The sequence below is a fragment of the Campylobacter sp. RM16704 genome (assembly GCF_000816245.1).
GTDB lineage: Bacteria > Campylobacterota > Campylobacteria > Campylobacterales > Campylobacteraceae > Campylobacter_D.
On sequence record NZ_CP007769.1, the window covers coordinates 514,184 to 571,854 of the forward strand.

The following is a 57,671-nucleotide window of genomic DNA, read 5'->3' on the forward strand; positions in this document are numbered from 1 at the left end:
GGTGTAGGATGAGACTATATAGTATCAGCTAGTTGGTGAGGTAATGGCTCACCAAGGCTATGACGCTTAACTGGTCTGAGAGGATGATCAGTCACACTGGAACTGAGACACGGTCCAGACTCCTACGGGAGGCAGCAGTAGGGAATATTGCGCAATGGGGGAAACCCTGACGCAGCAACGCCGCGTGGAGGATGACACTTTTCGGAGCGTAAACTCCTTTTCTTAGGGAAGAATTCTGACGGTACCTAAGGAATAAGCACCGGCTAACTCCGTGCCAGCAGCCGCGGTAATACGGAGGGTGCAAGCGTTACTCGGAATCACTGGGCGTAAAGGGCGCGTAGGCGGATTATCAAGTCTCTTGTGAAATCTAATGGCTTAACCATTAAACTGCTTGGGAAACTGGTAATCTAGAGTGAGGGAGAGGCAGATGGAATTGGTGGTGTAGGGGTAAAATCCGTAGATATCACCAAGAATACCCATTGCGAAGGCGATCTGCTGGAACTTAACTGACGCTAAGGCGCGAAAGCGTGGGGAGCAAACAGGATTAGATACCCTGGTAGTCCACGCCCTAAACGATGTATGCTAGTTGTTGGGGTGCTAGTCATCTCAGTAATGCAGCTAACGCATTAAGCATACCGCCTGGGGAGTACGGTCGCAAGATTAAAACTCAAAGGAATAGACGGGGACCCGCACAAGCGGTGGAGCATGTGGTTTAATTCGAAGATACGCGAAGAACCTTACCTGGGCTTGATATCCTAAGAACCTTATAGAGATATGAGGGTGCTAGCTTGCTAGAACTTAGAGACAGGTGCTGCACGGCTGTCGTCAGCTCGTGTCGTGAGATGTTGGGTTAAGTCCCGCAACGAGCGCAACCCACGTATTTAGTTGCTAACGGTTCGGCCGAGCACTCTAAATAGACTGCCTTCGTAAGGAGGAGGAAGGTGTGGACGACGTCAAGTCATCATGGCCCTTATGCCCAGGGCGACACACGTGCTACAATGGCATATACAATGAGACGCAATACCGCGAGGTGGAGCAAATCTATAAAATATGTCCCAGTTCGGATTGTTCTCTGCAACTCGAGAGCATGAAGCCGGAATCGCTAGTAATCGTAGATCAGCCATGCTACGGTGAATACGTTCCCGGGTCTTGTACTCACCGCCCGTCACACCATGGGAGTTGATTTCACTCGAAGCCGGAATACTAAACTAGTTACCGTCCACAGTGGAATCAGCGACTGGGGTGAAGTCGTAACAAGGTAACCGTAGGAGAACCTGCGGTTGGATCACCTCCTTTCTAGAGTACAAACTGATAAGTCTCACAACTATCAGTTCATATATAAACTCAATCATCCTTGTTTAGATTTCAAAGATTGATGAAAAGCTAATTTTGGGGAATTAGCTCAGCTGGGAGAGCGCCTGCTTTGCACGCAGGAGGTCAGCGGTTCGATCCCGCTATTCTCCACCATTATTAAGGGCCTATAGCTCAGCTGGTTAGAGTGCACCCCTGATAAGGGTGAGGTCACAAGTTCAAGTCTTGTTAGGCCCACCATCAAAAAAGATTTGTTTATCAATTTAAATATTAATAAGTTTTAAAACTTAAAGCAAGTATATAAATATTTAAAAGTATTTATTATATTTTTAAAACTATTTAAACTCTTTATATATACTTGCTTTAGGTTTTAAGACCTAAGTTAAATAAATAATAAAATATATAAGCTTATAAAGATTTGCATTAGTCTTAAAGTGGGTTATATTGAATTAGTTATTTAATGTTATTTGAATTATCATTGTTAAGAGTCACAAGCAAGTTTTAATAAAAACAATTTTACAGGACTTGTTAAAGGATAAAACCTAACTATCTTTTCTTTAGCTTTTAGTTAAAGATAAGTTTTAAACTCACAACTTAGTTTAAATCTAAAATAAACTTTTGGTATTTTTATTAAGTGTTTAAATGCTTTCCGTCTTAAGATAGTAAAAGTCTTATCATAAAAACTTTAACAAGGAAGTGATGCGTTTTAGAATAAAAGGTAAAAAAGGTAAGCTACTAAGAGCGAATGGTGGATGCCTTGACTGGTAAAGGCGATGAAGGACGTACTAGACTGCGATAAGCTACGGGGAGCTGTCAAGAAGCTTTGATCCGTAGATTTCCGAATGGGGCAACCCAGTATATAGAGATATATACTACCATAATGGAGCGAACGTAGGGAATTGAAACATCTTAGTACCTACAGGAAAAGAAATCAATAGAGATTGCGTCAGTAGCGGCGAGCGAAAGCGTAAGAGGGCAAACCCAGTGCTTGCACTGGGGGTTGTAGGACTGCAATGTGCAATAGGTAAGGTTAGTAGAACACTCTGGAAAGTGTAGCCATAGAGGGTGATAGTCCCGTATACGAAAACCAAACCTTAGCTAGCAGTATCCTGAGTAGGGCGAAACACGTGGAATTTTGTCTGAAGCTGGGTCGACCACGATCCAACCCTAAATACTAATACCAGATCGATAGTGCACAAGTACCGTGAGGGAAAGGTGAAAAGAACTGAGGTGATCAGAGTGAAATAGAACCTGAAACCATTTGCTTACAATCATTCAGAGCACTATGTAGCAATACAGTGTGATGGACTGCCTTTTGCATAATGAGCCTGCGAGTTGTGGTGTCTGGCAAGGTTAAGCACACGCGAAGCCGTAGCGAAAGCGAGTCTGAATAGGGCGATTAAGTCAGATGCTGCAGACCCGAAACGAAGTGATCTATCCATGAGCAAGTTGAAGCTAGTGTAAGAACTAGTGGAGGACTGAACCCGCTAGCGTTGAAAAGCTATGGGATGACTTGTGGATAGGGGTGAAAGGCCAATCAAACTTCGTGATAGCTGGTTCTCTCCGAAATATATTTAGGTATAGCGTTGTGTCGTAACTAAAGGGGGTAGAGCACTGAATGGGCTAGGGCATACACCAATGTACCAAACCCTATCAAACTCCGAATACCTTTAGTGTAATCACAGCAGTCAGGCGGCGAGTGATAAAATCCGTCGTCAAGAGGGAAACAACCCAGACTACCAGCTAAGGTCCCTAAATCTTACTTAAGTGGAAAACGATGTGAAGTTACTTAAACAACCAGGAGGTTGGCTTAGAAGCAGCCATCCTTTAAAGAAAGCGTAATAGCTCACTGGTCTAGTGATTTTGCGCGGAAAATATAACGGGGCTAAAGTAAGTACCGAAGCTGTAGACTTAGTTTTACTAAGTGGTAGGAGAGCGTTCTATTTGCGTCGAAGGTATACCGGTAAGGAGTGCTGGAGCGAATAGAAGTGAGCATGCAGGCATGAGTAGCGATAATTAATGTGAGAATCATTAACGCCGTAAACCCAAGGTTTCCTACGCGATGCTCGTCATCGTAGGGTTAGTCGGGTCCTAAGCCAAGTCCGAAAGGGGTAGGCGATGGCAAATTGGTTAATATTCCAATACCAACATTAGTGTGCGATGGAAGGACGCTTAGGGCTAAGCAAGCTAGCGGATGGAAGTGCTAGTCTAAGGAAGTAGGAGCTTATATAGGCAAATCCGTATAAGAATACTCCGAGATCTGAAAGGCTCTTCAAAGTCTTCGGACAGCGAGGAGAATTGCTGATGCCGTCGAGCCAAGAAAAGTTTCTAAGTTTAGCTAATGTTGCCCGTACCGTAAACCGACACAGGTGGGTGGGATGAGTATTCTAAGGCGCGTGGAAGAACTCTCTTTAAGGAACTCTGCAAAATAGCACCGTATCTTCGGTATAAGGTGTGGTTCGCTTTGTATTAGGATTTACTCCGAAAGCAAAGAAACTTACAACAAAGAGTCCCTCCCGACTGTTTACCAAAAACACAGCACTCTGCTAACTCGTAAGAGGATGTATAGGGTGTGACGCCTGCCCGGTGCTCGAAGGTTAATTGATGGGGTTAGCATTAGCGAAGCTCTTGATCGAAGCCCGAGTAAACGGCGGCCGTAACTATAACGGTCCTAAGGTAGCGAAATTCCTTGTCGGTTAAATACCGACCTGCATGAATGGCGTAACGAGATGGGAGCTGTCTCAAAGAGGGATCCAGTGAAATTGTAGTGGAGGTGAAAATTCCTCCTACCCGCGGCAAGACGGAAAGACCCCGTGGACCTTTACTACAGCTTGACACTGCTATTTGGATAAGAATGTGCAGGATAGGTGGGAGGCTTTGAGTATATGACGCCAGTTGTATATGAGCCGTTGTTGAGATACCACTCTTTCTTATTTGGGTAGCTAACCAGCTTGAGTTATCCTCAAGTGGGACAATGTCTGGTGGGTAGTTTGACTGGGGCGGTCGCCTCCCAAATAATAACGGAGGCTTACAAAGGTTGGCTCAGAACGGTTGGAAATCGTTCGTAGAGTATAAAGGTATAAGCCAGCTTAACTGCAAGACATACAAGTCAAGCAGAGACGAAAGTCGGTCTTAGTGATCCGGTGGTTCTGTGTGGAAGGGCCATCGCTCAAAGGATAAAAGGTACCCCGGGGATAACAGGCTGATCTCCCCCAAGAGCTCACATCGACGGGGAGGTTTGGCACCTCGATGTCGGCTCATCGCATCCTGGGGCTGGAGCAGGTCCCAAGGGTATGGCTGTTCGCCATTTAAAGCGGTACGCGAGCTGGGTTCAGAACGTCGTGAGACAGTTCGGTCCCTATCTGCCGTGGGCGTAAGAAGATTGAAGAGATTTGACCCTAGTACGAGAGGACCGGGTTGAACAAACCACTGGTGTAGCTGTTGTTCTGCCAAGAGCATCGCAGCGTAGCTAAGTTTGGAACGGATAAACGCTGAAAGCATCTAAGCGTGAAGCCAACTCTAAGATGAATCTTCTCTAAGCTCTCTAGAAGACTACTAGTTTGATAGGCTGGGTGTGTAATGGATGAAAGTCCTTTAGCTGACCAGTACTAATAGAGCGTTTGGCTTATCTTTTTTATAAGCATCACTTCCTTGTTAAGGTTTTTATAAAGCTTTAAATGTTTTTTATAAAATATTTCAATAAATGATATTTAAGCTTGATAAAATCTTTACAAGTAAAGTTTATATTAGAATTTGCTCTTAACATTGTTTTTTAAGTATTCTAAAGTAAAACAATAAAGTATTTAGCTTAGATAAATAAAATATCTAAATACAAGACTAAGAGAAAACTAAAATAAAAATAGTTTTATTTGATTATTTTTTATTTTACTATGTTTTTATACTTTTAATGGAATATTTAAATAACAATGTCCGTGATTATACAGATGTGGAGACGCCTTGTCCCATCCCGAACCAAGAAGCTAAGCACATCGTGGGTGATGATACTACGCCTTACTGGCAGGGGGAAAGTAGCTCATTGCGGACTTGTTAATTCTTATTATTCTTACTACTACTTATATTCATTTTTTTGATTTAGTTTATTCTTGTTATTTATATTATTTATATTATTGATTGTATTAAGTTTTATTTAGATTGTTGAGCTAGATTAAATCTTATTAGCTAGGTTTATATTTTACTTTTTTATTTTTTAGTATGTATTGTTGATTGTATTATTCTAATAAGTTATTTGATGATTTGTTTGGGTTTATTAGTTTTTTAATATGTATAATTTAGAGGATTTAGTTGGATTATTATAGTTGTTTTTTTGTTGTTGGGTTATAGATGGATCTTATTGTGTCGTGTTTATCTTAGGTTTTTTTGAATTCTCATATGGTTTTAGTGTAGTTGGAGTAGATTGTTTTATTGTGGAATTTTTATTCTGTGATGTGGTTTAAGTGAGTTTAACTTAGTTTATTTGAGATTATCGATTATATTGCTTTAGGTTGTGCTTAGGTGAATTTATTATTGTTGTGGAGTGAAAGTTTAAATTGTAAAGATTGTTATGTTTGGATATATGGTTGAAGTTATTGTTAAAAATTTATAGTTATTCATAAATATGAAAATATTAAAAAATAGTTGTTTTATTTGAAAATGGTGTAATGGTGTGTGATAGGTGTTTGTTAAAATAATTAGATGGAGTTTTTGATATTTTTAAAAACATTATATCATGCCAAAATGATTTTAGATAAATTGATAAATTTTTTAAAAGATAGTAATGTATTTTTAAGTGGTAGTGCTGGTGTAGGCAAAACATTCTTGACTATGGAGCTTATAGAATCTTATAGAAAACAAGATAAAGTTGTAGTAGTATTAGGTTCTAGTGCTTTTAACATAGGTGGAACAACTTTGCATAGTTTTTTTGCCTTTAAAAGATGTCAAAATTATGATGAATTGTATTATGAAGATAGAAAACAAAAGGACAAATTAGAAAAAACTAAACGCATTTTAGAACAATGTGATCTATTAATTATAGATGAGATTTCTATGGTAAGTGCTTCTTTGATGGAGATGGTTTATTATAGATTAACAAGAAGTAATTTTAATGGCAAGGTTTTGCCTTGTATTTTAATCTTTTCACTTTCTTTAGAACTTGCAAATAAAGCATTATGGTTGTTAAGTCTATTTAAACTAGTAATTTTATAATCACAACTTCGTTCTAAATTATCAAAATTTAAGGCTTTAAACTCAAATTCTCCTAAAGCTAAAACCATTTAAACTCCTTTTTAGTTTAGTAAGGGTAGAATTATTTTAGTTAGATAAGGTTGATGATCGCAATGTAGTAGTCGATAGGTGCTCATCAACATGGATGAGATCGGACCTGTATTGTAGGTGCAACTCCTACCGCCTTATCTAATTTTAATTAACTCTTGTTGTTTTTTATTATCTTCTTCCACTTTCCCAAGCGTAATAATTGCATTAGTTTTTCCAAATTTCTTTATTTTGTGTTTATATTTATATTTTATAAACTTTGCATATTTTTATTATATTAAGCAAACATTGTTTTTGTATATAAATAAGTTATAAAATAAAAAAACTAATTAAACTTGAAAATGGCGAAGAGTTAAAAATGAAAGCACCTAATGTGCGTGTTTTAAAAAATGCTACCAATAAAAGTGATAAAGAAATGGATCAAACTATTTATATGATAGCTACACTTACAAATAAACAAGAAAGTGATATAGAAGAATTAAATCTTAAAGATTTTATGGCTTTGCAAAACGCTCTTAAAGATTTTTTGCAAGAAGCAGGAGCTATAGCTTAGAAGCTATAGCTCTTATAAGCCATAGTTTGCATTGGGGTTTAAATGAGGTGTTAGATTTAGATTTAGATGAATTTGAAAAAGCTTTAGAAATAGCAAAAGAATTGTTAAAAACTAAAACTCTTTAGGATTTAGAAGTTGTTTGTGGCTGTTTTTGGCTCTAAAAAGTTTTTTAAAAAGTTTAAAAATAAGTTTTGAAATAAAAAATAAAATTTCACAACTTATCATAAATAAAGCTTGAATAAGCTGTGATAAACCAAGAAAAAAACCAATAAGAAGAACAAACAAAGTTACAAAAAATGTTATAAAAATATTGGCAAAAAAAGAAATTTCATCATTATAAGTAGTGCAAAAAATGCCAATATAGCAAACAATTGCAAAGCCATATGAGTAGAGATAATCTCTTTTTGTTAAAAGTATTTTTTTATTCATAGCAAAAATTTTAAAATACAAACACTTAAAAAGGGTTGAATGTGGAAAATGCTGGAAGTATTGGAATTGGTATCGCTTTAGGATTTGTATTAAAGAATGCATCTGTTATAAAAGAAGCAACCAAAGATTTTAAAGCTTTAGAAGAAGTTCTTAGTAAAACAAAAATCGGCATTAAAGGATTTGAAAAGCAACTTAATCAACTAAAACTAAATTCAAAAATTAGCGAACAGCTTAAGGCACAAAAAGAAAGTATCAAAAATGAAATTTTAAGTTTAAAAACCTTAGTAACAGGCGGACTTTTAAGTCAAACTATAGGATCATCTATAAACTTTGAATCAGCTATGGCTGATGTTAGAAAGGTTGTAAATTTTGATGAGAATGACAACATTAAAAAAATGAGTGATGATATACTTAAAGTTTAATACAAACTTTAACTTATAATTTTTTATAATTAAAAGCATAAGTACCAATAATTCTTCCTATGATTTTCAATTTATCTGCTTCTTTTATATTGATAATAGGATATTCTTTGTTGTCACTAATAAGACATAAAGGTCTTTTCTTTATTCTTTTAACAAGAATTTCATTTTGATACTCGACAATGTAAATACCACCTTCTATTTTAGAATCATCATTTTGAAAAATAATCATATCTCCTTCTTTTATTGTTGGTTCCATACTATTACCTATCATAGATATGATACCTATTTTAAAAAAACCTTGTAAATTAAATAAACTATTTAAATCTTTTTTATTAAAAGGAATTTTTTGTATATCAGCATTTTGATTGTTAGTAAAATCAGTCACTATAAAACAATCTTTGTAAAAAGGGATCGATATTATATCTTCATCGTTTGTTTTTTCAGATTGTTCTATAATATTGTTTTGAATTATATAGTTATTTTGTTTATACTTTAGTTGATTAAATTTCAAGATAGCTTTCGCTGAAATTCTTCTTCTTTGTCTCCATCCTATAGCAGTACTTTTCTCAAGTCCTAGTTTTTTTGCAACCATTTCAAGACTGGTTACATTAAAAAATTTCTTCATATCTTCTACTAATGTTTTAAAATCTTCCATTTATTTTTCTTTCTAATATAGTTATTTTATTTATAAAAATATTGACATATAAATAAAATAACTATATAATGTATAAAAATTATTTCTAAATTGTATCTTAAAAATATCAATTTGAAATAAAAATTACAAATTGAAGGATGAAATTTGTTAAAGAAATATTTTGATGATAATAATATTAATCTTAAAAAATTTGCTCAAAAGTATGGTTTAGATTATATGAGTTTATTTCGTGTAGTTAATGGCTACTATTCTGAGAAATATATTGCAAAATCAAACACAAAAGCAGTTTATAAAAAGCTTTTAGAACTCAATATTATTCATGAGCTTCCTGATATTTTGAAATAAGTAATGATGATAAGTTAATTTTAAGTCAATTATACAATTGATTTACATTTAGCTTACTTTAAAAAAGGAGATTGGTATGAAAATTAGTGTTTTAGGTATAGGTGGTACTATTTGTATGTTAAAAGATGAACTAGGAGGGGTAAGTCCTAAATTAAGTGCAAAAGCATTAGTAGATAGCATTGGTTTAACAGAAAATATAAACATAGAAACAAAAAATGTATTGGCAGTACCAAGCCCATCTTTAAAATTTGAAGATATTTTAGAAATCATAAAAGTAGCAAAAAATGAAATTAGAAATAATTCTAATGGTATAGTTGTTACGCAAGGCACTGATACACTAGAAGAAAGTGCATTTTTATTAAGCTTGTTGTGGGATGAGGAAATTCCTATGATTGTCACTGGGGCTATGAAAAATCCAAGCGAATTAGGAAGTGATGGTGCTAGTAATTTGCACCAAGCCATTCTTGTTGCTAGTGATAAGAAATCATATAATAGAGGAGTGTTAGTTTGTTTTAATCATGTTATATATCAACCAAGATTTCTTCATAAAAGTAACTCTTTTTCTTTGGATACATTTATTTCTATAAATGGCGGAAATATTGGTTATATATACGAAAATAAAGTAAGATATATCACGCCTGTGTATAAAAATAAAATTTATAATATTCCAAAGAAAATAAATAAAAGAGTTGCAATTATCCCTACTTGCTTATCTGGAGACATATATTTTTTAGATAAATTACAAGATTACGATGGATTGATAATAGATGGATTTGGTGCAGGACACGTATCTTTTGAAGCTGCTGAAAAGTTAAAATCTTTTAATTTGAATATTCCTTGTGTTATTACTACTAGAACTGGAAGTGGAATAAGTGCTTATAACACTTATGCTTACAATGGTAGTGAATTGGATATGCAAAAAAGTGGCTTTATTATGGGAAGTTTTTTTGATAGTTTAAAAGCTAGATTATTTTTGACATTATTACTTTCTAATCATTTTAGTAAAGAAGAAATTACAGAAGAATTTGGCTCATTTTATATGTATTTTTAGAATAAGGAAAAAACATGAGTCTTTTATTTATTTCACAAATTTTTATGAGTATTACCTTATTGTTTATGGTTATTGGAAAAACTCCTTTATATATAACAGCTATTGTTGGTACTACTATAAGTGTGATAATTGCTATGTTTGAATCAAAAAATATTTTAATTAATACACTTTTACTTTCTGGGCTAAATCCTGTTATTTTAGATATGACTGGAATTTTAATGTTTATTGGTGTTATGCAATCTAGTGGCTTTATGGATGATATTATTAAAATTATTATTAAAATTGGAAGAAGGATTGGCGGAGGAGAAGGAGTTGCATTTGCAAGTGCAGTCGGATCTGGTGTAATAGGCATGTTAACAGGCTTCACTCAACCATCTGTTACAGCTGTTGTTACTGCTAAACCTTCTGTTTTACTTGGCATGAACCCAAATCATTCAGCGGCAATACATGGTCATGCTGGTCATCTTGGAAATTTTGGAGGATTTACTCATCCAACTCAAGTTGCGATTATTGGAGCTACAAATATCGGTTTTGGGCTTATAAATATTTTTGGCATATTTATTGCAGTATGTTTGATATTGTGTTCTGCTATAAGATCTAAAATATATAGAAAAAAATATTCTATTATGATTGATAAAGACAAAATAAATATAGCTATAAAAGAAATTGAAAACCAAAAAAATAAATATAATGTTTATATTGTTTTTTTACCATTTGTGGTTTTATTTTGTGGTTTTATTTTGGGTTATCCCATTTTTCTATTGGGAGTTTTTTCTAGTATATTAACAATTTTTTTAGGACAAGTAAATATTTTTAATGCAGAAAAAGATATGATAAATGGCGTTAGTAAAATAGCTATACCTTTGGTTGCCACTATAACTTTTTTATTTATGAGTGCAGCTATAAAAGAAATAGGTCTTGCTAAATCTATTGCTGATGTGTTTGAACCAATTTTGAATATAGCTCCTGTTCAAGCAATGTTTATAGTAGCTGTTTTTGCTGGATTTATAACACAAAGCTATGGAGCTAGTTCGGCTATTTTATTACCATTTTTACAAGCTACTATGGAAGTTTGTAATTATAATTTTGCTTTGGCATTTGTAGCAGCAGGTGGAGCTTCTATAGCTCAATATTTTCTAACAGGCGGACCCGTTGCTGCTTTATCAACCGTTATACCTTTGGTTGAAGGATCAAATTTAAAAGATTCAAATAAATTTCAAAGACCTTCTCAGATATTTGCTCTTTGTTTGATTTTAATCTTATCATTTATTATCAAATTTTAATTTAAGCTTTTGAAGATATTTTCAAAAGCTTTATTTTTCAAATACAATAAAAATAGATATAATAAATAAATCATATTTTTAATTATGTTGAAAATGGTATTAAACAAATTAGCTGAATTTTTAGAAGATAATAATGTATTTTTAAGTGGCGGAGCTGGTGTTGGCAAGTCTTTTTTAACAATGGAGCTTGTAAAGTTTTATAGAAAACAGGGTAAAGTTGTTATTGTTTTGGGATCTACTGCCATTAGTGCTTTTAATATAGGCGGGATGACTTTGCATAGTTTCTTTGCTTTCAAAAGATGTCAAAATTATGATGAATTGTACTATGAAGACAAAAAACAAAAAGATAAACTAGAAAAATTAAAACGTATTTTAAAACAATGTGATTTATTAATTATTGATGAAATATCTATGGTAAGTGCCTCTTTAATGGAGATGATTTATTATCGAATAAAAAGTGATTTTAATGGCAAAATTTTATTGGTAGGAGATTTTTTTCAACTTCCTCCTGTAATTCCTTTTAAAAAAAATCAGATTCAAAATACTTTATTTCAAGATACCTTATATGCTTTTTCATCACAGGCTTGGAATGATTTACATATTGTAAATTTAAAGCTTAGTATCACTAAAAGAACTTTAGATATGCAGTTTTATAGGTATTTATTTTTTTTAAGAATAGGCAAAATAAATCAAGAAATGCTGAGTTTTTTTAAAGAAATGTTAATTTTACCAAAAAATTTGCTTTGCTATATGGATGAATATACTTTATTATGTGCTACAAATAAAAAAGCCAATCAAATAAATGAGAAAAAATTAAGTCTTTTAAGCTCTGAAGAAAAAATTTTCAATGCAAAATATGAGAAATTAGATTCTACTTTAGATGATAAAATTTACAAACAATGGATTAATAGTTTAAATTCTTTAGAAGAATTAAAGTTAAAAATAAATGCCAAAGTTATTTTTTGCGTAAATAATAAGGAAGAAAACTACTACAATGGAGAGCAAGGGATTATTTTGGATTTTTTATTAGATGAAGATCAAAAATATATCCTAATTGAAAAAAATAATGGAGAAAAATTAAAAGTAAAACCTTATGAATATACTTTAGAAGAATATGAATTAAGTGAAGATGAAAAAATAAAAGTTAAAGTCAAAGCCAAGTTTATACAATTTCCTATAAAATTAGCTTATGCTATAACAATTCATAAATCCCAAGGTATGAGTATAGATAAATTAATATGTGATATTGATGGAATTTTTGAAAAAGGGCAATTATATGTATGTCTTTCTAGAGCTATTAATCCTAATAATTTAAAAATTGTATATAATTGTAGAATTCCTTTTGAGAATTATTTTTTAATGGTTTTAAAAACCGATGAAGATGTAAAAAGATTTTATTTGGAAAAAGAATTTATAAATTTAGAAGATGATGGGAATGAATTATGAAATGGTTGATAGTTTTACTCTTGATGTATTTAAATATTTTGGCAAATTCTTTAAGTATAGAAAATTTTAGGACAGATTTATATTCAAAAACAGGTGCTAACACTTTAAAGAAAATCGAAATTACTTTGGATTTTGAAGGAGAAAATTTAGAAGAAAAAAAAATTATAGATGCCTTAAATACTATTATATCTAGTTATTTTTATGAAGACTTGTTTACAGAAATAGGTAAAAATAATTTCAAAGACACTTTGCTTAAATTTAGTAATAAAAAATATAATACACAGATTAAAAATATTTATATTTTAAAATTAAATTCAGTAGCTAATTTTGATTTAGAAGAGCTTAAGCGTTTTGTGAAAGATTTAGAATCAAAAAATAAAAATATAAAAGAAAAAATTAAATCTGTTTCTGAAGTAACAAAAAACCAGGAACAAAATATCAGTCAAATAAAAGACTTAAATACTACACAGATAAATGATAATACAGTTAAGGATATTAACACAAGCTACAATCAAGATGCCAATGTAAGTAAAGAAACAATGGATATGATTTTAAAAACTATGGAAAATACACAAATGCAAATGTTAGCTCCAAATAAAGAACAAGAATTGTTTAAAGAACTACCCTTTTAATTTATTGAATAATATCATAATGACTTGGAATTTTTGGAATAAAAATTTCATTATTTATATTTTGATTAAATTTTTGATTATAGAAGTAAATAACAATAGAATTTTCCAATTCATCTTTATAAGAGATGTTTTCTAGTTTATCATTTTCGATTTTTATATTGTAAATAATGTTTTCATATCTTGCTTCATAATTTTCTTGTGATGTTTTTTTAGCTTGTTTAAAAATTTCTTGGAGATTTGGTAAATTTTGTAATTGGGTATAAATAGCCTGTTCTAGTTCATGTTCTATAATTACTATTTCTTTGTTATTGATATAAATTTGTTTATTGTTTGGTTTAATATAATTCCAAAAAGCTTTATTTTTAGTAATAATAAAATTTCCTTTATAGCTCAGTGAAAGACTATTATTGCTTACTTTTTGCTCGAAATCACTACTAAAATTTTCAAAATTTATATTAAAAGCAAAAATATTTATACTAAATAAAATAAAAAAAATAAAATACTTCATAAATATCCTTTTTTTGTATATTGTTTAAAATTATATAAAAGTTAATCAAATAAAACTTTTTATATAGTTCTAATTAAAATGAAGATATAATATAACATATATTTTTAAAAATAAAGGCAAAGAAATGTTTTCTAGTGTATTTAAAGCAATATTTGGCACAAAAAATGATAGAGAAATAAAAAAATATTCAAAAAGAGTTGCACAAATTAATGCTTTAGAATCAAAATATCAAAATTTTAATGATGAAGAATTAAAACGAGCGTTTATAGATTTTAAGGAATTAATTCAAAAAGAAGAGAAAACTTTAGATCAAATTTTAAATGATGTTTTTGCTATAGTTAGAGAAGTTGGAAAAAGAACTTTAAATATGCGTCACTTTGATGTGCAACTAATCGGTGGTATGGTTTTACATGAAGGTAAAATAGCTGAAATGAAAACTGGTGAGGGTAAAACTTTGGTAGCCACTTTACCAGTTGTTTTAAATGCTATGAGTGGCAAAGGTGTGCATGTAGTAACTGTAAATGACTATTTAGCAAAAAGAGATGCAGAGCAAATGAGTGCTATATATAATTTTTTAGGTTTTAGTGTAGGCGTAATACTTTCAGAGCAAAATAGTGATGAGGCACATAAAAAAGCCTACGAATGTGATATAACCTATGGAACAAATAATGAATTTGGTTTTGATTATTTACGTGATAATATGAAATTTTCAAAATCTGAAAAAGTGCAAAGAGAGCATAATTTTGTTATTGTAGATGAAGTTGATAGTATTTTAATAGATGAAGCAAGAACTCCACTTATTATAAGTGGACCTACAAATAGAACTTTAGATGGTTATATCAAAGCAAATGAAGTTGCTAAGCAAATGCAAAGAGGCGAAGCAGTATTGCCTCCACAAACCCCAAGCGGTGATTTTATAGTAGATGAAAAAAATAGAACTATTATGATTACAGAAGCTGGGATTTCAAAGGCTGAAAGATTATTTGGTGTAGAGAATTTATATAGTCTTGATAATGCAATTTTAGCTCATCAGCTTGATCAAGCTTTAAAAGCACATAATCTATTTGAAAAAGATGTGCATTATGTATTAAGAGATAAAGAAGTAGTAATAGTTGATGAATTTACTGGAAGGTTAAGCGAAGGTAGACGCTTTAGTGATGGTTTGCATCAAGCACTAGAAGCAAAAGAAGGAGTAAAAATTCAAGAAGAAAGCCAAACTTTGGCAGATATTACCTTTCAAAATTATTTTAGAATGTATAAAAAATTAGCAGGTATGACAGGTACTGCACAAACTGAGGCAACGGAATTTTCCCAAATTTATAGTTTAGATGTTGTTTCCATTCCTACAAATATACCTATTGCAAGATTAGATAAAGATGATTTGATTTATAAAACACAAAATGAAAAATTTAAAGCTGTTATTGAAGAAATAAAAAATGCAAATGCTAAAGGTCAGCCTGTTTTGGTAGGGACTGCAAGTATTGAAAGAAGTGAAGTTTTTCATAATATGCTAGTAAAAGAACGCATTCCTCATCATGTACTTAATGCTAAAAATCACGAGCAAGAAGCTTTAATTATTCAAGATGCAGGTAAAAAAGGAGCCGTAACCATAGCTACTAATATGGCAGGACGCGGTGTGGATATAAAAATTGATGATGAAGTAAAAGCATTAGGCGGACTTTATATTATAGGAACTGAACGTCATGAAAGTAGAAGAATAGACAATCAGCTTCGTGGACGTGCTGGGCGTCAAGGCGATCCTGGTGTAAGTAGATTTTATCTAAGTTTGGAAGATAATCTTTTAAGAATTTTTGGTGGCGATCGTATTAAAAATATTATGGAAAGATTAGGTATAGAAGAAGGTGAACATATAGAAAGTCGTATTGTTACAAGAGCAGTTGAGAATGCTCAAAAAAAAGTAGAAAGTTTGCATTTTGAAAGTAGAAAACATTTGCTTGAATATGATGATGTAGCAAATGAACAAAGAAAAACTATCTATAATTATAGAAATGAACTACTAGATGAAGAATTTAACTTGCAAGATAAAATTCTTAAAAATATAACTGAGTATAGCAATCATTTAATCGGTGAAATTTATTTAAATGCGGAGTTAGAAGATGAAGTAAAGCATTTTGATACCTTAAAGCAAAAAGTGAACTATGAATGCAACATAGAATTAAATGAAGATGATTTTAAAGATTTAAGTACTACTGAAATAGAAAATAAACTGAGTGAAATTTTAGAAAAAAATTATAAAGAGAAAATGAGTATTATTGAAGACAAAGAAGCAAGAAGGATTGAGAGAATTTTATATCTTCAGATCTTAGATAATCTATGGAGAGAACATTTATATCAAATGGATATTTTAAAAACAGGTATAGGATTGAGAAGTTATAATCAAAAAGATCCTTTGGTTGAATATAAAAAAGAAAGCTATAATCTCTTTATGGAATTAGTAGAGCGTGTTAAATTTGATAGTTTAAAACTACTATTTAATGTTGTATTTACCCAAAAAGAAGCACAAATTTTCGAAGAAAAAACACAAGAACAAAATGAACAATTTTTAGCCAATACTACTGAAAGTGGTGTTGATGAAAGTGGTGAAGCTCAAGTTACAAAAGTTCCTAGAAATTCTCCTTGTCCTTGCGGAAGTGGTAAAAAATATAAAGATTGCCACGGAAAAAGTGGCCCTAAAAAAGGGATTTTAGCTTAAGGTTTTAGTATGAATTTAATCATAGTTGAAGATGATATAAATATGAGAAAATCTTTAGAGATTGCTTTAGGGGAGTATGAAGAATTTACTATAAAATCTTACAAATCAGCAACTGAAGCGTTGAAAAAATTAAATGATGATGTTGATTTAATCATTACAGATATTAATATGCCAGGTATGGATGGAATTGAATTTGTACAAGCTTGTGAAAATAAATATGATTTTATTATTATAACAGGTAATGCTACTTTAAATAGAGCTATTGAAGCCGTAAGACTTGGTGTGAAAGATTTCTTAGTAAAACCATTTGATATTAATACTTTAGTAACTGCAATTAAGCGTGCAAAAATAATCCAAGAAAAAACTTCCAAAAAACCAATAGCAAAAAAACCAATTAAAGAAAAAGATAATGGTGGTTTTTATGGTTCATCAAGTGCTTTAGAAAGTTGTTTAAATTTAGCTACTAAAGCAGCTAAAACAGATGCTAGTGTAATGCTTTTTGGAGAAAGTGGAGTAGGAAAAGAAGTTTTTGCTAATTATATTCATAAAAATTCAAAAAGAGCAAATAAAGCATTTGTTGCTATTAATATGGCAGCAATCCCTGCAAATTTGATAGAGAGTGAGCTTTTTGGTTTTGAAAAAGGTGCTTTTACTGATGCAAATACAACCAAAATAGGACTTTTTGAATTAGCTAATGAAGGAACTTTATTTTTAGATGAAATAGGCGAGATGCCTTATGAAATTCAAGCAAAATTGTTAAGAGCATTGCAAGAAAAAGAAATTACAAGACTTGGAAGTACCAAGAGTATTAAAATTGATGTTAGAATTGTTAGTGCAACAAATGCAAATATGGAAAAAAAGATTTTAAATAGTGAATTTAGACAAGACTTGTATTATAGGCTAAATACCATACCTATAAACATTCCTGCACTAAGAGAGCGTCGAGAAGAAATTTTACAAATTGCTCAAAAAGTATTGCTTGACACTTGTAAAGAATATGATTTTAAAGAAAAAACTTTAAGTCAAAAAGCTCAAGAAGCTTTGTTAGCTTATGATTTTCCAGGAAATATAAGAGAATTAATTTCTATTATACAAAGAGCTTGTATTTTAAGTGAAAATGATGAAATTAGTATTCAAGATTTATTTTTAGAAAGCAGAAGATGTAAAGATATAAAAAATCTTGAAAAAGAATTAATATTAGAGGCTTTAAAAAATTCACAAAATGTAAGTGATGCAGCTAAGCTTGTAGGTATGAGTGAGAAAATTTTTGCTGAAAAAATGAAGAAATATAATATTACTTAAAGGATGGAAGATATGAAAAAAATAGCTATAGTAGGAGCTACTGGAGCAGTCGGAGAAGAAATTTTAAATGTTTTAGATGAGCTTAATTTTCCAGTTGAGAGTATTTTGCCATTAGCAAGTGCAAAAAGCGTAGGAAGTGAAATAGAATTTAGGGGTAAAACTTTTAAAGTTAAAGAATTAACTCAAAGTGTTTTTAAAGAAAATCCTGTAGATATTGCATTTTTTAGTGCAGGGGGAAATATAAGTGCAAAATATGCAAAATATGCAGTAGAATGTGGTGCTGTAGTGATTGATAATACAAGCCATTTTAGAATGGATAAGAATGTTCCTTTGGTGGTTCCTGAATGCAATAGTGAAGATATTAAAGATTGGGAAAAAACAGGAATTATTGCTAATCCAAATTGTTCTACCATACAAATGGTACATGTTTTAAAACCGCTTGATGATATTTTTAATTTAAAAAGAGTAGATGTAAGTACTTATCAAGCAGCAAGTGGTGCTGGCAAAGAAGGTATGGAAGAATTAGTTCAAGGTATGCAAAGTTTTTTTGCATTTAAACTAGATGAATTTGAAGCAAAAGCTTTTCCATATACCTTAGCTTTAAATTTAATTCCACAAATTGATGTTTTTAATGAAAATGGTTATACTAAAGAAGAACTAAAAATGGTATATGAAACACAAAAAATCTTACATAAAAAGCTTGAAATTTCAGCAACTTGTGTAAGGGTTCCTGTGCTTAGAAGTCATAGTGAAGCTATAACTATGCATTTTGAAAAAGATGTAAATGTTGTTAAAGTTAGAGAAATTCTTTCTAAAGCACCAAGTGTTAAAGTAATAGATGATATTGAAAATAAAAAATATCCTATGCCTCTTTTTACAAGCAATACAAATGAAACTTATGTGGGAAGAATCAGGCATGATATTAACCATAAAAATATTTTACATCTATGGTGCGTAGCTGATCAAATTCGTGTTGGAGCAGCAACTAATGCCGTGCGTATTGCTCAAAAATGGCTAGAATTGATATAAAAGAAAGAGGATTAATGTTAGAGAGATTTTTTGAAAATTTATTAGTTAAAAGCCGTGTTGTAACCATTTTACCAGTGATTTTTGGTCTTATTGGTGCTTTTGTATTATTTTTTATAGCTAGCTATGATATAATAAAGGTGCTTAAATCTGTTTTTGACTATTTTGTTACTCATAATGCTACAATTGATTTACACGAAGATGTTGTTGGTTTAATTATAGGTGCTGTGGATTTATATTTAATGGCTTTGGTTTTATTTATTTTTTCTTTTGGAATATATGAACTTTTTATTAGCGAGATAGAGGAATTTAAACAAACAAAACAATCTAAAGTTTTAGAAGTGCATAGTTTAGATCAGCTAAAAGACAAGCTTGCAAAAGTGATTATTATGGTATTGATAGTAAATTTTTTTCAAAGAATTTTACAAATGCAACTTAACACGGTTTTGGACATGACTTATCTTGCAGGTTCTATTTTAGCCCTTTGTATTGGTTTATATTTTTTACATAAAAGTGATCATTAGTGAATGAGTGAGGAAAAATAATGATTTTTGTAGATGCATGTTTTAAAAAACCAACTTCTTATACTCCTGTTTGGATGATGCGTCAAGCTGGTAGATATCTACCCGAATATATGGAAGTTAGAACAAGTGCTGGAGATTTTTTATCACTTTGTAGGGACTATAAAAAAGCAAGTGAAGTTACCTTGCAACCTGTAGATATTTTAGGTGTTGATGCTGCAATTATATTTTCAGATATTTTAGTTGTTCCTTTAGAGATGGGTATGGATTTAAAATTTGAAAAAGGTGAAGGACCTGTGTTTTTAAATCCTATTAAAACGGAAGAGGATCTAGAAAATTTAGATATACAAAAGGCTATAAAAAATCTTTCTTATGTGTACGATGCATTATCACTTACTAGAGATAAACTTGCTAAAGATAAAGCATTGATTGGCTTTTGTGGAAGTCCATGGACAATTGCAACCTATATGATAGAAGGTAGGGGCAGTAAAAATTATACAAAATGTAAAAAACTTGTATATCAAAACCCTGAATTTTTGCATCAAATTTTAGGCAAACTAACACAAGTATTGAAATTATATTTAGAAGAGCAAATTAAAGCAGGTGCTGATGCTATACAAATTTTTGATAGCTGGGCTGGTGCTTTGGAAAAAGAGGGTTTTTTTGAATTTTCTTTTAACTATATGCTCGAAATTGCTAATTTTATTAAAGAAAAATATTCTCATATTCCTGTAATTTTATTCCCTAAAGGTGTAAGTGCTTTTTTAGATCAAATTAGTGGGAAATTTGATGTTTTTGGAGTTGATTGGAGTACGCCTTTGGATTTAGCAAAAGAAAAATTAGGTTATAAATATACCTTGCAAGGTAATATGGAGCCATGTAGATTATATGATAAAAATTCAATCAGAAATGGTGTAAAAAATATATTAAAAATTATGAAAGATACTCCACACATTTTCAATTTAGGTCATGGTATTTTACCTGATATTCCTGTAGAAAATGCAAAATACTTCATTAAATTAGTTCAAGAGCAATCCAAAAGATGAGCAAAATTGTTTTTGGTCCTGTAAATTCAAGGAGATTTGGACTTTCTGTTGGTATTGATTTAAGTCCTAGCCAAAAACAATGTAATTTTGACTGCGTATACTGTGAATTAAAAGCAGCAAAACCTATGGAGAAATATTTGATATACCCTAGTGTTAATGAAGTTGTAAATGAAATTGAAAAATTTTTAAATGGTGAAATTGATTTTGATTTTTTAACATTAACAGCTAACGGTGAACCTAGTTTATATCCGCATTTAAAAGAATTAGTTCAAGAGCTTAATAAAATTAAAAATAAAAAAAAACTTTTGATTTTAAGCAATGGAAGTGCAGTTTTAAATCCTAAGAGTTTTGAAGCTTTGCTTGACATAGATGTAGTTAAATTTAGCCTTGATAGTGTAATAGAAAAGACATTCTATCGTATTGATAGAGCCTTAAAAGTTATTAAAATAAATGATTTAATTGAAAAAATGATACTCTTTAATCAAAATTTTAAAGGTGATTTAATCATTGAAGTTTTAATTGTAGAAGGATTAAATGATACAAAAGAGGAAATTCTTGCATTAAATGATGCTTTTAGAAAAATTAATCCTTTAAGAGTTGATTTTAGCACCATAGATAGACCTCCAGCATATCCTGTAAAAGGAGTATCATTACAAAAACTCAAAGAATTGAGTATGTATATTACCAATACTCCTATCGTGCTTGCAAAACATAATTATACAAAAGAAAAGATGGATTTTACCGTGGATGAACTTTTAAAAATATTACAATTAAGAGCTCAAAGTGAATTTGATATTGAAAATAATTTTACACAATTAAGTAAAAATAACTTGCAAATTTTACTAGAAGAAAAAAAAATAATTATAAAAGATCTTGCTGGGATAAAATTTTATAAAAAAATATGAATCTTCTTTGATTTCTCTTGACAAAAAATTTTTTTTCTTATATAATACCATCTCTTATTTAATGGTATTCCGGATTAGCTCAGCGGTAGAGTAGTCGGCTGTTAACCGATTGGTCGTAGGTTCGAATCCTACATCCGGAGCCACTTTTATAAAGATAATATTTTATCATTTTTAATATTTTCCACAATTAAAGTTAATTTCTAATATCAAATGTGAAAAATTTACTTTTAAAATTATTACCTATTTTTTCATACTGAAATACGGCAGGTTCTAGGTTTTGTACTTCATGATATAATAAACCTAAAGCTAATCTAGCCTCTAGTGTTTCTTCGTTTTCTAATCTTGCAAGTTCAAGTAATGCTATAGCTGAATTTGGATTATTGGAACCTATGGCTGCAACTGCAGCTAAAAATAATGTTTGTGCATCTTTGATTTTATAATCATCAATTAAAATATTATAAAGCGTATAGGCTTCTTGATATTCTTTTGCAAAAATATCAATATATGCAAGAGCAAAAATTAGTCCTATTGAATTTTTATTGCTTGTTGAAAGCTGTTTTTTAATATCATTCCTGACATGGTTTAATAAACCAGTAATTTGCATTAATGTTACATAACTATCTCTAACTATACCAGCTCCACCAAATAAAGAATTATAATTAAGTTTTGTGTTTAAAAAGTACATCTGTGCTTGTTTGGCATAGGATTTGATGTCTAGATTCATATTTTTAGAATTAAAATATAAAATATTACTGATAATATCTTTTTCAAGTAATTCTTTTAATTCTTTAATTTTATCATTTCTAAGTTTATCTAAATTATTTCCATTTGCTGCAACAATAGTAAACATTAATTCTAATGGTGTTTTATGATTGGAAACTGATAGATTGTCAAGATAAGGAATCATAGCAGTAAAATCACTTTTTACTAAATACAATAAATATTTATAAATATTGTGATTTTGGTTAAGTGCTTTATCCGCTTGAAGATTTTCCAAAAACTCATTGGCTAATTTTGTGTAGTCTTTTTCAGCTAAATCCATACAAAAGATAGCAAAAATTCCAGCCAAATAATTTTTAGGATTTAAATGATATGCAGTTGAAAAATACTTAGATGCATTATTATAATCTTGTAATTGTGCATAAGTTAGAGCAAGATTATAATGGATTACATCATGTGCATGATAAATTTCACTTAGATTTTTAAATTCTTGATTTGCTTCTCTTAGATGAAAATTAAAAGCTAAATTAATAGCATGTGATAATTCTACATTAACACCAGATAAAGCTTTGCTTTTAACTAATAGTTCATTTTCGTATTCATATCCTTGTATGAAATTTCCTAAATCAGCTTTGGTTATAAGCTCCATGCTTTGTCTAATATCAAATACACGATATGGAGAGAAGTAAAATAGTAAATCATAAATTTGTTGTTTTCCAGTGATGAGTTTTTTGGCAAAATTTTGTTGTGCTATATCAATACTTAAAATATTTTTTTTTAACACAGCTTTTATACCATAATATTTTGAACTTACATCTTTATCTTTTACCAATAAAGTTTTTAATATTTGTGCACTATTGTTATATTGCCCTGTTTTTAATTCAACTAAAGCTAAAGCTGCTTTGCTTCTTTCTGCTTGAGAGTCTATTTTTGAAGCTTTTTCAAGATATTCTTTTGCTTTTGAATAATCTCCTGACCTAGCATACAATAAACCTAATGGAAGACTAGCCTCATAATCTTCTTGCTTTAATAAGAAGTCAATAGCTTTTTTTTCTGAATTTAATAGTGTATAAATTTTTGCTCCAAGATAATAAGATTCTCCTTGATAATCATCAATATTATTTGTTCGTGTAAGCATTTGTAAAGCTTCTGGATAGAATCCTTGATAATAGTTAATTAAGCCTAAATAATAATCATATAAAGAAGATTTAGAGTCATGTGGCAAATGCACTTTGGCTAATTCAAGATAATAATCAAATTTGTTTTTATCTCCAAGATTAAAATAACATACAGCTAAATTAATTGCAGCTGCTACTTTATGTTCTTCTAGCTCTAGTGAGTGTTTAAAATTTTCTATAGCACTAGCATAATCTTTTTGTTTCATCTGTGCCACACCAAGATTGTAGCTTGATAAAGACTGATTGAAGATATTTATATTATTATATAATTCTAAAGCACTTTCTACATCGCCTTTTTCATATAACAAATTTGCTTTTTGAATTACTAAATCAAGAGCAGATTGTTTTATTTTAGTGATATTGGTATTGCTTGTATTATCATCTAAAAATACATTATCATTTATTATTATAGGATTTTCTTTTTTTAATACTGTAAGTAAAATTAAAATTGTAAGTAGTATTAAAATAAGCCCACTAAGAATTGAGATTACAATAAGAAATTTTTTATCGAAAAGTTTTTTTTCATCTTTTTGTGGTATTTGCCGAGGTTCATCTTCTACTCTTTGAAAAGTTCTTTCTTTTTCAAGCTCGGGTGAAGTGGAACTAGAAAGTGAAACTTGCTCTTCCACCTCTGTATTTTCAGTTAAATCTGAAAAATTTTTATTTTCTTCTTGATTGTCTTGTTCTTTGAGTGTTATTTCTTCAGCCATGTTTTCTCTTAAAAGTATTTTCTTAATACATCAGGAATTTTTATTTTACCATTTTTATCTTGATAATTTTCCATAATTGCTATTAAAGTTCTACCAACTGCCAATGAAGAACCATTGAGTGTATGTGCTAATTCATTTTTCCCATTGTTATTTTTAAAGCGAATTTTTGCACGTCTTGCTTGAAAATCTTTGCAATTTGACACAGAACTAATTTCACGGTATTTATTTTGCGATGGAAGCCAAACTTCTAGATCTACTGTTTTTGCAGCTGAAAAACCTAAATCCCCAGTACAAAGCATCAGATGTCTATGAGCTAATCCCAAAGAGCTTAGTAAATCACTAGCACAATTTAGCATTTCTTCAAACATTAATTCACTTTGCTCAGGTTTACATATACTAACAAGTTCTACTTTTTCAAACTGATGTTGTCTTATAATTCCTCTTGTATCACGTCCAGCACTTCCTGCTTCTTGTCTAAAGCAAGCACTATAACAGGTCATTTTTAATGGTAACTCCTCTTGAGTTAAAATTTCATTAGAATAAAGATTTGTAACAGGAATTTCAGAAGTTGAGATAAGGTATAAATCTTCATTTTCTATTTTATACATGTCATCTTTAAATTTTGGAAGCTGTCCTGTGCCATACATGGTAGCACTATTTACTAAAAATGGTACATTAACTAGTTCAAAACCTCTACTTCTGTTAAAATCTATCATATAATTAACTAAAGCTCTACTTAGCAAAGCCCCTTCGTTTTTAAGCACACAAAAGCGACTTTGTGAAATCTTAACACCTCTTGTAAAATCAAGCCAATTTAAATTTTCACCCAAGTCATGATGTTCTTTAATTTCAAAATTAAAACTAGGAGGTGTTAAAACTTTTTTAAGTTCTATATTTTCATCTTCGTCTTCCCCAATAGGTACACAATCATCGGGTATATTTGGTATTGCAAAAGCAATTTGTTCCAGTTTTACCTCTAAGTCACTAACTATTTTTGATTGAGTATTTATTTTTTCTTTATTTTGACTTAATTGTGCTTTTAAACTTTCTTTATCTTGTGCTGTTGCAAGTTTTTTGCTAAATTTATTTTGAAAAGCTTGAAATTCTTCTAAAAGCACTTTTTCTTTTTTTAAATTAACAAACAAATCACTTAATTCTTTTAATAAATTTTCATCAATTTTTTTTGTTTTTAATTTTTTTGAAATTTCATCAAAATTATTTTGTAAAAGTTTAAGATCTAGCATGTAACTCCTTTTTATAATCCTATTTTAGCATAAATTTTTTCCATTGTTTCTCGGGCTTGTTTTTTTGCTTTGTTTGCTCCAAATTCTAAAATCTCTTCGATTTTAGAAGGATTAGCTAGTAATTTTTCATATCCTTCTTTAGCTGGAGCAAAGTAATCGTTAATGATATCATTTAGATACATTTTAAAATGCCCATATCCTTCTCCGCCTTTAGTATATCTTGCTTTTAGGACCTCTTGCTCATCTTTGTTTAAAAAAAGTTTTGCAATATTAAAAACATTACAATTTGTATAATCTTTTGGTTCTTCTAGGGCTGTGCTATTTGTAACAATAGAAGAAATTTGTTTTTTTATAGCTTTTGGAGTATTGAAAATATCGATTGTGTTTTGATATGATTTACTCATTTTTGCTCCATCAGTACCAGGTACTACCGCAACTTCATCACTAACTCTAGCTTGAGGTAAGGTAAAAATTTCACCCCATTCATTATTTACTTTTAAAGCTATATCTCTTGCTATTTCAACGTGTTGAATTTGATCTTTACCTACAGGAACTACTTGAGCATTGAAAAGTAAAATATCTGCAGCCATTAAAACAGGATAAGAAAAAAGTCCATGATTAGCATTTAATCCTTTTGTGATTTTATCTTTATAACTATGTGCTCTTTCTAAAAGTCCCATTGGGGTAAATTGAGAAAGAATCCAATAAAGCTCCATTACTTCTTTTACATCACTTTGAAGCCAAAATACGCTTTTTTGTGGGTCAATTCCTAAGCTTAAAAAAGCAGCAGCTGCTTTAAGTGAGTTTTGTTTTAATTTTTCGCCATCAAAACTTGAAGTCATAGCATGATAATTAGCTATAAACATATACATTTGATTTTCTTCTTGCATATTTAGCATTTGTTTTATAGAACCAAAATAATTTCCTATATGTAAATCTCCGCTTGGTTGCAAACCTGTAATAACTCTCATTTTACCTCTTTTTTAATTTCTTTTACTATTTCTTGGATACTTTTGTTTTCGATATCAATAATTATATTTGCTTTTTTTTCATATTTTTGAATTCTTTGTTCGAATAGTATTTTGGCATTGTTGATATTTGTCAATAAAGGTCTTATAGATAATTCTTTAGAATTCAATCTTTGCCACAGATAGTCAAAATTTGCCCTTAAATATATAATAATACCGATATCTTTTAACTTTTTTTGTTCTATAAAACCACCACCGCTTGCAATAGAGCAATTTTGTACATTAGTTAAAAATGAAACAAGTTTTTTTTCTTCTTTACGGAATACTTTCTCTCCATACAATTTAAAGATTTCACTAATTTTAAGATTATATTTTTCTTTGATTAGAATATCTGTATCTAAAAAGAATTTATCATTTTTTTTCGCATAAGCTCTTGCTATGGTAGTTTTACCACAACCCATAAATCCAACAAAAAGGAGATTATCTTTCTTGTTCATCTTTGCTACCTTTTTTTCTTGAAGCTAAAATCAAAGGAACACCTTCAAAATTAAATTGCTTTCTAATTTGGTTTTGCAAATAGCGCTTATAGCTAAAGTGTAAAGCTTTTGGTCTATTCATAATTAAAGCTATTTTTGGTGGTGCTAAATCATATTGAGCTGCATAATAAATTTTTACTAATTTACCATAATCGTGTGGCAGTGGGTGAGCTTTTGTGGCTTCTTCTACTAAAGCATTTAGTTTGGCAGTTGGAATTTTTTGTGTGAAATTTGCAAAAACATCTAAAATTTTATCCAAAAGCACATGTATTCTTTTACCACTTAATGCGCTAACGCTTATTATAGGTGCATAAGCTAAGAATTTAAAACGATCTAGTTTTAATTCTTTTAAAGTTTTATCAAAATCAAGCTCGCTTTTATCCCATTTATTTAGCACGATAATCACACCTAAACAATGCTTAGCAGCAAGTCCCGCAATACGTTCATCAAGCTCGTTAAAACCCTCAGCTGCATCAAGGACTAAAAGTGCAATTTGAGCATTAGCTAGGGCATATTCAGTTCTATTTAGTGCATAACGCTCTAAACCTTGTATTTTTCCGCGCTTTCTAATGCCTGCAGTATCTATAAATTCAATGATTTTATCTTTATGCATAATGCTTTCATTAACAGGATCAATCGTTGTTCCTGCTATATTACTTACCACAGAGCGTTCTTCTTTGACTAAGGCATTTAAAAGACTTGATTTTCCTACATTTACTCTACCTATAATTCCCACTTTAATATGATTTTCATTGATGGTTTTTAGTTTAAAATCTCCACTATATTCATCAAAATTTTCTAAATAACTCTCAAAATCTTCTTCTTCATCTGCATTTAAAAAACTTTCATTTAAAAATCTACTAGTCCACGTGCAAAGCTCATCTATTCCTATATTATGTGTAACAGAGATGTTAAAAACTTCTTTTACACCAAAATTTGAAAATTCCCAAGATCTTTCTTCATCTTTTTTGTTATCTATTTTATTGATTATTAAAGCTGTAGGTTTGTTGAGTTTTTTCATTTCATAAAAAAAAGCTTTATCTTCATCATCAGGTAAAAATTTACCATCTACCATATAAAAAATAATATCACTATTTTTAGCAACTTTAAGTGAATTTGCTTTAACATTTTTAAAAAGTTCATTGCTCTCATCAAGTCCGCCACTATCTATCAATAAGGCTTTTTTATCATCAATTTCTACTTCTATTTTATTAGTATCTCTTGTTGTTCCACTTATATCACTAGTTATAGCTATACGCTTTTTTGCAAGTCTATTAAAAAGGCTTGATTTGCCAACATTTGGTTTCCCTATTAAAATAATACTTTGCATTTATACCCATTTTTCAAATTTTTATTTGTGATTATATAAAAATTGCCTTAAAATTAAGCAAAAAAGACTAAAATAACATGAATTTTTACACGGAAAATAAATGTTAAGAATAGTTAAGAAAAATTTAGGCATATATTTTATGATTATTGCTTCCATAGAATTTGCACTTGTAGGTGCTTGTGCGAAAATTCTAAGTGAAGAAATTTCATCTATTGAAATTATGTTTTTTAGAAATATCATAGGCACTGCTTTTATGCTTTATGCTCTTTCGAAATTAAATTTTCATAAAAGTGGCGGACATTTAGGTTTACTTATATTTAGAGGTGTTATTGGAACAATTGCTTTGTATCTTTTCTTTTATAATGTCGCTAATATTTCTTTAGGGGGTGCTTTTGCTTTTCAAAAAACTGCACCTATTTTTATAGCCTTAATTGCTTTTTTCTTTTTTAAGGAAAGCTTAGGTTTAAAAGCTTGTTTTGGGATTTTAATTGCTTTTATTGGAGTGTTGTTGATTTGTCAACCTTTTGCAGATAGCACTATGCATTCTGGATTTGATTTAAAAAATAGTATTTTAGGAATTTTAAGTGGATTTTGTGCAGCATTGGCACTAACTAGCGTAAGAGAGCTTAGAAAATCATATCCTGCTCCTTTTATAGCTTTATCGTTTGTTTTAATCGGTACTCTTATGCCTTTATTGTCTATGGTTATTGGTTCTTTTTATGATCCAAAAGAGCTTGATTTTTTAATTGCTCCTTTTATAATGCCTAGTTTTAAAGCTTGGGTTTTTATTATTTTAATGGGAATTTTTGGTGCGATGTATCAAATTCATGTTACTAAAGCTTATGGGGTTGCAAAAAAAGCAGGAGTTGTGGCAGGAGTTAGCTATATAGATGTTGTTTTTACTTTATTTTTGGGGATATTGTTAGGAGATAGTTTTCCTAGCTTTATGGTATTTGTTGGAATTTTTAGTATTATCATAGGGGGTATTGTTTTGGTTAGTAAACAAGATAAAGGAAAGAAAAATGGAAAATAAAGCAGATTTGATTTATGGTTTAGAAGATAAACCGCCTTTTGCTAAGGCATTTTTTGCTGCATTGGTACATTTGATGGCTATGTTTGTAGCTGTAATTACCCCTGCATTGTTAATTTGCAAAGGCTTAGGGATAGATGATAGTAATACAGCTAGAATTATATGCATGTCGCTTTTTGCTTCAGGTGTTGCTTCGCTTTTACAGATTAAAACTTGGGGTCCTATAGGAAGTGGGCTTTTATCTATACAAGGGACTAGTTTTAATTTTGTCGCACCTATTATTTTAGGTGGACTTGTTTTAAAAAATAATGGCCTATCTCAAGAAGCAATGCTTGGAGCTATTTTTGGAACTTTAATGCTTTGTTCTACTACTGAAATGATTATCTCTCAAATTTTACCTTTCATTAGAAGAGTGATTTCGCCTTTGGTTTCTGGTATAGTAGTAATGATTATAGGTCTTAGTTTGATTAATGTTGGACTTGTAAGTGCTGGTGGTGGATTTGCTGCTAAGACAAGTGGTGAGTTTGGTTCTTTACAAAATTTATTACTAGCAGGGGTTGTAATTTTAAGCATTATTATTTTAAATCGCTTTAATAATGCTTATATAAGAATTTCTTCTTTATTTATAGCTATGATTATAGGACTTTTGGTAGCTATGACTTTTGAAAATTTTAGTTTTAATTTTAATGAAAAATTACCATTGATATTTTTACCTGATCCTTTACACTATGGTTTGAGTATTGATTATAATCTCATTTTACCTTTGATTTTGGTTTTTATGGTAACTTCTTTAGAAACTATAGGCGATATTAGTGCTACCAGTGAAGTTTCAAATCAACCTGTTAAGGGTGAACTTTATGCGAAAAGATTAAAAGGCGGGGTTTTAGCTAATGGTTTTAACTCTTTTGTTTCAGCCTTTTTTAATACTTTTCCAAATTCATGTTTTGGGCAAAATAATGGTGTTATAGCTTTAACAGGTGTTGCAAGTCGATATGTGGGATTTATTGTAGCTTTTATGTTGATGATTTTAGGTTTATTTCCTATTGTGGCTGATATTACTTTACAAATTCCAGAGCCTATTTTAGGTGGAGCAACTTTAGTGATGTTTGGCACTATAGCTGCAACGGGAGTTAGAATTATTTCTAAGGAAAATTTAAACCGTCGTTCTATTATCATCATAGCTATGAGTTTAGGTATAGGACTTGGAGTTTCTAATAATCCTGATATTTTAGAATTTATGCCAATGTGGTTTAAGACTTTATTTTCTTCAGGGATTGCAGCAGGTGGGATTACAGCTATTATTTTAAATTTTGTTTTCCCTCTTGAAGAAAATAATAAAAATAAAGTAAAATAATAAAAAATAAGGAAGTTATGATGAAAAAAATGATACTAATAGCAGGGCCTTGTGTGATAGAAAATGAAGAGCTTGTTTTTAAGGTTGCACAAGAGCTTGGATGCTTTTTAAAAGATGATAGAATTGATTTTTATTTTAAATCAAGTTTTGATAAAGCAAATAGAACTAGTATTAGTAGTTTTAGAGGACCAGGTCTTGAAAAAGGTTTGGAAATTTTGCAAAAAGTTAAAGATAAATTTGGTATGCAAATTCTTACTGATATTCATGAAAGTTCTCAAGCAAGTGTTGTAGCTGAGGTTGTAGATGTTTTACAAATTCCAGCCTTTTTATGTAGGCAAACTGATTTGTTAGTAGCTGCTGCTAAAACAAAGGCTAAAATAAATGTAAAAAAGGGACAATTTTTAAATCCTGAAGATATTAAATACAGTGTAGCTAAAATTTTACAAACTAGAGGCATTAACGAAGAAGGTTTTGAAGTAGCTAAAAAAAATGGAGTTTTTGTAGCTGAGAGAGGTTCGAGTTTTGGTTATGGAAATTTAGTTGTAGATATGAGAAGTTTGGTTATCATGAGAAAATATGCTCCGGTTGTTTTTGATGCTACTCACAGCGTACAAATGCCTGGTGCAAATGGTGGAAGTAGTGGAGGTAAAAGTGAATTTGTTGAGCCTTTAGCAAGAGCTGCGGCTAGTGTAGGTGTAGATGGATTTTTCTTTGAAACGCACATTGATCCTTGCAAGGCTTTATGTGATGGACCAAATATGCTTGATCTTTTAAGACTTAAAAACTGCGTAAATGCGCTTTTAAAAATTCAAGAAATTATTTAAAAAGGAAAATTATGAAGATAATAGAAGGAAATTTAAGTTTAAAAGGTGATGAGAAGATTACAATTATTAACGCAAGATTTAATCACATCATCACAGATCGTTTAGTTGAAGGTGCTAAAGATGCTTTTTTAAGGCATGGAGGCAAGGAAGAGAATTTAAGTCTTATTTTAGTACCAGGTGCTTTTGAAATTCCTTTTGCACTAAAACAAGCCATAGAGAGTAAAAAATTTGATGGGATTTGTTGTGTTGGAGCGGTAATTCGTGGAAATACTCCACATTTTGATTACGTGGCTGCTGAAACTACTAAAGGTATAGCAAGCGTAGGACTTGGAGCTAATGTGCCTGTAAGCTTTGGAGTTTTAACAACTGATACCTTAGAGCAAGCCATAGAAAGAGCAGGTAGTAAAGCGGGTAATAAAGGGTTTGAAGCTATGCTTACTGTGGTTGAAATGCTTAATTTGATCCAAAAAATTAAGGCTTAAAATGGCTACTAGACACCAAGTAAGACAAAGTATTGTTTCTTTGCTTTATGCAGCACAATTAAATCAAGAAAATAAAGATTTTATTAATGAATTTTTAGATGAGAAAAAAATTCGCAATGACCAAAGAAAATTCACTCTAGATTTGTATAATGGCATTAATGAGCAACTTACTTTGCTTGATGAGAAAATTAATGAGTGCTTAAAAGAACATAAGTTAGATGGAGTAGCTAGTATAGAAAAGGCTATTTTGCGTTTGGGTGCTTATGAGATTTTATTTACTTCTACGCAAAAAGCGATTATTATTAATGAAGCCATAGAGCTTGCAAAAGAAATGGCAGGAGATAATGCTCCTAAATTTATCAACGGTGTGTTAGATAAAATTAATTGGGAAGCGCAATGAAACTTTGTGTGGCTTTTGATGTGGCAAGCTATGATGAGTGTATAAATTTAGCCAAGGAATTAAAAGGTTTAGATCTTTGGGTTAAAATAGGGCTTAGATCGTATTTAAGAGATGGAGTAAAGCTTTTAGAATCGATTAAAAAAGTGGATAATTTTAAAATATTTTTAGATTTAAAGCTTTATGATATACCAAATACTATGGCAGATGCTTGTGAAGAACTTGCTAAGCTTAATGTAGATATGTTTAATATCCATGCAAGTGCCGGGAAAAGTGCTATGTGTATGATTATGGAGCGTTTAAATGTTTTAAGCAAAAGACCTTTGGTGCTTGCCGTATCTGCTTTAACTAGTTTTGATGAACAAGAGTTTTTTGATATATATAAACAAGATATCAAACAAGCTGTTAAGGATTTTTCTAAAATTAGCTATGAAAGTGGTCTTGATGGTATGGTTTGCTCGGTATATGAAAGCTTGCTGATAAAAGAAAATACAAGTACAAATTTTATTACATTAACGCCTGGAATTCGTCCGTTTAAAGAAAATTCAGATGATCAAAAAAGAGTAGCTGATATACAGTGCGCTAAGGATAATTTGTCAGATTTTATCGTGGTTGGAAGACCTATTTATAAAGCAAAAGAACCTAGAAGGATTTGCGAGGATATATTAGAGTATTTAAAATAAGCCTTAAGGCTTATTTTAAATAAACTTTCATTTTTTTATTTTCTAAAATAATTCCTTCTTCATCGTTAATGATTTTAAATTCTCCATTAAAGTATCTTAAGAAATTGTCTTCAAATTTCATAGATTCTTGATCGCAAAGCATTTTTGTTGAAGCAAGATTATCTTCTATTTTTATGCTACTTCCTTGATCTTTATAATTTCCAAAAAATCTATTACATCCAGCTGTTCCAAAAAGCCTTTTGTCTTTATTGTCAAAACTAATACTTGTTTTTGTATTTTGAGGAAGCTTGTAGCTTTTTCCATTTGCTTCATAAGAACTTATGGTAAATTCTTTATTTTGTAAATCATCAACACTTAAATTTGCCACAGAACACCCACTAAAAACAGCTAAACTTGCTATACTTAATGTGATTATTTTTTTCATTTTTATTCTCCTTATACATGAAAATGTTTTAATTCATCTTCTAAATTTTGACAAACTACATTTAACTCATGAGTAACATCAAGCAAAATTTTTGAAATTTCTTCATTTTTATCGCTTAATTTTACCGTTTCTTGCATTTTATCAAGTAAAGATTGTAAAAAAGTTTCTTGTGTGCTTGAGATTTTTCGCATACAAGCATTTGCTAAGTCTCTTGCATTTTCATTGCAAACTTTTACTTCATTGGTTCCTTCTACTAGATCTTTTGCGTCTTGATTTAAAGAATTAATTTCTTTAGCATTATGTTTTAGTTCTTTGGAAACTTCATTAATGTTATCTACTAATTGCTTGGTGATAATAGCAATATTTTTTAAAAATTCTTCTGAGCTTTGAGCAAGATTTCTTACATCTTCAGCAATAACTGAAAAACCACGACCAAATTCTCCAGCACGTGCAGTTTTAATACTTGCGTTTAATGATAAAAGATTAGTTTTATCAGCAATTTCCCCCATCATATCAGAAGCTTTTTTGATCTCTTCTGCTTGTTTTTCCATAACTTCAACTTTTTGAGATAAAACATCTTCATTTTCTGCAACAACTCTTACTTTATCCTAATGAATCAAGCATGGTGTTTAAAACTTTAAAAGATTTTGTGTTTGCCTTATTTGCATTGTTTGAAAGCTCAGCAAGATCTTGCAACTCTGTATGAATTTGCTCACTTAAATGATAAGATCCATCAGTTTTTGTATGACCTTCTTTTGTTCTATTTGCTAGATCAAGCGCATTGGTATTTAAAAGCTTAGATTGTTTATCTGTCATTTGAGAATTTTCATTAGTAGAAATCACTGCATTTTGAATTTTTCAATAAATTGATTAATATAAGTCAAGCTTTGCCTATCTCATCAGTGCTTTTTATGTTAATTCTTGCACATAAATCTCCATCACCGCTAGCTATAGTTCTTTAGCATGTTTTAAAAGATCTAAAACAGGATTGCTTGCAACTATTTTCAAAATATAAAGCACAGCAAAAACAGTAAAAATCAAAGCAACATTAAAGATTATAATATAAGTTCTAGTTGAACTTGCCAAATCATCATCTACATATTTTAAATCATTATACATATCCATAACACCCAAAACATTACTTTCTTTAGCATTAGCATGACAAGCTAAGCAGCTTTCATTAGCAATTAATGGACGTATAAGTCTTAGATAATGTCCTTGATCGTTATTGATTTTAACAGCATATATTTGTGGTTTATTAAACTGTTCGTTGACAATATTTTCATTACTTGTTGTGTATTTTTGCATTTCAAAAAGTTCAATTGTACTCTTTGAAGGATAAATTTTTTTATATCATTTACCTTCAATCTCTCCAGCATCCTTTATAGTTTGTTCTATAATGGCAGGATCGCCTAAATTCATTGCCATTCTTAGTGTTTGAAAAACAGAAGTGCTTAAGGTATCTAAATGTGCACGGCTGATTCTATCGGTCGTTTGCTGAGAATCTTTTTGTAAGATAATTTGCATGATAATAAAACTAATTAGTAATGTAGAAATCATTGCTAAAGATATCTTCGCACCTATGCTTTTAAACATTTGAAGTTCCTTGTGTTAATGTAAAAAGTGTCTTATACCGCTAAAGTATAGTGCAATACCATATTCATTAGCAGCTTGAATGATATCCTCATCTCTTATGCTTCCACCTGGTTCAATAATAGCTTTTACACCTATTTTGCTAGCCTCATCTATGCTATCTCTAAATGGAAAGAAAGCCTCACTTGCCAAAACACAACCTTGTAAATCAAGTCCCATTTCCTTAGCTTTATTAATAGCTGCTTTAGCTGCATCAATACGACTTGTCATACCCATGCCAATGGCTACCATAGCGCCATTTTTTACATAAACTACGTTATTTGATTTGGTAAATGCAGCAATTTTCATAGCTATTTTAAGATCTTTTAATTCTTGTTCATTAGCTTTTCTTTCGCTTTTTAATACTGCATTTTTTAATTCATCTTCTTTAACTTCATCGCTATCTTGATATACAAAACCACCATCTATGTGTTTAAAATCATATTTATCATAAGCTCTAGTTAAAAATGGTGCTTTTTGTGTAAAGATTTTAATACGCTTTTTATCTTTAAAAACTTCCAAAGCATCATCATCTACATTTGCTGCAATGATTACTTCTATATAAATTTCATTGATTTTTTGCGCTAATTCTTTGTCTAAAGTTCCATTGATAGCTACAACTCCTCCATAAGCACTCAAGGTATCGCATTTAAGCGCATGGATATAGCTTTGGAGTAAGTTTTCTTTTATAGCAAATCCACAAGCATTTGCATGTTTTACAATGGCTACTGCTGGAGCTTTGTCAAAAGTGCTTGCTAAATTTAAAGCAGCATTGATATCGGTTAGATTATTAAAACTTGCTTCACCTTTTAAGGTTGTAAAATTGTGCGTGAAAAAGTCATCAAATTCATATAAAGCACCTTTTTGATGAGGGTTTTCTCCATATCTTGTGTCAAACACTTTTTGACCTACAATAAATTTACTTGCCCCAAAACCACCATTAAAACGCTCATTCATATAATTTGCTATATAAGCATCATAATTTGCTGTATGCTCATAAGCTTTGATCATCAAAGCTCTTCTAAAATCAAGATCTAAAGTATTATCTTTTAAAGCTTGGATGATTTTATCATAGTCTAAAATATCACAAACTACAATGACATTTTTAAAGTTTTTTGCACCACTGCGTATCATAGCAGGACCGCCTATATCTATATTTTCTACAATTTCATCAAAATCTTGAGTTAAAATTGTAGTTTTTTTGAAAGGATATAAATTTACACAAAGTAAGTCTATGCTTTCGATGTTGTGTTCTTTGGCTTGTTTTTGGTGACTTTCATCTTCTCTTTTATATAAAATTCCACCATGAATTTTTGGGTGCAAGGTTTTTACGCGTCCTTCAAACATTTCAGGGCTTTGAGTAAAATCACTAACTTCTTGTACTTGCAGGTTGTTTTCTTTTAAAAGCTTATAAGTGCCTCCAGTAGATAAAAGCTCAAAACCTAATTTTGCAAGCTCACTAGCAAATTCTACCACTCCTTCTTTATCACTGACACTAATTAGTGCTTTCATTGATTTTTCCTTTCTATGTATTGTTTTAAAAATTCATAAGCTTCATTAACTTCTTGAAATTTTTTTACACCTTCTTTTAATTTTGCTTCATTGCTGTTGTTCGCGTTTAAAATATCAGGATGATATTTTTTAGCAAGTTCTCTATAGCGTTTTTTAAGCTCTTGCAAATTTACATTTTCGCTTACACCTAAGACCTCGCATGCTTTTTGCAAATTCATACCCACCTTTTGAGTTTGCATAGAATTTAGAAGTCTGTCAAGTATACTTACATCAAGATTAAATGCTTTGACAATGGCTTTTAATACATCTTTTTTAGTGCTGTTAAGTTCTCCATCAATCAAGGCCATTGCAACCAAAACATTTAATATATTAATTCTTTCTTGTTGAGGTAAAGGTACTTCCTTGATGAGTTCTTTGGCTACTTCATAGGTATCATTTAAGGTGTTTTTGTGTTCATTAAAACTTTGTTTTAAAAATTCTCTTTCTCTTGAATCTTTGGCATTGTAATCAAGAATTTGTGAGATCATATTAGCTTCATTTTCGCTAACCCTGCCATCACTTTTTGCTATTTTTGCTAAAAGTGCTATAACATAGTAGTTTAATCTTCTTTTAAAGCCATCAATTCTTTCTTCGTGATAGCCTTGCTTAAAACCTTGAGAGAAACTTTTAGCCCCTTTTTTAAAAGAGTCTAAAAGATCATCTTTACCCCATGTTTTATAATACCAATAAAATGCCAAAATTGCTAATATAAGTAAAACAAAAAGCATTTTTATCCTAAATACTCATTAAATTTATCAAAATAAATTGTTTGTAGTTTTGCTAAAGATATCTTAATATCATCTAAAATGAAATCTTTTTCATTTAAATTTCCAAGTTTTGTAAATTTAATTCCCATTTCATTTACAAATTCAATAAATTTTTCTTCATTTTTTACTCCGACTATGACTCTTGTTGGACTTTCTTCAAAAATAAAGCTTTTGTTTTCAAAATTAGTTTTTACATTAACACCTAAATTTGCCTTTGCGCTCATTTTAGCTAAGGTAATAGCAAGACCGCCTATACCTATACTATTAGCACAGTCAAGTAATTTTGCTTCGTTTGCTTTTAACAGAAAATCCCATAGTTTTAATTCTGCTTTAAAATCAATATCTTCAAGCTCTCCAGCAACTTTTTGATCTAATACTTTTGCAATTAAAGAACCTCCAAAAGTACCTTTGCTTTCTCCAAGTAGATAAATAGTGCTAGTATCTTTGCTAAAATATGATTTTAAAACATTTTCTGCTTTTTCATTTACCCCAACGCAAGCTATAGTTGGACTTGGAAAAATACTTACTCCATCGGTTTCATTATATAAAGAAACATTGCCACTTACTACAGGGGTATTGAGTTCTTTACAAGCTAATTTAATACCTTCACAACCTTGTGCAAATTGCCACATTACCTCAGGATTTTGTGGGTTGCCATAGTTTAAACAATCACTAATTGCTAAAGGTCTGGCTCCTGAGCATGCTATTTTTCTTCCCGCACTTGCAACGGCCGCTGCTGCACCGATTTTTGGATTTACATAGTTTAATCTTGAGTTACACTCAATTGCCATAGAAAGTAAGCAATTGTTTTCTTTAATTCTAATACTATTTGCACCTAAAGCCCCATCACTTTTTAAAGTATTGGTTTGTACGCTTGAGTCAAATTGCTCATAAATATAAGCTTTATTGCTAACATTTTCATCTGCAAGGAGTTTTTCAAATGCTTCTTGGGTAGGAATGTTAAGTTTAAATTGATAGCTTTTTATTTCATCTAAGTATTTTGGCTTAGATACAGGTCTATCAAGCATAGGTGCTTTTTCGCTTAGTGGCTCAATCGGGATCAAACCAACTAATTCATCATGCCAAAATAGTTCCATTTTGCCAGTATCGGTAACTTCGCCTATAATAGCTGCATCAAGCCCCCATTTGTTAAAAATTTCAATAACTTTCTCTTCATAGCCTTTTTTAGCACAAATTAGCATTCTTTCTTGAGATTCGCTTAGCATTAACTCATAAGGAGTCATACCTTCTTCTCTCATAGGAGTTTTATCAAGGTAAAGTTTCATACCGCTACCACTGCGTCCTGCCATTTCAAAAGAGCTTGAAGTAAGTCCTGCCGCACCCATATCTTGAATTCCAACTATATAATCAGTTTTGAAAAGTTCTAAACAAGCTTCCATTAATAATTTTTCAGCAAATGGATCGCCAATTTGCACGGTTGGTCTTAAGCTTTTGCTAGATTCATTAAAACTATCACTTGCCATTACAGCTCCACCAAGCCCGTCACGACCAGTTTTTGAACCCACATAAATTACAGGATTACCTATACCTTCAGCTTTTGCATAAAAAATATCTTTAATTTTGCAAGTTCCAAGTGCAAAAGCGTTAACTAAGATATTTCCATTAAAACACTCATCAAAAGCGCATTCTCCACCTATAGTAGGTACGCCCATGCAGTTGCCATAATGTGAAATTCCACTTACTACACCTTTGACTAAATATTTTTGATGTTTACCTATTTTTTCATCATGGATATTGCCAAATTTTAAAGAATTCATACCTGCAACAACTCTTGCACCCATGGTAAAAATATCGCGTAAAATGCCACCCACTCCCGTAGCTGCTCCGGCAAAAGGTTCTATAAAACTAGGATGATTATGGCTTTCTACTTTAAATACAGCTGCCATACCTTTGCCTATATCAATAACACCAGCATTTTCTCCAGGTCCTTGTATAACCCATGGTGCTTTAGTTGGAAATCCGTTGAGATATTTTTTGCTTGATTTATATGAGCAATGTTCACTCCACATAGCTGAAATTACTCCAAGTTCCAATAAATTAGGTTCTCTACCTAGTATATTTAAAATTTCTTTATATTCTTCATCACTAATTTTATGTTGTTTTACAATCTCTATATCCATCTTTTCTCCTTTTTATTTTCCTAAGCAAAAATTGCTAAACATTGCCTCTAAAATTTCATCTCTTTCAAATTTTTTAGTAAATTGTGCTATTTCATTTATAGCTAAATTTAGTTCAAAAGCAAAAAGCTCTAAAGAATTTTCTTGTAATAAATCTTTTGCACGCAATATTGCTTCGCTTGCATTTTTACAAGCATTTAGTATTAAGGTATTACTAATTAACATTTCATCGCCATCTAGTGTATTTAAGTATTCATTTAAGCTTTCTTTAACAGCATTGGTATTTTTTTGAGCACAAATATGTATACAATAATTACTAATTTTGTGTTGAAATTTAGCTGGTAAATCACTTTTATTTAAAATATAAATGATTTTTTTGTTAAAAGTTTTTAAAACCTGCAATATATGTTCATCTTCTTGTTCAAATTCTTTAGAATTATCAAATACAACTATAATAATATCTGCTTCTTCGATGCTTTTATAACTTAAATTTACTCCGATTTTTTCAATTTCATCATCTGTATTTCTTATACCCGCTGTATCAATGATTTTGACTAAATGAGAACCTATTTTTAAATTTTCTTCAATACGATCTCTTGTGGTTCCCGCAGTACTTGAGACAATAGCTCTATCATGGGCTAGAAGTGAATTTAATAAGGAACTTTTACCTGCATTTGGTTTACCTATTATAGCTATTTTAAAGCCCTCTATGAGTCCTTTTTTACTTAAAGAAATATTAACTATATCACGTAAAAGTTTTGAATTTTTTTCGCACATGATAATGATTTGATTAAGTAAATTTTGTGGCAAGTCATCATCTGCGTAATCAATACTAGTTTCAACAAAAGCAAGGGTTTGGACAAGATCTACTCTAATGGTATTTAAAAATTTACTTAAATCTCCTTTAATATTTTTTGCAATAATATTTGCTGCTTTTGTTGATTTAGACATGATAATATCTTGTATACTGAGAGCTTTTAAAAGATCCATTTTTCCATTTAAACAAGCTCTTTTGCTAAATTCACCAGGATTTGCCAAGCGCGCACCTGCTAAAATAAGCTCATCAAGTAAAATTTCGCTTAGAGAAAAACCGCCATGAAGTTGAAATTCTACTATATCTTCTCCTGTGAAAGAATATGGTGCTTTAAAATAAATCACTAAAGCCTCATCTAAGAAGTCATTATTATTTTTATAAAGTTTACATAAATGTGCATAACGAGGTTTAAGTTCTTTTTTTTGAGTAATTTTTTGGGCAAGATTTAAAGAGTTGCTTCCGCTTAATCTAATGATACTTATAGAGCCTATTCCATAAGCTGTAGCAATAGCGGCTATAGTGTCATTCATTCATTTTTCTTCAAAAAATCATTTACAACGATATATCTTTGCTCATCGTTTTGTTTGATAGCTACATATTTATTCGGAAATCGCTCTCTTAATTTTTCTAATGCAAGTTTTAGCCAAATTCCATCTAATGGTTTAGTTTGTACTTTTCCATTGGTTTCTATCTTTTCTATAAGAATTTTCAAGTAATTATCTATAGCTTGAGTTTGGTTTTCTAAAAATTGTGCAATTTCTAGTCTTGGTTGAATTTTATATTTAGCATTTAGCCAATTGTAGAGTAGATATGAAAAAGCTTTATATCTATGTGCTTCCCTACCTATTAATAAAGCAGCATCTTTTCCATCAAGCTTAATTAAAACACAATTTTTATCCCAAATACTAACTTGTATTACTTTAATATCAAAATCAAAAGTTGCAAGTAATTTCTCTAGGGAAATTTTTATTTCATCTATATAGAAATCAATATCTTTTTCTTCTTCAGATTCTTTATGAAAAGAATCAAAAATAACATCATTTTTTACTTTGTAATATTCTTTAGATTGAATTTCTAGCGGTCTTTGATTCTTTTCTTTGTATTCTTTTTTTTGCTCATTTTTTTCGTAACTTTTTGAAGTATGCTTTGTAGATTTTTCATTATGATTTTTTTTGAATTTTTCATTATGATTTTTTTTATGTCCTTTTACATAAATAATGGCATTTTTCCTAAATAAACCAAAAAATCCTGTTTTAGAATGTTGAATAACATCATATTCTAGATCAATTACAGAACACTCAAATTGTTTTGAGGCCTTTATGAGTGCTGTTTGTAAATCTTTAGCTTCTATGTTCATGTTTAGCTATTTCCTCTTTTTTGTGGTTTTTAAAAAGCTTATTAACGATTATTTGCTGGATAAGTGAACAAATATTATTAATGCACCAATACAAAGTTAATCCCGCTGGGAAAGTTAAGAAAAAGAAAGTAAAAATCAAAGGTAAGAATTTCATAATTTTTTCTTGCATAGGATCTTGTATAGCCATTGGTGTAATAAGCTGTTGAATAAACATAGTAAGTCCCATGAAAATAGGTAGGATAAACCATGGGTCCATTACTGATAAATCTGTAATCCAAAATGCCCAAGGTGCAGCTTTAAGCTCTATAGCATTAAGCAACACTCTATAAATTGCAAAGAAGATAGGAATTTGTATAAGTATAGGTAAGCACCCGCTCATTGGGTTTGCACCGTGTTTTTTATAAAGTTCCATCATATGCAAATTCATTTTTTGAGGATCGCCTTTATAGCGTTCTCTAATCTCTTTCATTTTTGGAGCTAAATCTTTAAGCTTATTCATAGAAATCATTGATTTATAAGTAAGAGGGAAAAGAATAATACGCACAATTAAAGTCATTATAACAATAGCCCAACCCCAATTTCCCATATACCCATGTAAGAAATTTAAAAATTCAAACATTGGCTTAGCTATAAAAGTAAACCAGCCATATTCAATCACATCATCTAATCTTGGATCAATACTTCTTAAAACATCGTGTTCTTTTGAGCCTATATAACCACTTGCCTTAAAAGTATTGTTTGCACTTGCAAATACAATTGAATTTTCATGTTTATCTTTAGTAACTACTGCATTAAGTTGATTATTAAAATTATAAAAGAATGCACTATAGTAACGGTCTGAAGCTGCCATTAATGTAACATTAGAAAAACTTTCATCATTTTCTACATCACCATCTTCAAGCATTGTTATTTTATCTGCTTTATCGAGTATTAACACTCCGTGTACAGTATAACTATCTACTGCTATATTTGGACGATAACCTGGAGTAATAAAATAAGGTGTATCTTTATTTAAATTTATTTCTAAATCGTAGTTTCCATATTTATAAAAAGTGATTTTTTTGGTTATTACTAAATCATTTAAATTTTGAGTAAGAATTAAAGTGGTGTTTTCATCGCTTATATTGACTGTCTTTTGACTAGTTGTGTATGGTGTATTGAAAGCCTCTTGATTGATTTTTGTATCAGCGAATCTGATTTCTAGAGGTAAAGGAGATAAAGAAGTATCTACTAGATTGATACTTTTACCATTTTCATCTTTATACTTTTTATCACTTAGATAAAATTTAGCTATTCTACCTAAAGAATCAATATGTGCCTCAAAATGCTCACTCTTAACTACTGCAATTTCTGCTTTTTGGTTTATACTAAGTTCTGGTTTTGGAGCTTGTGTATTTATATTTACATTGGCTTGTGGAGCTGAGTTGTTTTGTTCTGCTTGAGTTGCATTTTGCTCAACTGGTATTTTTGGGATAAAAAAGTAATCATATATAACAAAAAATAAAAACGATAAGACTACAGCTATTAATATACGTTTTTGTTGGGATAAGTTTTCTGACACGGATTGTCCTTTGAAAATATAATCTTAATTAAAAAAAATTGATTATCTTTGCAAGGTATATATAAATAATTAAGTTGTTTTAAGGCATTATTATGAGGTTTAAAGCAAATACCTGTGTTTAGATTATTCTTGCATATTTTAGGATAATCAATACCGCCTTTAAAAAATGGATTACACTTTAAGATTCTTAAAAAAACTGCCACAAATGCCTTTAAAATATTATTTTTATTAAATTGCCATAAGGCATATTCAGAGCAACTTGGATAATATCTACAACATTTTGGTTTTAAAGGGCTGATAAAAAGCTGATAAAATCTGATAAGTTTTATACAAATTATTTTATACATCCTATTTTTTTTAAACCCCATTTTAAGTTTTTTTCTAATTTAAAAAAAGGAATCTCAGCAATACTTGTTTTAGCTACAAGTATGTATTTTCCATTTTTAACTTGATTTTTAACCTGAAAAAAAGCTGATCTTAAGAGTCTTTTTGCTCTATTTCTCATAACAGCTTTTCCAACTTTTTTACTAGCAACAACAGCAATTTTTTTTTCACTACTAAAAGTATAAAAAATGATCACACCTTCGCAATGCCATTTTTTACCTTCTTTATAAATTGTTGCAAATTCTTCTAAGCTATTAATGCTTAGAAAATCTTTTATACTGCTAATCTTTTTCTACCTTTAGCACGTCTAGCGTTGATTACTTTACGACCGTTTTTACTTTTCATACGCACGCGAAAACCATGAGTTCTTTTCTTGGGAGTTTTGTGTGGTTGATATGTTCTTTTCATATTTTTTTCCTTAACTTAAAATAAAAAACAAAATAATAAACGAGTATTTTAACAAAATCTTACTTAAATCTGCTTTTAATTAAGAGTTATTTTAAAAGTTTTTGCTAAATTTTTGTATTTGTTTTAAATTTTTACAAGGAACAATAATGAAATTTGAAATTTGTGAGAGTAAAAAAGAGGATTTAGAAAAAATTTTGGAGCTATTAAAAGAACTTGCTGTCCATGAAAATATGCTTGATAGTGTAAAATGTACAACCAAGGAACTTGAAGAATCCTTTTTTAAACATAAATATGCTAAGGCGTTAAGTTTGAAGGTTGATGATAAAATTATAGGATATGTAATGTATTTTTATACCTTTTCATCTTTTTGGGGTTTAGGAGGTTTATATCTAGAAGATATTTATATTCAGCCAAAGTATAGAAAAAAGGGTTATGCTAAAGCTGTTTTTAGATACTTAGCACAAATTTGTAAGAAAAAAAATCTTAAACGTTTAGAATGGGTATGTTTAAATGATAATGATTTGGGCATAGAGTTTTATACCGCACTTAATGCACGCCATATGAGTGAATGGAGAACATATCGTCTAGAAGGAAAAAATTTAGAAGCATTGATGTAATGGATAAAAGAAATTTACATTATTTAAGAGCTTTTGGCTTTGAATATATAGAAGAGCAAATGCAATTTAAAAAGCATGATTTAAATTTTGAAGAATTAAAAGACAAAGTTAAAAATTGCAAGCTATGTCATTTTTCTAAATTGAGAAAAAATATTTTAATGGAAAAAGAAGTTAAAAACGCTAAAATTATAATTTTTCAATCCTTTGTTGATAAAGATGAGAATGAAAGTGGAAAGCTTTTTGCTTCAAAAGCTAAACAAGAGCTTTTACAAATATGCAAAGAGCTCTTGAATTTAAGTGAAAATGAGATTTATTTCTCTTATATGATAAAATGTTTTAGTAATTTTAAAATTGATGAGTATGCTGTAAATTCATGTTTACCATATTTTTATAGTGAACTTGAATTTATTAAAGCAAAGCTTGTTTTATGTTTAGGCAAAGAAGCTTTTGCTGGCTTGGGTTTTGAAAATTTTCAAAAGTATAAGGGTCAATGGCTTCATTTTAACAATATTTTACTTTTACCAAGTTATGATTTGAATTTCTTAAATAAAAATCCTAGCTTTTATACTGAATTTATAGAAGATATTAAAAAAATAAAAGGGTATTTATGAAAAAATGTTTTATTTGTGTAATAATGAGTTTGGCCTTAGCTTCGAATATTTTTTCCAAAGAACAAAGGCCATCTCCTATAGAACCTAGTGAATCTTTTTATCCAAATTTAGAATTCCAAAATTGTGATAATGAATGTTTATTTTCTTTATTGGAAACAGGACTTTATTTTAATTTTTTGTCAAGGTTTAGTAGTGATAACACAAATGAACTCTTAGTAAATATTTATGCAAAACTTTTAAATTCCATTATAGATTTTGAAAAAAGAATTCAAAAGAATGCAAGTGTAAAATTAGCTATCATTATTCCTGAGCAGACTATTAAAAGTTATTCCAATACTATAATAAATTCAAGTATAGCTTATCTTTTAAGACAAAGAGCACAGATAAAAGTAAAAGTTTTTTTGATAGGTACTGAAGATGAAAGTAAGATAACAAAAGCTTTTAAACAAGCACAAAATGAAAAATTCAATTATATTATTGCAGGCTTTACTGAAAAAGGTGTAAAAAATTTGCTCAAAGAAAATCTTGATTCAAATATAAAAGTTTTTATTCCTACTGTACATAAGAGATATATTAATACACAAAATGAAAATGTGTATTTTGGAAGTATAGATTATCAAAAACAGCTTCAAAAACTTTTAGAATTTTCTAATGGTAAAAATATTATTTTTTCAGAGGGAACACCTTTGGCAAGTCGTTTAGATGGAATTGTTCTAAATGCAGGTGATGGAAATGAGAAAATTTATACTATCAATAGTTCTAAATTTGATTTTAAAAGTATTTTAAACCAAAACAAAAGTTTTCAAAATTCAAGTATCATTTTAAATACTTCTTTGATTAAAACAGCACTTATAAGCTCTCAAATAAGAACTTATGATATAAAGCCTTTTGTGTTACTATCTACCCAAATAAATTATAATCCTATATTATTAAGCTTAACACAAATTAATGATAGAAAAAAGCTTTTATTAGCAAATTCTATTTCTAATGAAGATCAAACTTTAGGTTATTTAAATGAGGTTTTTTCGCAAAATATTAATTACAATTGGATAGCCTATGCAACTAGTGTTGGACTTGACTATTTTTACACGCAGTATTTGGATAAAGACTCTCAAAGAATCTTCAATGAAAGTTTAAATAATAATCAATTTGATTATAAAGTTAAAATCATTCGTTCGCAAGGTTTAGGTTTTGTTCCTTTGCAAGATCAGTAAAAATTTTAACTATAGCTTCATCTATAGGAGTCACTTTTTCACTTTTCAAAAAAGCTAAAGTGACTTCAGCTTCAAAAAGTTTCGTGTTTTCTTTATAAATCTCTTGTTTTATAAATACCGAAGCTTTTTTAAGTTTTATGATGAAAGTTTTTACCTCTATGAGATCACCAAGTTTGGCTGGTTTTAAAAAGTTGCAATTTGCTTTAGTAAGCAAAAAATGCCCCTTGTTTTTATCAAAAATGTCTGCGTTCTTTTGAAAAAATATTTCACTTCTTGCTCTTTCACAAAATTTTAAATAATTGCTATGATATACAACACCTCCTGTATCGGTATCTTCGTAATAAATTCGTATTTGCATAAAAAATCCTTGTTGTATTAATATGGTATTTTCTATTTGTTTTTAGAAAAAATAAATGGCTAAAATACAATATAAACTAGCAAAAACAAATTTTGCCACAAAATAATTTATTATTGAATAAAAATTGATTTACTAGTAAGTTTTTTGTTATTAAATGTAGTATTGTTAATACAATAAATTTAATAATACTTTTTAATTCTAATTTTTTAAGTTAAAAAAACAATAAAATCTCAAAAAGTATAAAGTATTTTATTCTAATTTAAAATATAATTTTATGTTAGAATTATATTTTAATTATATAAAAAGGAAAATCATGCAAATATCACAAAAAATTTTTCAATTTATAGCTATCATAGCTTTTATTTTTGGTGTAAGTGCAAATGCACTTAGCGAAGGTAAAGAATATATTGTTCTAAAAACACCTATTCCAAATGCACAAAATTCATTGATAGAAATTTTTTCTTATCGATGCATTCATTGTTATAACCATCATCAGTTTCATACTTTGGCAAAGGTTAAAGAAGCTTTACCAAATTTAAAATATGATATTTTTTCGGTTAGTTCTATGAGCGAGTATGGTGGAGTTTTAAATGAAATGTTTGCTTTAGCTTCCTTTAAGGAAAAAGCTTTAGGTAAAGATGCCGCAAGTAATGACAGCTTGACTTATAAATTAGCCGATGTTTATTTTGTAAGTCATTTTGATCAAAAGATAAATTTAAGTGATCTTGATTTTTTTTATAAAATTGGCTTGAATGTTATTGGTGTTAGTAAAGAAGAATTAGAGAAATTTTTACAAACCAAAGAAGCTAAAGAAATATTAGCAGCCTATGATGTGGCTAATGATATTTCAAGAAATTACGGAACACCTGCTTTTGTAGTAAATGGAAAATATCAAATAAACCCTGATTATATTACTTCTTTAGAAGAGCTGATTCGTATTGTTGATGAGTTAAGTAAAAAATAATTGTTTATCTTTAATGATAAACAATTATTTAATTTATTTTTAATTTGTATTATGTTAATCTACCGAAACAGTAAAATTGTATTTTACTGAATTTTTACTTCAAGGAGAAATAATGACTTTTTTGCAAAAAATCATTAGTGTTGCTATTTTGGTTTTTGGTGTGAGTGCATTTGCTATAAGCGAAGGTAAAGAATACATCACTCTTAAAACTCCTATAATAGGGGGGGGGGGGAATGAAAATTCTCTAATAGAGATTTTTTCTTATCGTTGTACTCATTGTTATGATCATCATAAGTTTAATACTTTGGCGAAGGTCAAAGCAAAACTCCCAAATTTAAGATATGAAATTTTCCCAGTTAGTTCAATGGGGGATTATGGCAAACAAGCCAATGAGCTTTTTGCTTATGCTGCTGCAAAAGATAAAATATCAAATACAGATGTAACCGCAAAAGAAAGTTTGAGTCACAAGCTCGCAGATGCTTATTTTACGGCTTATTTTAAGAAAAAACAAAGATGGGGTGCTGGAAAAGATCCTGAGAGTTTTTATGCTGTAGGTTTAAAAGCAATAGGTATTTCTAAAGCAGAGCTTGATGAATTTTTATCAACTCCTCAAGCACAAGAAATTTTAAAATCATATGAACCGGCTAATGATATTTCAAGAAATTACGGAACACCTGCTTTTGTGGTAAATGGAAAATATCAAATCATTCCTCAAGCAATAACTTCTCCAGAAGTTTTGGTAGAAATTGTTGAAGAATTGATTAAAAAGTAGGCTATTTATGCAAAAGTTTTTTACTGATATTATGAGTACATGGCAAAATACTAGGTTTCCTTGGATTTTAATGATAGTCGTAACTATAGGTCTTACTTTTATAGCTCATTTTTTATTTCAAGAATACCTTTTTATGGAGCCTTGTGAGCAATGTGTTTATATTCGTTTTGCAATGCTTGTAATGGCATTTGGTGGAATTTTAGCCTTAGTAAATCCAAAAAATGATATTTTAAAAATTTTTGCTTATACTTTTGGTTTTTGGGGGATTTGGCTTGGTATAGAATATTGTATATTACTTAATACCATTCATGAAGTAGTTCATTCTGAAAATCCTTTTGGAGGTGTAGATGGGTGTAGAGAAATTCCTTTATATCCTTTTAATCTAGCATTACACGAATGGCTTCCTGGCTGGTTTTTACCAACAGGTGAGTGTGGAATGGATACTCCTGTTGTTCCAGAAGAAGCATATGGAACTTTAAATGCTTTTCAGAAGTTTTTTGTTGGAACTCCTCCTGATTTAGATGATGGGCTTTATAGCAATGGCTGGTATTTAATACCAAGTATTAAATTTATGAATATGGCCATAGCTTGTTTAATAGCTTTTTGTTGTTGTTTAGTTGCTTTAGGTTTTATGTTTATAGGATATATATTATCAAATTTTAAAGCTAAAATTTATGCTGGAATTGTTATTGTTTTGGTTGTTTTATTGAAAATTTTAGGTGAACCAAATACTGAAGCAATTTTAGTTTCTTTAATTTGAAGGTATTAAAATGAAAATTAGTAAAATTGTAAGTATGATATTAGTTGCAAGTTCTGTTGTTATAGCTCCAAGTGTAACTTTTGCTATGGGTGGGCCAAGCGGGGCAAAATTAGATTGGCAAATTCAAGGCAAAATTGGTGCTGTAAAATTAAACCCTTACGGTTTATCACCTCTAACAGCTGTAATCATGGATGGAGGATATAAGTTAAGTAATGTTAAAGTAACAATAGAACCAAAACCAGGTGGTCAAGTCATTTCTTATGGTGTTGATTCTAAGAGAATAAAAACTTATGGGGGGATACCTATTTTTGGTCTTTATCCCTCATATTTTAATACTGTAAAGGTTAGCTATACAAAAACTGCTTTTGGTAAAAGTGAAAAAGTTGTCAATGAAGTGTATAAAATAGCAACTTCAGGAGTTTATATAGAGCCTGCTGGAAATACTGCACAAAGAGGAGTTCCTTTTGAAAGTGTTAAAGTAATAAAAGCGGATAAAGGTTTTCAAGATAGATTATATTTAGTTAATAACGCACCAGGAAAGCAAAATGGTAAAGGTTCTCAATCTGTTTGGAATAACCCAGCAGGTGGTGCTATGGAATGGGATGAAAACTCCAACGTTTTTATTATAGATACCAAGGGTGAAATAAGATGGTATTTTGATAATGCTAAATTGATGGATTGGAATAATATTTACAATCGTGGTATTATGATGGGTTTTCATCAAAATGAGGATGGTGCTTTAACGTGGGGATTTGGTCAAAGATATGTAAAATATGACTTAATGGGTAGAGAAATTTTTAATCGTCAATTACCTTTAGGTTATATTGATTTTTCTCATTCTATGGATAATATGCAAAATGGTAACTATCTTTTAAGAGTTGCTTCTGCTAATGTTAAGCGTCCTGATGGAAAAAACGTTCGCACTGTAAGAGATGTGATTATTGAAGTAGATAAAAATGGAAATGTGGTAGATGAATGGAGACTTTTTGAAATTTTAGACCCATATAGAAGCAATATTATCAAAGCTCTTGATCAGGGTGCTGTTTGTTTAAACATAGATGCAAGCCAAGCAGGTAAAACATTGAGTGATGAAGATTTGGCTAAAATGGATGAGAGTGATGCATTTGGTGATATAGCTGGTACTGGTATAGGAAGAAACTGGGCTCATGTAAATAGTGTAGATTATGATCCAAGTGATGATAGTATAATTATATCTTCGCGTCATCAATCTGCTATTATAAAAATAGGTCGTGATAAAAAAGTTAAATGGATTTTGGGTGCACATAAGGGTTGGAAAGATAAATTTAAGAATGTGTTATTGCAACCTGTAGATAGCAGTGGTAATAAAATTGTATGTGATGATGAATATAGCAAATGTCCAGGTTATGAAAATGAAGAAGGTGGTTTTGATTTTACTTGGACTCAACATACAGCTTTTAGAATAGATGAAAAATCTGACAAGCGATATATTTATATTACTGCTTTTGACAATGGTGATGCAAGAGGTATTGAACAGCCTGCTTTTTCTACTCAAAAATATAGTCGTGCAGTTGTTTATAAAATAGATCAAAACAAAAAAACAGTTGAACAAGTTTGGGAATATGGAAAACAAAGAGGTAATGAATGGTTTTCTCCAGTTACTTCTTTAACAGAGTATCATAAAGATAAAAATTCAATTGTAGTTTATAGTGCAACTGCTGGTATGAGTTTTGATTTAAGTAAAGGTGTTTCTGTTGGTGAGCCTAAGCCTGAAATTGATGAATTTAAATGGGGAGCTAAAGAACCTTCAGTGCAAATTAGATTTACTGGAACAAATTCTGGCTATCAAGCAATGCCTATTGATTTAAATAAAGCTTTTGGTGCTAAATAAATTAAAATCCCAATCATTATTATATGGTTGGGATTTTAAAGGGGATATTATGAAAATGAGTAAGATTTTAAGTACGATATTGCTTACTAGTTCTATTATGATTGTTACTTCAAATACAGCCTTGGCTATTGGAGGTCCAAGCGGGACAAACTCTTATAAAGCAGCTGGACAGATAGGAGCTATTTATATGAATCCTTATAAAGTAGCTCCTTTGACTGCTATTATTTCAAATGGTGGTTATAGTTTAACTGATGTAGAGGTTGTTGTAAATGCAAAAACTAAAAATGGAGTTGATATAAAATATAAAGTTTCAAATAATGAAGCTAGACAACATGGAGGAATTCCTATTTGGGGTCTTTATCCTGATTATATTAACGAGGTTATCGTAAAATATAAAAGAAATGGAAAAGCTATAAAAGAAACTTATAAAATTTATGCACCACCAGTTTATGCAAAAGGACCAGGAGTTGATCAAAAAAATGTTTTTCCAAAAGCAAAAGTTATAAAGACTGATAAAAAATTTAGAGATAGTCTTTATTTGATTAATCATTTAATGCGTGCACCTTTATCAAATGCAGCGCAAGCTGTTTGGAATAACCCAGTAGGTGGCGCTATGGAATGGGACTTAGAAGCTTATGTTTGGATTATAGATTCTAATGGTGATATAAGATGGTATTTAAAAACTGATGAAATTAGAGATCCTGATAATATTTACAAAAAAGGTAATATGATGGGATTTTTTCAAACTAAAGATGGTGCTCTTTTGTGGGGAATGGGTCAAAGATATATGAAATATGATTTGATGGGTAGAGAAATTTTTAATCGTCGATTACCACTTGATTATATTGATTTTTCACATCATATCGAAGAAACATCTAAAGGTAATTATCTTTTAAGAGTTGCTTCTGCTGATTATAAGCGTTCTGATGGAAAAAATGTTCGTACCGTAAGAGATGTTATTGTTGAACTTGATCCTAATGGTAAAGTTGTTGATGAATGGAAAACATTTGAAATCTTAGATCCTTATCGTTCTACGAATATTTTAGTACTTGATCAAGGTGCTGTTTGTTTAAATGTTGATGCTAGTAAAGCAGGAACAACAGCTTCTAAGGAAGAATTAGAAGATCCTAATATGCCTTGGGGAGATGTTACTGGCGTTGGTGCTGGAAGAAATTGGGCACATATTAATAGTGTTAATTATGATCCAAATGATGATAGTATTATTCTTTCTGTGCGTCATCAAAGTGCAGTAATAAAAATTGGACGAGATAAAAAAATCAAATGGATTTTAAGTGCTTTTGATGGTTGGGAAGATAAGTTTAAACCCTATTTGCTTCAACCAATTGATAAAAATGGTAAAAAGATATTTTGTGAAAATAGTAAATGCCCAGGTTATGAAAATGAAGAAGGTGGTTTTGATTTTACTTGGACTCAACATACAGCGTATTTAATTCCTAGTATGTCAAAAAAAGGAATAAGTTATGTTTCTGTTTTTGACAATGGAGATACAAGAGGTATGCATCAACCCGCTTTTTCTACTCAAAAATATAGTCGAGCGGTTGTTTATAAAATTGATGAAAACAAAAGAACAGTTGAACAAGTTTGGGAATATGGAAAACAAAGAGGATTTGATTGGTATTCTCCTATAACTTCAGTTTCGCAATATTTTCCAAATACACAGAGTATGTTTATTTATTCAGCAACAGCTGGACTTGGAAAATTTCTTTTAAATCAAGGCGAAACTATGCCAATTCTTAATGAAATAGATTATAAAAGTGGTAAAGAACTTGTTGAAATTCGTTTTGAGGGAATGGGAGCAAGTATAGGATATAGAGCTTTGCCAATCAATCTTAATAAAGCTTTTGAATAAAATTAACCTCTACTTGAAAAGTAGAGGTGTATTATATTAGCACAAATAAGAATTTTTACAAATATAATTTTAAATTGTAACAAAATACAGATTTTATTTTTTAAGATTATAGTTTTCGAATATAATTTTTTAAATACTTCTCTCTTTGAGGAGAGAAGTATTTATTTTATAAATAGCCAAAACTTAAAGCTAAAAAGTAGCCTACTATACAAGAAACAATAACACCAATTAGACCTGGTAAAATAAAACTATGATTGATAACAAATTTACCAATTTTGGTAGTTCCTGATCTATCAAATTGTATAGTAGCTAAGTCACTTGGATAAGTTGGTAAAATATAATATCCATAGCAAGCTGCTGCAAAAGCTACAATAATACCCGGTTCAACTCCAATTCCTAAAGCAAGAGGAACAAATGCTGCAATTGCAGCTGCTTGGGAATTAACAAATTTAGAGATAAGTAAAAGCATAACAGCATAAGTCCATGGGTGATTTATAACAATATTACCTAAAGATTCTTTCATCATAGGAGTATGAACTGCAAACATAGTATCTGCCATCCAAGAAATTCCAAAAACTGCAACTAAGGCTATCATACCTGATTTAAAAATTTCATTTTTAGCAATTTTACTTGCATCAAGTTTTGTAAATATGATTAGTGCTGCACCTGCTAAAAGCATAAACATTTGTATGGTTGCAACCATATTCATAGGTTTTGTTACACCTTTTGAGGTAAATTGAGGTCTAAGTTCTGGGAAGGCCCCGAGTATAGCTACTATTGCAATAGCACCTAAGAAAATCCACATAGCTACCCATTGAATAGTTGGAAGTTTTTGACCAAGAAGAGTCTTGCTATCGCCATAGATATATTCTTTTTGCTCTGGATCTTTAATTCTTTCTTGAAAATCTTCATCTTTATCAAGATCTTTTCCTCTAAACCAAGAAAAAATTCCTATAGCTAAAACACCGACTAAAGTAGAAGGTATGGTAATAGCAAGTAAATCTACATAACCATCAAAACCTGCTAGTGGATTTTTGTTAATTTCTGGATTTAAAAGTAAAGCAGTTAAACTTACAACAGCAACTGAAACAGGACTTGCAATAACTCCAAGTTGAGATGATATACTTGAAGCAGCCATCGGTCTTTCTGGACGAATTCCATTTTTAATGGCAATATCATAAATAATAGGCATCATAGTGTAAACTACATGTCCTGTTCCACAAAGCATGGTAAGAAAACAAGTTACAAAAGGAGCTAAAATAGTTAAGAATTTAGGATTTTTTCTTAAAACTTTTTCTGCAATTTGTAGCATTACATCTAGACCACCACTAGCTTGTAAAGTTGCACTTGCAACAACAACAGCTAAAATGGTTAACATAACATCAATTGAAGGTTTTCCAGGTGCAACAGCAAAACCAAAACTTAGAACTAATAATCCTATACCTCCTAGTAAACCTAAGGCTATACCACCCTTTTTTGCTCCATAAAAAAGACAAATGAGTACTACGGCTAATTGAATACTAAATTGAGTGCCTTCACTAAGGCTGGTTAGCATTTCCATACTTTCTCCTTTTTTAAATATGCAAGAGTATAATATGAGTTTTATTAAAAGTAAATAAATTATTTATATTTTAAATAAATATTTACCAATATTTTGAAATTATTCATCAAAATATTGGTTTTTTATGTTTTATTGGTAGTTTTTTAAGATGGCAAAAAGAATTTTGCTGATTTTTTCGATAGAAGATATTTCACATTTTTCATCAGTGGAATGAGGACTATATATATTTGGTCCTATGGAGCAGCATTCTAGAGGTTGTTTTTCACTTATAACTCCACATTCTAAACCAGCGTGTATGGTATAAAGTTTTGCATTTGGGTTTTCTTTTTTAAAATAACTTAGAATTTCTTCTCCAAAATTTGTGTCTTTATTAGCCCAAGGTGGATAAAAATTTGCACTCAAGACTTCACAATTTTGCATTTTAAAATAAGTTAATGTTTCAAATTCTATGTTTTTAAGCTCTTGTAAATCATTGGATCTTGCAAAGAGTTCAAAATGAAATTTACCATCTTTTTCATAAGCTAGTGAAAGATTTATACTTGTTTGGACTAAATTTAGTTTATGATTAAAAGTTCTTACTCCTTGTGCAAAAGCATTAATAAGATTTAAAATGATTTGGGAATTTTTATAGTATTTTCTTTTGATTTTACCCAAATAATTTACTTTAAAATGATTGTTTTCTTTTGGAGGATTTTTAAAAAAAACTATGATTTTGGCATGTTTTGGTATAGAGTTGATTCTTTCACCCGCATTAAATTCGCAAAGCTCACCTTGATTTTGAGAGATGAAATAACTTACTTCTTTAATAGATGATTTGATATTTTTCACTATATCAATCCCTGAGTGACCACCCTTAAATCCGTTGGCTTCTACCTCATAACAATCTTCTTCTTTTTCATCTATTTCTAAATTTAAATTAGCAAAAATATCTACTCCACCTGCACAACCTATAACTACTTCATTATCACTTTCATGATCTAAATTTAAAAGCTTATTTGAAATTATAGTGTGTGAAAGATTGTTTGCTCCACAAAGTCCAACTTCTTCATTATTTGTAAAAAGGCATTCAATGTTTTCAAATTCTTTTAATGCCTGCATCATTAAAGAAACACCTATACCATTATCTGCACCTAAGCTTGAATTTTTTGCTTTTAAATATCCATTTTCTTCATATATTTGTATATTCGGAGCTTCTCCCATGCAAACCATATCATAATGGCTTTGTAAGCAAATTTTTGGATTGCCTTTGTATGTATGGATATTTCCAGCTTCATCGATATTTACCTGACAATTTTGATTTTTAGCAAAATCAACAAGAAAATCTTTTAATTCTTCAGTTTTAAAACTACAATGTGGTATTTTAGTTATTTGTTTAAAATTTTGTATAATTTCTTGCATAAATTTCCTTTTTTTGCTGTAATTATGACATATTTTTATATAGATGAGATTAAATGAAAAATTTAAACAGAAAAATAAAATTAATAATAAGTTTTTTAAATGATCCTAGAAAAATTATAATCTTACTTTTTTTAATTGTTTTTACTTATGTTTTAAATTATGATGATAATTCTTATGTTGAGGCTAAAATAATTAATATATTAGATGGAGATACTATTGAAGCTCAATTTTATGAAAAAAAACATAAAATAAGACTTTTTGGAATTGATGCTCCAGAAAATGATCAAGCTTATGGAAAAACATCTATGCAATTTTTAAGCACTATTATATTAAACAAAGAAGTAATTTTGAATATTAAAGGCGAAGATAAATATGGTAGAATTTTAGCAATTTTATACTTAAAAGATAGAGATATCAATCAAGTGATGGTTAAAAATGGCTTTGCTTGGGCTTATGAATATTATAGTGATTTATATTTAAAAGAACAAAATCAAGCTAAAGAAAATAAAAAAGGATTATGGAAAGATGAAAATCCTATAGAGCCACATAAATGGCGTAAACAAATAAGATTAAAATAAGGTAGTAAAAAATGTTTAAAAAAATATGTTTTTTTGGATTTTTAGTTTTGTTTTTTAGCGGTTGTTTTGTAAATGAAAGAGGGATTTCTAATCGTTTTTATGATGATTGTAAAGAATACTATGATGCTAGTGGGATGTATCACAAAGAATGTCCAAAAAATTGGGTAGATTTACCATTAACTCCCGATTCCTTTTAAAGCAGCGTTAAGCTCCCTTTGTTGAGAAGCCTCTTGTTTGGAAGGTTCTTGTTTAGAGACTTCTTGTTGGTTTTTACTCGTATTGGTTTTACTTTGTTTTAGTTTAAAAATATGATCATCTGTAGTTATAACTTGAAAAGAGGCATCAAAAATCTTAATTTCATTTACAAACCCTACAACTTTAACCTCTCTTTTTCTTGAATCATCACTAAATAAAGCACTTGCTTCAAGATTTAATATATCTCCTACTTTTAAAGGTGCATAGAAAAAACTTCTAGAACCTATTAAAACACTAAATTCCTTATTGATAGCTGCTTGTGCTATATAATTTGCTGCATTAAATACAAAACCACTGTGTACTAATCCTAATTCATCAACAGCCATATCATGTGTTGTAATTAAAATACCTTTTGCAAAGTTTTTTTCTATATGAGAAATGCTACCAGCAAGATTATTGTTTATACCAGGACAAGTTATGAGTTCTGACTTAATTCGATTTAATTCTTCTGGATCTATTAGTTCTTCAATGCTAACAGCACTTACTGTTTTTGCCATTTTTACACCTTTAATTTAACATAAATTCTTTTTGGTGCTTCATAGCCTTCGCAAGTTAAATTTGAGTCGTTTTGATCTAAGAATTGATCCAAAGAATATGAATCTATCCACTCTGTTTTTCGTTGTTCAACTTTATCAGTTTGTTTAGTTGCTATAACTTCAAAATTTTTAAAACCTGCTCTATAACACCAATTTCTTAAACCTAATATCGACGGAATAAAAAAAATATTTGATATTTTAGAGTAAGTTTTTTGTGGAATGAGAGCTATTTCTCTTTCATCTTCTATATACATAGTATCTAAAAAGACTATACCATTTTTATTTAGAGATTGTTTGAGTTGTTTTAGCATAGTTATAGGATCGCTACGATGATAAATTACACCAAGACAAAAGATAACATCAAATTTAATGTGATAATTTGGCACATCGGCTACACCT

Annotated in this window: 51 protein-coding genes, 3 tRNA genes, 3 rRNA genes and 3 pseudogenes (2 of these 60 running past the window's edge); 36 read left to right on the top strand and 24 right to left on the bottom strand. The window is 30.1% G+C overall.

Going from position 1 to position 57,671, the window contains the following annotated elements; all coding sequences use genetic code 11:
• From CAQ16704_RS02705 to CAQ16704_RS02730, 6 genes and pseudogenes are all read left to right on the top strand, one after another.
• Positions 1 to 1,296 (top strand): 16S ribosomal RNA (locus CAQ16704_RS02705); it begins 217 nt to the left of the window's first position.
• 95 nt (positions 1,297 to 1,391) lie between these two features.
• Positions 1,392 to 1,467, top strand: a tRNA-Ala gene (locus CAQ16704_RS02710).
• 7 nt (positions 1,468 to 1,474) lie between these two features.
• A tRNA-Ile gene (locus CAQ16704_RS02715) sits at positions 1,475 to 1,551 on the top strand.
• Between the two features lie 485 nt (positions 1,552 to 2,036).
• Positions 2,037 to 4,944, top strand: a 23S ribosomal RNA gene (locus CAQ16704_RS02720).
• 295 nt (positions 4,945 to 5,239) lie between these two features.
• A 5S ribosomal RNA gene (rrf, locus tag CAQ16704_RS02725) occupies positions 5,240 to 5,356 on the top strand.
• The 16S, 23S and 5S rRNA genes sit together here with 2 tRNA genes alongside, the layout of an rRNA operon.
• Before the next feature lie 692 nt (positions 5,357 to 6,048).
• Positions 6,049 to 6,426: pseudogene (locus CAQ16704_RS02730) on the top strand (AAA family ATPase); the annotation flags it as partial.
• Here the strand turns inward: CAQ16704_RS02730 and CAQ16704_RS08135 are convergent.
• A pseudogene (locus CAQ16704_RS08135) lies at positions 6,408 to 6,581 on the bottom strand (phage tail protein); the annotation flags it as partial. The pseudogenes CAQ16704_RS02730 and CAQ16704_RS08135 overlap by 19 nt on opposite strands.
• Positions 6,582 to 6,937: 356 nt before the next feature.
• Between CAQ16704_RS08135 and CAQ16704_RS02735 the strand changes: the two are divergent.
• Both CAQ16704_RS02735 and CAQ16704_RS02745 read left to right on the top strand, forming a co-directional pair.
• Positions 6,938 to 7,132 carry a phage tail assembly protein gene (locus tag CAQ16704_RS02735; RefSeq protein ID WP_052244978.1) on the top strand — a complete coding sequence of 65 codons (195 nt, stop codon included), beginning with the start codon at positions 6,938 to 6,940 and terminating at the stop codon, positions 7,130 to 7,132.
• Between the two features lie 470 nt (positions 7,133 to 7,602).
• Entirely contained in the window at positions 7,603 to 7,983 is a 381-nt protein-coding gene (locus CAQ16704_RS02745; RefSeq protein WP_039666771.1) for a hypothetical protein, read from the top strand.
• A gap of 13 nt (positions 7,984 to 7,996) precedes the next feature.
• Here CAQ16704_RS02745 and CAQ16704_RS02750 read toward each other — a convergent pair whose 3' ends face one another.
• Entirely contained in the window at positions 7,997 to 8,638 is a 642-nt protein-coding gene (locus tag CAQ16704_RS02750) for a S24 family peptidase (protein ID WP_039666772.1), read from the bottom strand.
• A gap of 144 nt (positions 8,639 to 8,782) precedes the next feature.
• Here CAQ16704_RS02750 and CAQ16704_RS02755 point away from each other — a divergent pair, with 144 nt between their 5' ends.
• The 5 genes from CAQ16704_RS02755 (at position 8,783) to CAQ16704_RS02775 (ending at position 13,395) form a co-directional block, all read left to right on the top strand.
• Entirely contained in the window at positions 8,783 to 8,983 is a 201-nt protein-coding gene (locus tag CAQ16704_RS02755; protein ID WP_039666773.1) for a hypothetical protein, read from the top strand.
• Between the two features lie 76 nt (positions 8,984 to 9,059).
• The gene (locus CAQ16704_RS02760; RefSeq protein WP_039666774.1) at positions 9,060 to 10,034 is read left to right on the top strand and encodes an asparaginase; all 975 of its coding nucleotides are present in this window, start codon (positions 9,060 to 9,062) and stop codon (positions 10,032 to 10,034) included.
• A gap of 14 nt (positions 10,035 to 10,048) precedes the next feature.
• On the top strand, positions 10,049 to 11,317 hold the full coding sequence (locus tag CAQ16704_RS02765) for a hypothetical protein (RefSeq protein ID WP_039666775.1): 1,269 nt from the start codon (positions 10,049 to 10,051) through the stop codon (positions 11,315 to 11,317).
• 93 nt (positions 11,318 to 11,410) lie between these two features.
• The gene (locus CAQ16704_RS02770; RefSeq protein WP_039667702.1) at positions 11,411 to 12,763 is read left to right on the top strand and encodes an ATP-dependent DNA helicase; all 1,353 of its coding nucleotides are present in this window, start codon (positions 11,411 to 11,413) and stop codon (positions 12,761 to 12,763) included.
• Positions 12,760 to 13,395, top strand: a complete 636-nt coding sequence (locus CAQ16704_RS02775) for a flagellar basal body-associated FliL family protein (protein ID WP_052244979.1) — start codon at positions 12,760 to 12,762, stop codon at positions 13,393 to 13,395. Before CAQ16704_RS02770 ends, CAQ16704_RS02775 begins: the two co-directional genes overlap by 4 nt.
• A 1-nt stretch (position 13,396) precedes the next feature.
• Here CAQ16704_RS02775 and lolA read toward each other — a convergent pair whose 3' ends face one another.
• A complete protein-coding gene (lolA, locus tag CAQ16704_RS02780; RefSeq protein WP_039666776.1) occupies positions 13,397 to 13,903 on the bottom strand; it encodes a LolA-like outer membrane lipoprotein chaperone in 507 nt (168 codons plus the stop codon).
• 124 nt (positions 13,904 to 14,027) lie between these two features.
• Here lolA and secA point away from each other — a divergent pair, with 124 nt between their 5' ends.
• From secA to CAQ16704_RS02815, 7 genes are all read left to right on the top strand, one after another.
• Positions 14,028 to 16,616 carry a preprotein translocase subunit SecA gene (gene secA, locus CAQ16704_RS02785; protein ID WP_039666777.1) on the top strand — a complete coding sequence of 863 codons (2,589 nt, stop codon included), beginning with the start codon at positions 14,028 to 14,030 and terminating at the stop codon, positions 16,614 to 16,616.
• 9 nt (positions 16,617 to 16,625) lie between these two features.
• Positions 16,626 to 17,918, top strand: a complete 1,293-nt coding sequence (locus CAQ16704_RS02790) for a sigma-54-dependent transcriptional regulator (RefSeq protein ID WP_039666778.1) — start codon at positions 16,626 to 16,628, stop codon at positions 17,916 to 17,918.
• Positions 17,919 to 17,921: 3 nt separating this feature from the next.
• On the top strand, positions 17,922 to 18,947 hold the full coding sequence (locus CAQ16704_RS02795; RefSeq protein WP_039666779.1) for an aspartate-semialdehyde dehydrogenase: 1,026 nt from the start codon (positions 17,922 to 17,924) through the stop codon (positions 18,945 to 18,947).
• 14 nt (positions 18,948 to 18,961) lie between these two features.
• Positions 18,962 to 19,468, top strand: a complete 507-nt coding sequence (locus CAQ16704_RS02800) for a YqhA family protein (protein WP_039667704.1) — start codon at positions 18,962 to 18,964, stop codon at positions 19,466 to 19,468.
• 20 nt (positions 19,469 to 19,488) lie between these two features.
• The gene (gene hemE, locus CAQ16704_RS02805; RefSeq protein WP_039666780.1) at positions 19,489 to 20,511 is read left to right on the top strand and encodes a uroporphyrinogen decarboxylase; all 1,023 of its coding nucleotides are present in this window, start codon (positions 19,489 to 19,491) and stop codon (positions 20,509 to 20,511) included.
• Positions 20,508 to 21,416 (top strand): radical SAM protein, encoded by a 909-nt coding sequence (locus CAQ16704_RS02810; RefSeq protein WP_039666781.1) that lies wholly within the window; start codon positions 20,508 to 20,510, stop codon positions 21,414 to 21,416. The genes hemE and CAQ16704_RS02810 overlap by 4 nt, the downstream gene beginning before the upstream one ends.
• A gap of 68 nt (positions 21,417 to 21,484) precedes the next feature.
• Positions 21,485 to 21,559: transfer RNA gene (locus tag CAQ16704_RS02815), tRNA-Asn, on the top strand.
• A 50-nt stretch (positions 21,560 to 21,609) separates the two neighbouring features.
• Here CAQ16704_RS02815 and CAQ16704_RS02820 read toward each other — a convergent pair.
• The 5 genes from CAQ16704_RS02820 to der are packed head-to-tail and all read right to left on the bottom strand — an operon-like array spanning position 21,610 to position 28,102.
• Positions 21,610 to 24,024 carry a tetratricopeptide repeat protein gene (locus tag CAQ16704_RS02820; protein ID WP_039666782.1) on the bottom strand — a complete coding sequence of 805 codons (2,415 nt, stop codon included), beginning with the start codon at positions 24,022 to 24,024 and terminating at the stop codon, positions 21,610 to 21,612.
• Positions 24,025 to 24,032: 8 nt separating this feature from the next.
• Entirely contained in the window at positions 24,033 to 25,268 is a 1,236-nt protein-coding gene (gene serS / locus CAQ16704_RS02825; RefSeq protein WP_039666783.1) for a serine--tRNA ligase, read from the bottom strand.
• 11 nt (positions 25,269 to 25,279) lie between these two features.
• Complete coding sequence (trpS, locus tag CAQ16704_RS02830; protein WP_039666784.1) at positions 25,280 to 26,239, bottom strand: tryptophan--tRNA ligase; 960 nt, start codon at positions 26,237 to 26,239, stop codon at positions 25,280 to 25,282.
• Positions 26,236 to 26,733 (bottom strand): shikimate kinase, encoded by a 498-nt coding sequence (locus CAQ16704_RS02835; protein ID WP_039666785.1) that lies wholly within the window; start codon positions 26,731 to 26,733, stop codon positions 26,236 to 26,238. Before CAQ16704_RS02835 ends, trpS begins: the two co-directional genes overlap by 4 nt.
• Complete coding sequence (gene der / locus CAQ16704_RS02840; RefSeq protein ID WP_039666786.1) at positions 26,717 to 28,102, bottom strand: ribosome biogenesis GTPase Der; 1,386 nt, start codon at positions 28,100 to 28,102, stop codon at positions 26,717 to 26,719. Before der ends, CAQ16704_RS02835 begins: the two co-directional genes overlap by 17 nt.
• 100 nt (positions 28,103 to 28,202) lie before the next feature.
• On the opposite strand from der, the gene CAQ16704_RS02845 reads away from it, so the two are divergent.
• Genes CAQ16704_RS02845 through pyrF form a run of 6 tightly spaced genes read left to right on the top strand, consistent with a single transcriptional unit; the run spans position 28,203 to position 32,872 of the window.
• Positions 28,203 to 29,135, top strand: a complete 933-nt coding sequence (locus CAQ16704_RS02845) for a DMT family transporter (protein ID WP_039666787.1) — start codon at positions 28,203 to 28,205, stop codon at positions 29,133 to 29,135.
• Positions 29,125 to 30,486 carry a uracil-xanthine permease family protein gene (locus CAQ16704_RS02850; protein ID WP_052244980.1) on the top strand — a complete coding sequence of 454 codons (1,362 nt, stop codon included), beginning with the start codon at positions 29,125 to 29,127 and terminating at the stop codon, positions 30,484 to 30,486. The genes CAQ16704_RS02845 and CAQ16704_RS02850 overlap by 11 nt, the downstream gene beginning before the upstream one ends.
• A 20-nt stretch (positions 30,487 to 30,506) precedes the next feature.
• Positions 30,507 to 31,310: a 3-deoxy-8-phosphooctulonate synthase gene (gene kdsA, locus CAQ16704_RS02855; RefSeq protein WP_039666788.1), complete on the top strand. Its 804-nt coding sequence runs from the start codon at positions 30,507 to 30,509 to the stop codon at positions 31,308 to 31,310.
• Between the two features lie 11 nt (positions 31,311 to 31,321).
• Complete coding sequence (gene ribH, locus CAQ16704_RS02860; RefSeq protein ID WP_039666789.1) at positions 31,322 to 31,792, top strand: 6,7-dimethyl-8-ribityllumazine synthase; 471 nt, start codon at positions 31,322 to 31,324, stop codon at positions 31,790 to 31,792.
• 1 nt (position 31,793) lies between these two features.
• The gene (gene nusB, locus CAQ16704_RS02865; RefSeq protein ID WP_039666790.1) at positions 31,794 to 32,192 is read left to right on the top strand and encodes a transcription antitermination factor NusB; all 399 of its coding nucleotides are present in this window, start codon (positions 31,794 to 31,796) and stop codon (positions 32,190 to 32,192) included.
• Positions 32,189 to 32,872 (top strand): orotidine-5'-phosphate decarboxylase, encoded by a 684-nt coding sequence (gene pyrF / locus CAQ16704_RS02870; protein WP_039666791.1) that lies wholly within the window; start codon positions 32,189 to 32,191, stop codon positions 32,870 to 32,872. Before nusB ends, pyrF begins: the two co-directional genes overlap by 4 nt.
• Positions 32,873 to 32,882: 10 nt before the next feature.
• Here the strand turns inward: pyrF and CAQ16704_RS02875 are convergent, their stop codons facing one another.
• The 11 genes and pseudogenes from CAQ16704_RS02875 to rpmH form a co-directional block, all read right to left on the bottom strand.
• Positions 32,883 to 33,296: an META domain-containing protein gene (locus tag CAQ16704_RS02875; protein ID WP_039666792.1), complete on the bottom strand. Its 414-nt coding sequence runs from the start codon at positions 33,294 to 33,296 to the stop codon at positions 32,883 to 32,885.
• Between the two features lie 11 nt (positions 33,297 to 33,307).
• Positions 33,308 to 34,892: pseudogene (locus CAQ16704_RS08555) on the bottom strand (methyl-accepting chemotaxis protein).
• A 15-nt stretch (positions 34,893 to 34,907) separates the two neighbouring features.
• Positions 34,908 to 36,440, bottom strand: coding sequence for a bifunctional phosphoribosylaminoimidazolecarboxamide formyltransferase/IMP cyclohydrolase (purH, locus tag CAQ16704_RS02890; RefSeq protein WP_039666793.1), 1,533 nt, complete (start codon positions 36,438 to 36,440; stop codon positions 34,908 to 34,910).
• Entirely contained in the window at positions 36,437 to 37,207 is a 771-nt protein-coding gene (locus CAQ16704_RS02895; protein ID WP_039666794.1) for a Dna-J like membrane chaperone protein, read from the bottom strand. The genes purH and CAQ16704_RS02895 overlap by 4 nt, the downstream gene beginning before the upstream one ends.
• 2 nt (positions 37,208 to 37,209) lie before the next feature.
• On the bottom strand, positions 37,210 to 39,387 hold the full coding sequence (purL, locus tag CAQ16704_RS02900; protein ID WP_039666795.1) for a phosphoribosylformylglycinamidine synthase subunit PurL: 2,178 nt from the start codon (positions 39,385 to 39,387) through the stop codon (positions 37,210 to 37,212).
• Positions 39,388 to 39,399: 12 nt separating this feature from the next.
• Positions 39,400 to 40,728 carry a tRNA uridine-5-carboxymethylaminomethyl(34) synthesis GTPase MnmE gene (gene mnmE / locus CAQ16704_RS02905; RefSeq protein WP_039666796.1) on the bottom strand — a complete coding sequence of 443 codons (1,329 nt, stop codon included), beginning with the start codon at positions 40,726 to 40,728 and terminating at the stop codon, positions 39,400 to 39,402.
• A complete protein-coding gene (locus CAQ16704_RS02910; protein WP_039666797.1) occupies positions 40,725 to 41,555 on the bottom strand; it encodes a Jag N-terminal domain-containing protein in 831 nt (276 codons plus the stop codon). Before CAQ16704_RS02910 ends, mnmE begins: the two co-directional genes overlap by 4 nt.
• Complete coding sequence (yidC, locus tag CAQ16704_RS02915) at positions 41,539 to 43,116, bottom strand: membrane protein insertase YidC (RefSeq protein ID WP_039666798.1); 1,578 nt, start codon at positions 43,114 to 43,116, stop codon at positions 41,539 to 41,541. Before yidC ends, CAQ16704_RS02910 begins: the two co-directional genes overlap by 17 nt.
• Positions 43,080 to 43,463: a membrane protein insertion efficiency factor YidD gene (yidD, locus tag CAQ16704_RS02920; protein ID WP_039666799.1), complete on the bottom strand. Its 384-nt coding sequence runs from the start codon at positions 43,461 to 43,463 to the stop codon at positions 43,080 to 43,082. The genes yidC and yidD overlap by 37 nt, the downstream gene beginning before the upstream one ends.
• Positions 43,451 to 43,777, bottom strand: a complete 327-nt coding sequence (rnpA, locus tag CAQ16704_RS02925; RefSeq protein ID WP_039666800.1) for a ribonuclease P protein component — start codon at positions 43,775 to 43,777, stop codon at positions 43,451 to 43,453. Before rnpA ends, yidD begins: the two co-directional genes overlap by 13 nt.
• Positions 43,774 to 43,908: a 50S ribosomal protein L34 gene (rpmH, locus tag CAQ16704_RS02930; protein WP_012661270.1), complete on the bottom strand. Its 135-nt coding sequence runs from the start codon at positions 43,906 to 43,908 to the stop codon at positions 43,774 to 43,776. The genes rnpA and rpmH overlap by 4 nt, the downstream gene beginning before the upstream one ends.
• Positions 43,909 to 44,051: 143 nt before the next feature.
• On the opposite strand from rpmH, the gene CAQ16704_RS02935 reads away from it, so the two are divergent.
• The 3 genes from CAQ16704_RS02935 to CAQ16704_RS02945 are packed head-to-tail and all read left to right on the top strand — an operon-like array spanning position 44,052 to position 46,350.
• The gene (locus CAQ16704_RS02935) at positions 44,052 to 44,525 is read left to right on the top strand and encodes a GNAT family N-acetyltransferase (RefSeq protein WP_052245050.1); all 474 of its coding nucleotides are present in this window, start codon (positions 44,052 to 44,054) and stop codon (positions 44,523 to 44,525) included.
• Entirely contained in the window at positions 44,525 to 45,136 is a 612-nt protein-coding gene (locus tag CAQ16704_RS02940) for a uracil-DNA glycosylase family protein (RefSeq protein ID WP_039666802.1), read from the top strand. Before CAQ16704_RS02935 ends, CAQ16704_RS02940 begins: the two co-directional genes overlap by 1 nt.
• Positions 45,133 to 46,350, top strand: coding sequence for a hypothetical protein (locus CAQ16704_RS02945; protein ID WP_039666803.1), 1,218 nt, complete (start codon positions 45,133 to 45,135; stop codon positions 46,348 to 46,350). The genes CAQ16704_RS02940 and CAQ16704_RS02945 overlap by 4 nt, the downstream gene beginning before the upstream one ends.
• Here CAQ16704_RS02945 and CAQ16704_RS02950 read toward each other — a convergent pair.
• A complete protein-coding gene (locus CAQ16704_RS02950; RefSeq protein WP_039666804.1) occupies positions 46,304 to 46,708 on the bottom strand; it encodes a YbgC/FadM family acyl-CoA thioesterase in 405 nt (134 codons plus the stop codon). The two genes, CAQ16704_RS02945 and CAQ16704_RS02950, sit on opposite strands and share 47 nt — an antisense overlap.
• A gap of 313 nt (positions 46,709 to 47,021) precedes the next feature.
• Between CAQ16704_RS02950 and CAQ16704_RS02955 the strand changes: the two genes are divergently transcribed.
• From CAQ16704_RS02955 to CAQ16704_RS02975, 5 genes are all read left to right on the top strand, one after another.
• Positions 47,022 to 47,672 carry a thiol:disulfide interchange protein DsbA/DsbL gene (locus CAQ16704_RS02955; protein ID WP_039666805.1) on the top strand — a complete coding sequence of 217 codons (651 nt, stop codon included), beginning with the start codon at positions 47,022 to 47,024 and terminating at the stop codon, positions 47,670 to 47,672.
• Between the two features lie 112 nt (positions 47,673 to 47,784).
• Positions 47,785 to 48,444, top strand: a complete 660-nt coding sequence (locus CAQ16704_RS02960) for a thiol:disulfide interchange protein DsbA/DsbL (RefSeq protein ID WP_039666806.1) — start codon at positions 47,785 to 47,787, stop codon at positions 48,442 to 48,444.
• A gap of 7 nt (positions 48,445 to 48,451) precedes the next feature.
• Positions 48,452 to 49,204, top strand: coding sequence for a protein-disulfide oxidoreductase DsbI (gene dsbI, locus CAQ16704_RS02965; protein WP_039666807.1), 753 nt, complete (start codon positions 48,452 to 48,454; stop codon positions 49,202 to 49,204).
• 34 nt (positions 49,205 to 49,238) lie between these two features.
• Positions 49,239 to 51,074, top strand: a complete 1,836-nt coding sequence (locus tag CAQ16704_RS02970; RefSeq protein WP_442856708.1) for an aryl-sulfate sulfotransferase — start codon at positions 49,239 to 49,241, stop codon at positions 51,072 to 51,074.
• Positions 51,075 to 51,129: 55 nt separating this feature from the next.
• Positions 51,130 to 52,944, top strand: a complete 1,815-nt coding sequence (locus CAQ16704_RS02975) for an aryl-sulfate sulfotransferase (RefSeq protein ID WP_039667706.1) — start codon at positions 51,130 to 51,132, stop codon at positions 52,942 to 52,944.
• Between the two features lie 166 nt (positions 52,945 to 53,110).
• Here CAQ16704_RS02975 and CAQ16704_RS02980 read toward each other — a convergent pair whose 3' ends face one another.
• Together CAQ16704_RS02980 and CAQ16704_RS02985 are read right to left on the bottom strand one after the other, a co-directional pair.
• On the bottom strand, positions 53,111 to 54,505 hold the full coding sequence (locus tag CAQ16704_RS02980) for an anaerobic C4-dicarboxylate transporter (RefSeq protein WP_039666809.1): 1,395 nt from the start codon (positions 54,503 to 54,505) through the stop codon (positions 53,111 to 53,113).
• A gap of 129 nt (positions 54,506 to 54,634) precedes the next feature.
• Positions 54,635 to 55,903 (bottom strand): M20/M25/M40 family metallo-hydrolase, encoded by a 1,269-nt coding sequence (locus CAQ16704_RS02985; protein ID WP_039666810.1) that lies wholly within the window; start codon positions 55,901 to 55,903, stop codon positions 54,635 to 54,637.
• Between the two features lie 53 nt (positions 55,904 to 55,956).
• On the opposite strand from CAQ16704_RS02985, the gene CAQ16704_RS02990 reads away from it, so the two are divergent.
• Together CAQ16704_RS02990 and CAQ16704_RS02995 are read left to right on the top strand one after the other, a co-directional pair.
• Entirely contained in the window at positions 55,957 to 56,481 is a 525-nt protein-coding gene (locus tag CAQ16704_RS02990; RefSeq protein ID WP_039666811.1) for a thermonuclease family protein, read from the top strand.
• Positions 56,482 to 56,492: 11 nt separating this feature from the next.
• A complete protein-coding gene (locus CAQ16704_RS02995; RefSeq protein ID WP_039666812.1) occupies positions 56,493 to 56,678 on the top strand; it encodes a hypothetical protein in 186 nt (61 codons plus the stop codon).
• Here the strand turns inward: CAQ16704_RS02995 and CAQ16704_RS03000 are convergent.
• Together CAQ16704_RS03000 and cmoB are read right to left on the bottom strand one after the other, a co-directional pair.
• Entirely contained in the window at positions 56,658 to 57,233 is a 576-nt protein-coding gene (locus CAQ16704_RS03000; protein WP_039666813.1) for a hypothetical protein, read from the bottom strand. The genes CAQ16704_RS02995 and CAQ16704_RS03000 overlap by 21 nt on opposite strands.
• A 2-nt stretch (positions 57,234 to 57,235) precedes the next feature.
• On the bottom strand, positions 57,236 to 57,671 hold the end of the coding sequence (cmoB, locus tag CAQ16704_RS03005) for a tRNA 5-methoxyuridine(34)/uridine 5-oxyacetic acid(34) synthase CmoB (protein WP_039666814.1). 440 nt of this gene lie beyond the right edge of the window; 436 of the gene's 876 nt are visible here — the last part of the coding sequence; its start codon lies off the right edge, out of view; its stop codon occupies positions 57,236 to 57,238.

What these genes read in the sequence shown, in the direction of transcription:
- mnmE (WP_039666796.1), bottom strand. Translation starts at nt 40,728, where the DNA reads ATGAATGACACTATAGCCGCTATTGCTACAGCTTATGGAATAGGCTCT.
- dsbI (WP_039666807.1), top strand. Translation starts at nt 48,452, where the DNA reads ATGCAAAAGTTTTTTACTGATATTATGAGTACATGGCAAAATACTAGG.
- CAQ16704_RS02850 (WP_052244980.1), top strand. Translation starts at nt 29,125, where the DNA reads ATGGAAAATAAAGCAGATTTGATTTATGGTTTAGAAGATAAACCGCCT.
- CAQ16704_RS02775 (WP_052244979.1), top strand. Translation starts at nt 12,760, where the DNA reads ATGAAATGGTTGATAGTTTTACTCTTGATGTATTTAAATATTTTGGCA.
- CAQ16704_RS02940 (WP_039666802.1), top strand. Translation starts at nt 44,525, where the DNA reads ATGGATAAAAGAAATTTACATTATTTAAGAGCTTTTGGCTTTGAATAT.
- CAQ16704_RS02810 (WP_039666781.1), top strand. Translation starts at nt 20,508, where the DNA reads ATGAGCAAAATTGTTTTTGGTCCTGTAAATTCAAGGAGATTTGGACTT.
- CAQ16704_RS02835 (WP_039666785.1), bottom strand. Translation starts at nt 26,733, where the DNA reads ATGAACAAGAAAGATAATCTCCTTTTTGTTGGATTTATGGGTTGTGGT.
- CAQ16704_RS02980 (WP_039666809.1), bottom strand. Translation starts at nt 54,505, where the DNA reads ATGGAAATGCTAACCAGCCTTAGTGAAGGCACTCAATTTAGTATTCAA.
- CAQ16704_RS02955 (WP_039666805.1), top strand. Translation starts at nt 47,022, where the DNA reads ATGCAAATATCACAAAAAATTTTTCAATTTATAGCTATCATAGCTTTT.
- CAQ16704_RS02750 (WP_039666772.1), bottom strand. Translation starts at nt 8,638, where the DNA reads ATGGAAGATTTTAAAACATTAGTAGAAGATATGAAGAAATTTTTTAAT.
- CAQ16704_RS02760 (WP_039666774.1), top strand. Translation starts at nt 9,060, where the DNA reads ATGAAAATTAGTGTTTTAGGTATAGGTGGTACTATTTGTATGTTAAAA.
- CAQ16704_RS02795 (WP_039666779.1), top strand. Translation starts at nt 17,922, where the DNA reads ATGGAAGATATGAAAAAAATAGCTATAGTAGGAGCTACTGGAGCAGTC.
- purL (WP_039666795.1), bottom strand. Translation starts at nt 39,387, where the DNA reads ATGGATATAGAGATTGTAAAACAACATAAAATTAGTGATGAAGAATAT.
- CAQ16704_RS02790 (WP_039666778.1), top strand. Translation starts at nt 16,626, where the DNA reads ATGAATTTAATCATAGTTGAAGATGATATAAATATGAGAAAATCTTTA.
- CAQ16704_RS02895 (WP_039666794.1), bottom strand. Translation starts at nt 37,207, where the DNA reads ATGCTTTTTGTTTTACTTATATTAGCAATTTTGGCATTTTATTGGTAT.
- lolA (WP_039666776.1), bottom strand. Translation starts at nt 13,903, where the DNA reads ATGAAGTATTTTATTTTTTTTATTTTATTTAGTATAAATATTTTTGCT.
- purH (WP_039666793.1), bottom strand. Translation starts at nt 36,440, where the DNA reads ATGAAAGCACTAATTAGTGTCAGTGATAAAGAAGGAGTGGTAGAATTT.
- pyrF (WP_039666791.1), top strand. Translation starts at nt 32,189, where the DNA reads ATGAAACTTTGTGTGGCTTTTGATGTGGCAAGCTATGATGAGTGTATA.
- CAQ16704_RS02765 (WP_039666775.1), top strand. Translation starts at nt 10,049, where the DNA reads ATGAGTCTTTTATTTATTTCACAAATTTTTATGAGTATTACCTTATTG.
- CAQ16704_RS02960 (WP_039666806.1), top strand. Translation starts at nt 47,785, where the DNA reads ATGACTTTTTTGCAAAAAATCATTAGTGTTGCTATTTTGGTTTTTGGT.
- kdsA (WP_039666788.1), top strand. Translation starts at nt 30,507, where the DNA reads ATGAAAAAAATGATACTAATAGCAGGGCCTTGTGTGATAGAAAATGAA.
- CAQ16704_RS03000 (WP_039666813.1), bottom strand. Translation starts at nt 57,233, where the DNA reads ATGGCAAAAACAGTAAGTGCTGTTAGCATTGAAGAACTAATAGATCCA.
- CAQ16704_RS02950 (WP_039666804.1), bottom strand. Translation starts at nt 46,708, where the DNA reads ATGCAAATACGAATTTATTACGAAGATACCGATACAGGAGGTGTTGTA.
- CAQ16704_RS02985 (WP_039666810.1), bottom strand. Translation starts at nt 55,903, where the DNA reads ATGCAAGAAATTATACAAAATTTTAAACAAATAACTAAAATACCACAT.
- CAQ16704_RS02875 (WP_039666792.1), bottom strand. Translation starts at nt 33,296, where the DNA reads ATGAAAAAAATAATCACATTAAGTATAGCAAGTTTAGCTGTTTTTAGT.
- ribH (WP_039666789.1), top strand. Translation starts at nt 31,322, where the DNA reads ATGAAGATAATAGAAGGAAATTTAAGTTTAAAAGGTGATGAGAAGATT.
- CAQ16704_RS02975 (WP_039667706.1), top strand. Translation starts at nt 51,130, where the DNA reads ATGAGTAAGATTTTAAGTACGATATTGCTTACTAGTTCTATTATGATT.
- hemE (WP_039666780.1), top strand. Translation starts at nt 19,489, where the DNA reads ATGATTTTTGTAGATGCATGTTTTAAAAAACCAACTTCTTATACTCCT.
- der (WP_039666786.1), bottom strand. Translation starts at nt 28,102, where the DNA reads ATGCAAAGTATTATTTTAATAGGGAAACCAAATGTTGGCAAATCAAGC.
- CAQ16704_RS02735 (WP_052244978.1), top strand. Translation starts at nt 6,938, where the DNA reads ATGAAAGCACCTAATGTGCGTGTTTTAAAAAATGCTACCAATAAAAGT.
- serS (WP_039666783.1), bottom strand. Translation starts at nt 25,268, where the DNA reads ATGCTAGATCTTAAACTTTTACAAAATAATTTTGATGAAATTTCAAAA.
- secA (WP_039666777.1), top strand. Translation starts at nt 14,028, where the DNA reads ATGTTTTCTAGTGTATTTAAAGCAATATTTGGCACAAAAAATGATAGA.
- CAQ16704_RS02845 (WP_039666787.1), top strand. Translation starts at nt 28,203, where the DNA reads ATGTTAAGAATAGTTAAGAAAAATTTAGGCATATATTTTATGATTATT.
- yidD (WP_039666799.1), bottom strand. Translation starts at nt 43,463, where the DNA reads ATGTATAAAATAATTTGTATAAAACTTATCAGATTTTATCAGCTTTTT.
- CAQ16704_RS02910 (WP_039666797.1), bottom strand. Translation starts at nt 41,555, where the DNA reads ATGAACATAGAAGCTAAAGATTTACAAACAGCACTCATAAAGGCCTCA.
- CAQ16704_RS02820 (WP_039666782.1), bottom strand. Translation starts at nt 24,024, where the DNA reads ATGGCTGAAGAAATAACACTCAAAGAACAAGACAATCAAGAAGAAAAT.
- CAQ16704_RS02800 (WP_039667704.1), top strand. Translation starts at nt 18,962, where the DNA reads ATGTTAGAGAGATTTTTTGAAAATTTATTAGTTAAAAGCCGTGTTGTA.
- CAQ16704_RS02990 (WP_039666811.1), top strand. Translation starts at nt 55,957, where the DNA reads ATGAAAAATTTAAACAGAAAAATAAAATTAATAATAAGTTTTTTAAAT.
- CAQ16704_RS02945 (WP_039666803.1), top strand. Translation starts at nt 45,133, where the DNA reads ATGAAAAAATGTTTTATTTGTGTAATAATGAGTTTGGCCTTAGCTTCG.
- rpmH (WP_012661270.1), bottom strand. Translation starts at nt 43,908, where the DNA reads ATGAAAAGAACATATCAACCACACAAAACTCCCAAGAAAAGAACTCAT.
- trpS (WP_039666784.1), bottom strand. Translation starts at nt 26,239, where the DNA reads ATGAGAGTTATTACAGGTTTGCAACCAAGCGGAGATTTACATATAGGA.
- nusB (WP_039666790.1), top strand. Translation starts at nt 31,794, where the DNA reads ATGGCTACTAGACACCAAGTAAGACAAAGTATTGTTTCTTTGCTTTAT.
- CAQ16704_RS02770 (WP_039667702.1), top strand. Translation starts at nt 11,411, where the DNA reads ATGGTATTAAACAAATTAGCTGAATTTTTAGAAGATAATAATGTATTT.
- CAQ16704_RS02970 (WP_442856708.1), top strand. Translation starts at nt 49,239, where the DNA reads ATGATATTAGTTGCAAGTTCTGTTGTTATAGCTCCAAGTGTAACTTTT.
- CAQ16704_RS02995 (WP_039666812.1), top strand. Translation starts at nt 56,493, where the DNA reads ATGTTTAAAAAAATATGTTTTTTTGGATTTTTAGTTTTGTTTTTTAGC.